General features: G+C 68.8%; 44 protein-coding genes and 2 pseudogenes (2 of these 46 cut by a window edge). 24 read left to right on the top strand and 22 right to left on the bottom strand.

Translation table 11 applies throughout. The features are described from left to right. A protein-coding gene (locus ABZ552_RS25385) for a glucose 1-dehydrogenase (RefSeq protein WP_281918295.1) crosses the window boundary here: on the bottom strand, positions 1-163 show its beginning. 644 nt of this gene lie to the left of the window's left edge; 163 of the gene's 807 nt are visible here — the first part of the coding sequence; its start codon is at positions 161-163; its stop codon lies off the left edge, out of view. A 166-nt stretch (positions 164-329) separates the two neighbouring features. Here ABZ552_RS25385 and ABZ552_RS25380 point away from each other — a divergent pair, with 166 nt between their 5' ends. From ABZ552_RS25380 to ABZ552_RS25360, 5 genes and pseudogenes are all read left to right on the top strand, one after another. Continuing rightward, on the top strand, positions 330-1,457 hold the full coding sequence (locus ABZ552_RS25380; RefSeq protein WP_159840495.1) for an LLM class flavin-dependent oxidoreductase: 1,128 nt from the start codon (positions 330-332) through the stop codon (positions 1,455-1,457). A gap of 35 nt (positions 1,458-1,492) precedes the next feature. Then, positions 1,493-2,245 (top strand): glucose 1-dehydrogenase, encoded by a 753-nt coding sequence (locus ABZ552_RS25375; protein WP_281918294.1) that lies wholly within the window; start codon positions 1,493-1,495, stop codon positions 2,243-2,245. A gap of 23 nt (positions 2,246-2,268) precedes the next feature. Continuing rightward, positions 2,269-2,367 (top strand): annotated as a pseudogene (locus tag ABZ552_RS25370) (hypothetical protein); the annotation flags it as partial. A 52-nt stretch (positions 2,368-2,419) separates the two neighbouring features. Then, complete coding sequence (locus ABZ552_RS25365) at positions 2,420-2,572, top strand: hypothetical protein (protein ID WP_281918293.1); 153 nt, start codon at positions 2,420-2,422, stop codon at positions 2,570-2,572. Positions 2,573-2,596: 24 nt separating this feature from the next. Beyond that, positions 2,597-2,953, top strand: a complete 357-nt coding sequence (locus ABZ552_RS25360; RefSeq protein ID WP_281880003.1) for a VOC family protein — start codon at positions 2,597-2,599, stop codon at positions 2,951-2,953. A gap of 34 nt (positions 2,954-2,987) precedes the next feature. Here ABZ552_RS25360 and ABZ552_RS25355 read toward each other — a convergent pair whose 3' ends face one another. The 3 genes from ABZ552_RS25355 to ABZ552_RS25345 form a co-directional block, all read right to left on the bottom strand. Continuing rightward, entirely contained in the window at positions 2,988-4,559 is a 1,572-nt protein-coding gene (locus ABZ552_RS25355) for an NAD(P)/FAD-dependent oxidoreductase (RefSeq protein WP_281918292.1), read from the bottom strand. Positions 4,560-5,041: 482 nt separating this feature from the next. Beyond that, positions 5,042-5,566 carry a hypothetical protein gene (locus tag ABZ552_RS25350; protein ID WP_281880001.1) on the bottom strand — a complete coding sequence of 175 codons (525 nt, stop codon included), beginning with the start codon at positions 5,564-5,566 and terminating at the stop codon, positions 5,042-5,044. Positions 5,567-5,715: 149 nt separating this feature from the next. Further along, a complete protein-coding gene (locus ABZ552_RS25345; RefSeq protein WP_281880000.1) occupies positions 5,716-6,348 on the bottom strand; it encodes a TetR/AcrR family transcriptional regulator in 633 nt (210 codons plus the stop codon). Positions 6,349-6,444: 96 nt separating this feature from the next. Between ABZ552_RS25345 and ABZ552_RS25340 the strand changes: the two genes are divergently transcribed. From ABZ552_RS25340 to fadD11, 6 genes are all read left to right on the top strand, one after another. After that, the gene (locus ABZ552_RS25340) at positions 6,445-7,338 is read left to right on the top strand and encodes a metal-dependent hydrolase (RefSeq protein ID WP_281879999.1); all 894 of its coding nucleotides are present in this window, start codon (positions 6,445-6,447) and stop codon (positions 7,336-7,338) included. Between the two features lie 62 nt (positions 7,339-7,400). Next, positions 7,401-8,387, top strand: coding sequence for a PDR/VanB family oxidoreductase (locus ABZ552_RS25335; RefSeq protein WP_357440286.1), 987 nt, complete (start codon positions 7,401-7,403; stop codon positions 8,385-8,387). A 59-nt stretch (positions 8,388-8,446) separates the two neighbouring features. Then, entirely contained in the window at positions 8,447-9,949 is a 1,503-nt protein-coding gene (locus ABZ552_RS25330; RefSeq protein WP_357440177.1) for an aldehyde dehydrogenase family protein, read from the top strand. An 11-nt stretch (positions 9,950-9,960) separates the two neighbouring features. Continuing rightward, positions 9,961-11,412 carry an NAD(P)/FAD-dependent oxidoreductase gene (locus ABZ552_RS25325; RefSeq protein WP_357440283.1) on the top strand — a complete coding sequence of 484 codons (1,452 nt, stop codon included), beginning with the start codon at positions 9,961-9,963 and terminating at the stop codon, positions 11,410-11,412. Further along, entirely contained in the window at positions 11,409-12,287 is an 879-nt protein-coding gene (locus tag ABZ552_RS25320) for a short-chain dehydrogenase/reductase (protein WP_357440174.1), read from the top strand. Before ABZ552_RS25325 ends, ABZ552_RS25320 begins: the two co-directional genes overlap by 4 nt. A 61-nt stretch (positions 12,288-12,348) precedes the next feature. Further along, a complete protein-coding gene (gene fadD11 / locus ABZ552_RS25315; RefSeq protein WP_357440171.1) occupies positions 12,349-14,181 on the top strand; it encodes a fatty acid--CoA ligase FadD11 in 1,833 nt (610 codons plus the stop codon). A gap of 8 nt (positions 14,182-14,189) precedes the next feature. On the opposite strand, the gene ABZ552_RS25310 is transcribed toward fadD11, so the two are convergent. Both ABZ552_RS25310 and ABZ552_RS25305 read right to left on the bottom strand, forming a co-directional pair. Continuing rightward, complete coding sequence (locus tag ABZ552_RS25310; RefSeq protein WP_357440168.1) at positions 14,190-14,762, bottom strand: GNAT family N-acetyltransferase; 573 nt, start codon at positions 14,760-14,762, stop codon at positions 14,190-14,192. 96 nt (positions 14,763-14,858) lie between these two features. Next, positions 14,859-15,275, bottom strand: coding sequence for a hypothetical protein (locus ABZ552_RS25305; protein ID WP_357440165.1), 417 nt, complete (start codon positions 15,273-15,275; stop codon positions 14,859-14,861). 196 nt (positions 15,276-15,471) lie between these two features. Here ABZ552_RS25305 and ABZ552_RS25300 point away from each other — a divergent pair, with 196 nt between their 5' ends. Next, positions 15,472-16,152: a hypothetical protein gene (locus ABZ552_RS25300; protein WP_357440162.1), complete on the top strand. Its 681-nt coding sequence runs from the start codon at positions 15,472-15,474 to the stop codon at positions 16,150-16,152. A gap of 145 nt (positions 16,153-16,297) precedes the next feature. Here ABZ552_RS25300 and ABZ552_RS25295 read toward each other — a convergent pair whose 3' ends face one another. From ABZ552_RS25295 to ABZ552_RS25285, 3 genes are all read right to left on the bottom strand, one after another. Further along, positions 16,298-17,725, bottom strand: a complete 1,428-nt coding sequence (locus tag ABZ552_RS25295) for an NAD(P)/FAD-dependent oxidoreductase (protein ID WP_357440159.1) — start codon at positions 17,723-17,725, stop codon at positions 16,298-16,300. Positions 17,726-17,752: 27 nt separating this feature from the next. Continuing rightward, positions 17,753-19,573: a DUF3556 domain-containing protein gene (locus ABZ552_RS25290; protein ID WP_357440156.1), complete on the bottom strand. Its 1,821-nt coding sequence runs from the start codon at positions 19,571-19,573 to the stop codon at positions 17,753-17,755. A 99-nt stretch (positions 19,574-19,672) separates the two neighbouring features. Then, entirely contained in the window at positions 19,673-21,148 is a 1,476-nt protein-coding gene (locus tag ABZ552_RS25285; protein WP_281918284.1) for an AMP-binding protein, read from the bottom strand. Between the two features lie 170 nt (positions 21,149-21,318). On the opposite strand from ABZ552_RS25285, the gene ABZ552_RS25280 reads away from it, so the two are divergent. The 4 genes from ABZ552_RS25280 to ABZ552_RS25265 all read left to right on the top strand — a co-directional run bounded on the left by ABZ552_RS25280 (position 21,319) and on the right by ABZ552_RS25265 (position 24,831). Next, positions 21,319-22,545: a helix-turn-helix domain-containing protein gene (locus ABZ552_RS25280; protein ID WP_281918283.1), complete on the top strand. Its 1,227-nt coding sequence runs from the start codon at positions 21,319-21,321 to the stop codon at positions 22,543-22,545. Positions 22,546-22,701: 156 nt separating this feature from the next. Then, positions 22,702-23,592 (top strand): TIGR04222 domain-containing membrane protein, encoded by an 891-nt coding sequence (locus ABZ552_RS25275; protein ID WP_357440152.1) that lies wholly within the window; start codon positions 22,702-22,704, stop codon positions 23,590-23,592. Between the two features lie 13 nt (positions 23,593-23,605). Further along, a complete protein-coding gene (locus ABZ552_RS25270) occupies positions 23,606-24,460 on the top strand; it encodes a DUF692 domain-containing protein (RefSeq protein ID WP_357440280.1) in 855 nt (284 codons plus the stop codon). Continuing rightward, positions 24,457-24,831 (top strand): hypothetical protein, encoded by a 375-nt coding sequence (locus tag ABZ552_RS25265; protein WP_281879981.1) that lies wholly within the window; start codon positions 24,457-24,459, stop codon positions 24,829-24,831. Before ABZ552_RS25270 ends, ABZ552_RS25265 begins: the two co-directional genes overlap by 4 nt. Positions 24,832-24,852: 21 nt before the next feature. Here ABZ552_RS25265 and ABZ552_RS25260 read toward each other — a convergent pair whose 3' ends face one another. Further along, positions 24,853-25,071, bottom strand: a complete 219-nt coding sequence (locus ABZ552_RS25260; RefSeq protein WP_281879980.1) for a hypothetical protein — start codon at positions 25,069-25,071, stop codon at positions 24,853-24,855. A gap of 157 nt (positions 25,072-25,228) precedes the next feature. Here ABZ552_RS25260 and ABZ552_RS25255 point away from each other — a divergent pair, with 157 nt between their 5' ends. Continuing rightward, the gene (locus ABZ552_RS25255) at positions 25,229-25,729 is read left to right on the top strand and encodes a metallophosphoesterase (RefSeq protein WP_281879979.1); all 501 of its coding nucleotides are present in this window, start codon (positions 25,229-25,231) and stop codon (positions 25,727-25,729) included. A gap of 312 nt (positions 25,730-26,041) precedes the next feature. On the opposite strand, the gene ABZ552_RS25250 is transcribed toward ABZ552_RS25255, so the two are convergent. The 4 genes and pseudogenes from ABZ552_RS25250 to ABZ552_RS25235 form a co-directional block, all read right to left on the bottom strand. Next, the gene (locus ABZ552_RS25250) at positions 26,042-27,121 is read right to left on the bottom strand and encodes a mechanosensitive ion channel domain-containing protein (RefSeq protein WP_281879977.1); all 1,080 of its coding nucleotides are present in this window, start codon (positions 27,119-27,121) and stop codon (positions 26,042-26,044) included. 199 nt (positions 27,122-27,320) lie between these two features. Further along, positions 27,321-27,467: a hypothetical protein gene (locus tag ABZ552_RS25245; protein WP_281879975.1), complete on the bottom strand. Its 147-nt coding sequence runs from the start codon at positions 27,465-27,467 to the stop codon at positions 27,321-27,323. Between the two features lie 139 nt (positions 27,468-27,606). Continuing rightward, positions 27,607-29,064 (bottom strand): lipase maturation factor family protein, encoded by a 1,458-nt coding sequence (locus ABZ552_RS25240; RefSeq protein ID WP_281879974.1) that lies wholly within the window; start codon positions 29,062-29,064, stop codon positions 27,607-27,609. A 75-nt stretch (positions 29,065-29,139) separates the two neighbouring features. Then, positions 29,140-29,477 (bottom strand): annotated as a pseudogene (locus tag ABZ552_RS25235) (carboxyl transferase domain-containing protein); the annotation flags it as partial. A gap of 139 nt (positions 29,478-29,616) precedes the next feature. Between ABZ552_RS25235 and ABZ552_RS25230 the strand changes: the two are divergent. Beyond that, complete coding sequence (locus tag ABZ552_RS25230; protein WP_281879967.1) at positions 29,617-29,955, top strand: MmcQ/YjbR family DNA-binding protein; 339 nt, start codon at positions 29,617-29,619, stop codon at positions 29,953-29,955. A 20-nt stretch (positions 29,956-29,975) separates the two neighbouring features. Here ABZ552_RS25230 and ABZ552_RS25225 read toward each other — a convergent pair whose 3' ends face one another. After that, complete coding sequence (locus tag ABZ552_RS25225) at positions 29,976-31,436, bottom strand: hypothetical protein (RefSeq protein WP_281879966.1); 1,461 nt, start codon at positions 31,434-31,436, stop codon at positions 29,976-29,978. A gap of 643 nt (positions 31,437-32,079) precedes the next feature. Here ABZ552_RS25225 and ABZ552_RS25220 point away from each other — a divergent pair. Next, a complete protein-coding gene (locus ABZ552_RS25220) occupies positions 32,080-32,832 on the top strand; it encodes a serine/threonine protein phosphatase (protein WP_281879965.1) in 753 nt (250 codons plus the stop codon). 108 nt (positions 32,833-32,940) lie between these two features. Further along, complete coding sequence (locus ABZ552_RS25215) at positions 32,941-33,423, top strand: adenosine-specific kinase (RefSeq protein WP_281879963.1); 483 nt, start codon at positions 32,941-32,943, stop codon at positions 33,421-33,423. A 132-nt stretch (positions 33,424-33,555) separates the two neighbouring features. Here the strand turns inward: ABZ552_RS25215 and ABZ552_RS25210 are convergent, their stop codons facing one another. Next, a complete protein-coding gene (locus ABZ552_RS25210; protein ID WP_281879962.1) occupies positions 33,556-34,431 on the bottom strand; it encodes an LLM class F420-dependent oxidoreductase in 876 nt (291 codons plus the stop codon). A gap of 78 nt (positions 34,432-34,509) precedes the next feature. Continuing rightward, entirely contained in the window at positions 34,510-34,893 is a 384-nt protein-coding gene (locus ABZ552_RS25205) for a metalloregulator ArsR/SmtB family transcription factor (RefSeq protein WP_281879961.1), read from the bottom strand. Between the two features lie 94 nt (positions 34,894-34,987). Between ABZ552_RS25205 and ABZ552_RS25200 the strand changes: the two genes are divergently transcribed. Next, on the top strand, positions 34,988-36,955 hold the full coding sequence (locus ABZ552_RS25200) for a heavy metal translocating P-type ATPase (RefSeq protein WP_281879960.1): 1,968 nt from the start codon (positions 34,988-34,990) through the stop codon (positions 36,953-36,955). A 53-nt stretch (positions 36,956-37,008) separates the two neighbouring features. Here ABZ552_RS25200 and gndA read toward each other — a convergent pair whose 3' ends face one another. Both gndA and ABZ552_RS25190 read right to left on the bottom strand, forming a co-directional pair. After that, complete coding sequence (gene gndA / locus ABZ552_RS25195) at positions 37,009-38,454, bottom strand: NADP-dependent phosphogluconate dehydrogenase (RefSeq protein ID WP_281879959.1); 1,446 nt, start codon at positions 38,452-38,454, stop codon at positions 37,009-37,011. A gap of 158 nt (positions 38,455-38,612) precedes the next feature. Beyond that, positions 38,613-39,533 carry an alpha/beta hydrolase gene (locus ABZ552_RS25190; protein WP_281918281.1) on the bottom strand — a complete coding sequence of 307 codons (921 nt, stop codon included), beginning with the start codon at positions 39,531-39,533 and terminating at the stop codon, positions 38,613-38,615. Positions 39,534-39,585: 52 nt separating this feature from the next. Between ABZ552_RS25190 and ABZ552_RS25185 the strand changes: the two genes are divergently transcribed. Next, on the top strand, positions 39,586-40,239 hold the full coding sequence (locus ABZ552_RS25185) for a TetR/AcrR family transcriptional regulator (RefSeq protein WP_281918280.1): 654 nt from the start codon (positions 39,586-39,588) through the stop codon (positions 40,237-40,239). Positions 40,240-40,282: 43 nt separating this feature from the next. Here the strand turns inward: ABZ552_RS25185 and ABZ552_RS25180 are convergent, their stop codons facing one another. Continuing rightward, a complete protein-coding gene (locus tag ABZ552_RS25180) occupies positions 40,283-40,729 on the bottom strand; it encodes a MarR family transcriptional regulator (RefSeq protein WP_281879953.1) in 447 nt (148 codons plus the stop codon). 218 nt (positions 40,730-40,947) lie between these two features. Here ABZ552_RS25180 and ABZ552_RS25175 point away from each other — a divergent pair, with 218 nt between their 5' ends. Then, the gene (locus tag ABZ552_RS25175; protein ID WP_281918279.1) at positions 40,948-42,177 is read left to right on the top strand and encodes a TetR/AcrR family transcriptional regulator; all 1,230 of its coding nucleotides are present in this window, start codon (positions 40,948-40,950) and stop codon (positions 42,175-42,177) included. Between the two features lie 216 nt (positions 42,178-42,393). Then, entirely contained in the window at positions 42,394-44,229 is a 1,836-nt protein-coding gene (locus ABZ552_RS25170) for an acyl-CoA dehydrogenase (RefSeq protein ID WP_357440142.1), read from the top strand. Between the two features lie 114 nt (positions 44,230-44,343). On the opposite strand, the gene ABZ552_RS25165 is transcribed toward ABZ552_RS25170, so the two are convergent. Then, positions 44,344-45,138 (bottom strand): FkbM family methyltransferase, encoded by a 795-nt coding sequence (locus ABZ552_RS25165; RefSeq protein WP_357440139.1) that lies wholly within the window; start codon positions 45,136-45,138, stop codon positions 44,344-44,346. Continuing rightward, a protein-coding gene (locus ABZ552_RS25160) for a non-ribosomal peptide synthase/polyketide synthase (protein ID WP_357440136.1) crosses the window boundary here: on the bottom strand, positions 45,132-57,671 show its 3' portion. It continues 11,925 nt past the right edge of the window; only the last 12,540 of its 24,465 coding nucleotides appear in the window; its start codon lies off the right edge, out of view — the gene reads right to left on this strand; the stop codon is at positions 45,132-45,134. The genes ABZ552_RS25165 and ABZ552_RS25160 overlap by 7 nt, the downstream gene beginning before the upstream one ends.

Below are 57,671 nucleotides of genomic sequence, written 5' to 3'. Positions count from 1 at the left end.
CGTCACCGAACACCACGCGCGCTCCTTCGGCCACGAACTGCCGCACGTGCTCGGCGCCCATCCCCCGCGCCCCGCCGGTGACCAGCGCCACCTTGCCGTCGAGTTGTCCCACCGATTCCCGTCCTCTCTGACCGTCGCTTCGCACCGACGCTAGGACGCCCATCGGGGCGCGGCACCGGACCGTCCCGGCCACCGGGACTTGCGCCTGACCTGAGAAGTTGCACCGGTCATATTTCGATTAGGCATACCGCTCCGGCCGTCCCGCCCCGGGCCGAGCCACACCGACGAAACCGCTGATCGCCCGATCGGGCGATCGAGAAGGAGACCGGATGAAGTTCTCGATGATCTTCGAGGCCCAGATGGCCGACCCGTCGCGCGAGCACGAGCATCAAGTGCTGCGCGACTGTGTCGAGCAGGCCGTGCTCGCCGACCAGATGGGATTCGACACCGTCTGGGCGGTCGAACACCACGGGCTGAAGTGGTACGCGCACATGAGCGCCCCGGAGGTCTTCCTGACCTGGGTGGCCGCCAAGACCGAGCGGATCCGGATCGGGCACGGCGTGGTGTGCATGCCGTTCAACTTCAACCACCCCGTGCGCGCCGCCGAACGCGCCGCGATGCTCGACGTGCTGTCCGGCGGCAGGCTCAACCTGGGCGCGGGCCGCGGCGCGACCCCGGTGGAGACCTCCATGTGCGGTGTCGACCCCGAGCGCACGTACCAGGAGGTGGAGGAATCGCTGCGGATGATCGGCAAGGCGTGGCAGGATCCCGAAGCCGAATTCGAGTACAACGGTGAGCTTTTGCAGGTCTCGCCGCATTCGCTGCTGCCGCGACCGGAGCAGTTGCCGCATCCGCCGCTGTTCATGGCCTGCACCAAGAAGGACACGCTGAAGATGGCCGCCGACTACGGAATCGGCGCACTGGTCCTGGGATTCGCGGGTGTGGAGGAGATCGCCGAACTGCGGCGCACCTACGACGAGGCGATCGCCGCGCGCACGGGCGAGCGTTTCGTGTCGACCGTCGTGAACGATCATTTCGCGGCGCTGTGCCCCACCATCGTCCTCGACGACCGGGAGAAGGCCCAGCAGATCGGCGCTCGCGGCCAGCGCTTCTTCGCGCAATCCATCAAGCACTACTACGGCGCGGGCCCGGCCCCCGACGAGGCCGTCGACCCGAACGCGGACGAGGTCGCCGCGATCAAGCAGGCCGCCGACGACCACGTGGCCTACCTGCACGAGGCCAAGATCCCGGTGAAGACCGGCGCCACCTCGGTCTTCAATGTCGAGCACGCCTACGGCAGCCCCGAGGACGCCATCGCGTACGTCGAGCGCCTGCAGGCCGCGGGCGCCGACGAGATCCTCTGCCTCATCCAGATGGGCACCGTGCCGCAGGAGGCCTGCCTGGAGACCATCCGGCATTGGGGCGAGAAGGTCATCCCCCACTTCCGCAACAGCTGACCCACGGCGATCGCCGAGAACAAGAGGAGTTCGACATGGTTGACCTGAAAGGGAAGGTCGCCCTGATCACCGGCGCCGCGCGGGGACAGGGCGCCGCCGAGGCGCGGCTGTTCGTGGAGCGCGGCGCCCGCGTGGTGATCACCGACGTTCTGGAAGCCGAAGGAACACAGCTGGCCGGGTCGCTCGGCGCGGCGGCCCGTTTCGTCCGGCACGACGTCGGCAGCGGAGCGGACTGGGAAACAGCTGTGGGCGAGGCGGTTTCGGCGTTCGGCAAGCTGGACGTCCTGGTGAACAACGCCGCCATCTACACCGCGAAGCCGCTGACCGAGACATCGCCGGAGGAATTCGAACGCATTCTGCACGTCAATCTGCTCGGCGCGTTTCGCGGCATCCAGGCTGCGGTCGGGCCGATGACGCGGGCGGGCGGCGGCTCCATCGTCAACATCTCCTCGCAGGCGGGCCTCGAGGGGCTGATGGGCCATTCCGCTTACGGCTCGTCGAAATGGGGGCTGCGTGGTTTGTCCAAGACCGCGGCACTCGAGCTGGGCCCCGCCGGAATCCGGGTCAACTCGGTGCACCCGGGCCCGATCGCGACGCCGATGGTCCCATATCTGACCACCGGTCCGGGCAGCTTCCCGTCCTTGCCGCTGCAACGCACCGGGGAGCCCGAGGAGGTCGCCGAACTGGTGGCGTTCCTGGCCTCCGACGCTTCGGCCTACGTCACGGGCGCCGAGGTCACGATCGATGGCGGCTTGGCGGCGGGCAAATTCTTGCCGCCGGACGCGTAGCAGTAGGCGAGGGAGCGAGCCGGATGCCGCTGACACCCGAAGCGCAGGCGCACGACGGCGCCGACCCCTACGCCAACCCGCTGCGCGCCGAGCTGTCCGGACTTCCGCCCGCACACATCGTCACCGCCGAATTCGATCCGTTGCGCGACGAGGGCGAAGATTACGGGCGGCGGGTTGCGGCAAGCCGGTGTCGCGGCCGAAATCCATCGATACGACGGCATGTTCCACGGATTCCTGAGCATGGCCGACCACCTGCCCGAGGCGCTGCGCGCGAACGCCGCCACCTACTCGGCCGTTCGTACCGCGCACGCCGTGCCGCGTTCCTGAACAAGCCCACTGTTACGGAGACTGATGACCATCCAGCGAATCGGGCCCGCCTACCCCACCGACGATCTGGCCACGACCGTGGCCCTGCTGACCGCGATCTTCGGCGCCGGACCCACGGCGGTCGACGGCGACCGATGGGCCCAGTTCGACAGCAACGGAGTCCGCGTCATGCTCGCGGGCACCGACCGCGACGACGACACCCCGTTCCTCGCGATCAAGGTCGCCGACTTGGACGCCGAACTAGACCGGCTGCGCGCCGAAGGATTCGAGGCAGCGCAGCCGGTCACCGGACCGCACGAACGCCGAGCCGTCATACGGCCGACGCCCGGCGCGGTCTGGCACGTCGCGCTCTACGAACCGGTCATCGCAGCTTCGACGTGACCGAACCAAGGGAGCCGCGCGGGATCGAGCCCGCTCATTCGGTGCCGATGCCCGCGGTCGGCCCCGGCGCGGATGGCATCGGCCCGGCACGATTCCTCCTCCGCTTCGCTCGCTTCGGGAGCTTCCCGTCCGGAGTCGCCGGATCGGGCAAGACAACGCGGAACGATTCGGACGGCGGTCGCCGCAACGCGCGGTCGAACGCGCGAGCCGACGACGGCCACGGATTGGTGACGCGTCCGCTCTCGTGCTTGTACCAGCTCGGCCCCACGGCAGGCCACACCGTCTTCGCGAGGGCCGCCTCGATCCACTGCCGGTGTGCCCGCATCGCGCCTGCCCGGACTTCGACGGCGGACGCGCCGATCCGGTCCCGCCAGCGCAGACAACGGATGATGTAGTCGATCTGGCATTCCTTCATTCCCGGGTTGCTACCCGCGGGATTGAAGCTGTTCGGTCCGGCGATCAGGAACGCGTTCGGATACCCCGGAACCGCCACACCAAGGAGAGCCGCCGCGCCTGCGCGCCATTCGTCGTGTAGCAGCGCTCCCCCGCGCCCGCGCACGGTGATCGGGACCAGGAATTCCGGAGCGCGGAAGCCGGTGGCGTAGACGATCACGTCGGCCCGATGGAATGCGCCGTCGGCGGTGCGCAGTCCGTCCCGGGTGATCCGGCTGATGGGAGCGGTGACCAGCTCGACGTTCTCGCGGGTCAACGTCGAGTAGTAGTGGCTGTCGAAGATGATGCGTTTCCCCCCGATCGGGTAGTCGGGAGTGAGTTTCGCGCGCAGTTCCGGGTCCGCGATCCGGCTACGCAGATACCCTCGGGCAGCCCATTCGGCGGGGCGCGCCGACCAGCCCCGGCGCATGATCGGCGCGAGCACCGCATCGGCGCCGTAGTACAGCGCTCGGCGATACAGACAGTGCGCGCCGGGCAGCCGCAGCGCCGCTCGGGCGAGCGGCCCGAAATCGGCCGGTGGTTTGGGCAGCACCCAGTGCGGCGTGCGCTGGAAGACGCGGACGCGGCGGGCGGTCGCGGCCAGCGCCGGCAGCATCTGGGCCGCGCTCGAACCGGTGCCGATCACAGCCACCTCCAGCCCGCGTAGGTCTTGTCCGTGGTCCCAGCGCGCGGAATGGAAGGACGGTCCTGCGAAGTCTGCCCGGCCGGGAAGATCGGGAATGTTCGGCCGGTGCAGCTGCCCCACGGCGAAAACCACCACTTCCGCGTGCACGCGCTGTCCCTCGGAGGTGACCAGTTCCCAACCGCCGCGGGTTTCCAGATAGGTGGCCTCGCTGATCGCGGTACCCAATCGCAGATGCGGCGCCAAACCGTGGTCGGCCACCACCCCGCGCAGGTAGTCCAGGATCTCCGCCTGGCGCGGAAACCGAATGCGCCGGCTGCGGTAGGGCGCGAAGGAGAACGAATACAGATGCGACGGTACGTCACAGGAGCACCCTGGATAGGTGTTGTCCCGCCAGACGCCGCCCACGTCACCGCCCCGGTCGAAGATCACGAAATCGGTGATGCCGGCTCGTCGCAGCTCGACCCCCATCCCGATGCCGCCGAAGCCCGCGCCGACGACAGCCACCTTGCAGGTCATCGCGTTCGCCACCCCTCCTCCTTCACGCTCAGCACACAGTCAACGTTCAGCTACCTGAACTCTTCGTTGGCTGGAGCGTTTCGGATGGCAAGATCATCGAGGCACTTGCTCGACGTCATCGACATCCAGAAGTTCGGTGCCACACGGCACTACACTCATGACGTGATCAGCGGGACATTGTCCGGCGACCCGTTCGGAGCACACCGGTCACCCCGCTCGCCCGACCGCGAACGATGCGAACAGCACACCTTTCGCTATTCAACGCGTGACGGGCCCGTGCCTTACCCGCGTGGACCGGATGTCCACACGGGCAGGATCCCAGGCGAGAACCACCGAGATACCGTGCGCCGCAAGCCCGCCGAAGCGTTTCCTCGACGAGGGCGTAAGCGTGGGAACGGTTCACCGGGGCGCTCGCCAACGGCACACCGATCCGGAATCCGCTGGAAGTGGATGCGGGCTGCCGGAATTCAGCCCATCAGGTCCCGGTCGTTCGCTCAGGCCGTGGCGCGGGCGGTCAGGTCGTCGAGCAGAATCATGACCTCCCCTTCCTGCTTCACCACCTGGGTGAGCCGGATCGTCACAGCGACGATTTCGCCGTCGTCCACGGGATCCGCCGGTTCCTGTTCGAGACGCCGCCATTCGCCGGTCGCGGGGACGCTTCCCAGCACCAGCTCGCGCTCGCCCCCTCCGGCGCCACGGAGTCGCGCGGACACCCGGATCGACGCGTGCGGCGAACGCACCCACAGGTTGAGGGCGGCCAACCGCCCGGGGATCGACAATGCGCGGCCGGGCTTGGCCACGAGGTCGACTTCGAGGTCGTCGGTCGCCGACCGGACGAGCAGGACGAGCGCGCGGTAGTCGGCGCCCGCGACGCCGTCGGCGTATACGCCCGGCCGTTTGCTCGGCGCGCCTTCGGCGAAGGTCGTGAGATGGGTCCGGTCGGCCCCGGTTCCGGCGAGTTCCCACCTGTCCTTGCTCTCGAAGTCGTCCAGGAGCACCTCGACCGAAGCGTCCGACATCCCTGCTGTCCCTTCCCTAGCGACCGCGCCGGACGTGCCTCCGGCTCCGAGCACACCCTACAAGCCACCGAATGTCGTTGCGGCGCGCGGAACTGAGCGTTCACCTGCCGCGCACGCGGCATCCCACCGACCGGCCCGACGCGTCGGGATCAGCCGGCCACGGCGGTCGGTCCGGCCACTACCGGAACCAGGTACGTGCGCGCGAATTCGTCTAGCTGCTCGTCGGTTTCGAGTTCGGTGAGCCCGTGGGGCGCGAGGATCAGGGAGTGGACGATCCGGCACACGATCTCCGCGCGGGTGGTCAGATCCGTTGCGGGAGGCAGGATTCCGCGCTCGACGGCGCGCTGGAGGGCGGCGGCGGTGGCGTGGACGGACATCGCGAACGGAGCCGCGCCGTCGACGGTGAGTTTGAGGACCACGCGCGCCGGTTCCAGCGTCAGCATGCGTGCCACGAGCGGATTCGTGCGCCAGCGGGTGATGACGGTGACGAAGATGTCCGCGACCAGCTCACCGAGGTCGTCGTGGCGGTCGGCGATCTCGGTGATCTCGGCGAGCACCGCGGCCACCTCGCGACTGATCACGGCTTGCACCAAGTCGTCGCGGCCGCCGACGTGGCGATAGACCGTCACCCGGTCGACGCCCGCTTTCCGGGCGACCTCCTCGATCGTCGTCTTCTTGACGCCGACCTGCTCGAACAGCACCAGAGCCGCGTCCAGGATCCGGGTGACCAGGGTCCCGGGGACGTTCTCGCTGCTCGTGGCGGCCTTCGAGGCGGTGGGCATAGGCCAACGCTAGCAAAATCCAGCCCTCCTGCAACATTCTTCCGGTGTTGTTGCTGCAACATTGCAATACGATTTGTAGCTATGTATGGTCGGATCATGGCTGAGCAGGAGGGCGCGACGCAGCGCCGGTATCGCGACGAAGCGCATGCCATCCATGCGCGCGACGTCCATTTCGACTTCGATTCCGTGCCCATGCACTACATACCGGGCGAGGCCTTGGCCACCCACATCGTCAACGTGATGCACCTGGTGCTGCCCGAAGGGGAACGGGCGATGGCGCAGGCGTTGACCGAAGCGCTGCCCTACATCGATGACGAACGGTTGCGCGAGGAGGTGACGGGGTTCATCGGGCAGGAGACCATGCACGCGAACAGTCACGAAGCCGCGCGCAGGCATCTCCAGTCGATCGGCTTGGACGTCGACTCGTATGTCTCGAAGGTCGCCTGGCTCGTCGACCGCATCCTCGGCGACCACGGCTTGACCGGTCGTGCGCGGGAGGAATGGCTCAAGGAACGGCTCGGCCTGTTCGCGGGCATGGAGCACTACACCGCGGTACTCGGGGAATGGCTGCTCAACGCCGACATCCTCGAGGAAAAGGGCATGCACCCGGCGATGCTGGACCTGGTCCGCTGGCACGGCGCCGAAGAGGTGGAGCACCGCAGCGTCGTCTACGACGCGTTCATGCATCTCGATGGCAGCTACGCGCGGAAAACCCGGACGGCGATCCTGGCCAGCGCGACGTTGCTGCCGCTGTTCATCGTCTCGACCGCCTATCTCTACCGGAAGGATCCGTCTTCGGAGAAGGGCCGGTTCTGGGCACTGCAGTTCTGGAGCGCGACCCGGCGCGGCGTCATCCCGAAATGGACGGTCTTCTTCACCGAGATGCCGCGGTATCTGCGTCCTGGCTTCCATCCGTCCCAGTTGGGACCGATGGACAAGGCCCTGCGCTATCTCGCGCACTCACCGGCGGCACGGGCGGCGCACCGATGACCGGATCGTCTGCCCTCGAAGACCGCTCGGCGCCCTCGGGACTGCGGCTGATCGGCGATGTCATGGACATCTACCGGAAGGTATTCGTCACCGGGCGAGCCGCTTCGCTCCTGTCCCGTCCGAACGTGGTGCGGCGCACCGGGTTCGACTTGGACACCACGATCACCGCGATCGATCGCGAAGCCGCCGACGTGGTAAGCCTGACGCTGCGCGCGGCCGGCGGCGGCCCGCTGCCCACGTGGCGGCCGGGCGCGCACGTGGACGTCTTCTTGCCGTCGGGCCGTCAGCGCCAGTACTCGCTGTGCGGCGACCCGAGCAACCGGTTCCGGTATCGCATCGCGGTGCGGCTCATTCCCGAAGGAGGCGGCGGATCGCGCGAGATCCATCAATCGCTGCGGATCGGCGACCGGTTGCGGATTCGCGGGCCGCGCAACGCGTTCACTTTCGTCGACGCGCCGTCGTACTTGTTCCTGGCCGGTGGGATCGGCATTACGCCGATCCTCCCGATGGTCAAGGCGGCGGGCACACGGGGACGTCTGGTGTATGTCGGCCGCTCACGCGAGACCATGCCGTTCCTCGCCGACCTGCCGGACGCCGACGTCAGGCCGGACGATGAATTCGGGCCGCCGGATGTCGCCGCGCTGCTGGCTCGCGCCGAACCCGGCGCGGCGGTGTACGTGTGCGGGCCACCGCCGATGCTGGAGGCGGCGCAGCGGTGCCTGTTCGAACTCAACCCGACCGCCTCGTTGCACACCGAACGGTTCTCCGCCCTTCCGGTCGTGGACGGCGCGGAATTCGATCTCACCCTGGCCCGCAGCGGTACCACGATCCGGGTCGCGGCCGACGAAACCGCGCTCACCGCGATCCACCGCGAATTGCCGGACGTCGCCTACTCATGCCGACAGGGTTTCTGCGGCACCTGCAAAGTCGCGGTCGTCTCCGGCGCCGTCGACCACCGCGACCGCGTGCTCACCGCCGCCGAACGCGAGAACCAGATGCTGGTCTGTGTCTCCCGTGCCGCGAGCGAGCACCTCGTGGTCGACCTCTGAGACCGACACACGAAAGGGACAGCGTTGTCTATCCGCCGCCGAACGAGCGAGCCCACCCTATGAGCGTTTCCACCAACCACCCCGCACAGTCCGTGGTGTCGACTTTCGACGTGCACGATCCGGCCACCGGCGCGGTGGTCGGCACCTACCCGGTGCACGATCGCCACGCCGTCGACACCGCCGTCGCCGCCGCGTACGAGGCCGCGACCTGGTGGCGCGATCTCGGCTTCGCCGGTCGCGCCCGGCATCTGGACGCGTGGCGTGCCGAGATCGCCGCCGGCCGTGACGAACTGGCTGACATTATCCATCGGGAGATGGGCAAACCAGTATCCGACGCCAAACTCGAGATCGCCATGGCGCTCGAACACTTGCGGTGGGCGGCACGCAATGCCGAGAAGGTGCTCGGCCGCCGCACCGTGCCGTCGAGCCTGCTGACGGTGAACCACGTGGCCACGGTCGAATACCTTCCTCTCGGGGTGGTCGGCGTCATCGGGCCGTGGAACTACCCGGTGTTCACTCCGCTGGGCTCCATCTCGTTCGCGCTGGCCGCCGGGAACGCGGTGGTGTTCAAACCCAGCGAGTACACCCCCGGCGTCGGGCTCTGGCTCGCCGAAGCGTTCACCCGCACCGCACCCGCCGAGCCGGTGCTGCAGGTGATCACCGGTCTCGGCGAAACGGGGAACGCGCTGTGCCGCAGCGGCGTCGGCAAGATCGGCTTCACCGGGTCGACCGCCACCGGCAAGCTCGTCCTGGCCGCGTGCGCGGAGAACCTCACACCGGTGCTGATGGAGTGCGGCGGCAAGGACGCGCTGATCGTCGACGCGGACGCCGACCTCGACGCCGCTGCCGACGCGGCGGTGTGGGGCGGATTGTCCAACGCCGGGCAGACCTGTTTGGCCGTGGAACGCGTCTACGTCCATGCCGACGTCTACGACGAGTTTCTCGCGAAGCTGGTGGCGGCGGCGAGCCGAATCCAGGCCGGTGCCGCGGACTCGAAGATCGGACCGATCACCATGCCCAAGCAGCTCTCCGTCATACGCCGTCACATCGAGGACGCCGTCGCGCGCGGCGCCCGCGCCGTGCTCGGCGGGCCGGAGGCGATCGATCGCCAGTTCGTCCAACCGACCATCCTCGTCGACGTCCCCGAGGACGCGGCCGCGGTGACCGAGGAGACCTTCGGCCCCACCCTGACGGTCGCCAAGGTCCGGGACATGGACGAGGCCGTCGAGCTGGTGAATCGCTGCGCGTACGGGCTGGGCGGCACCGTCTTCGCCCGCCGTAACGGTCGCGACATCGCCGACCGCATCCGCGCGGGCGGCACCTCGATCAACGCGTTCGTCGCGCACGCCACCATCCCCGCTCTGCCGCTCGGCGGTGTGGGCGCATCCGGCTTCGGCCGTGTCCACGGGCCGGACGGGCTGAAGGAATTCACCTACGCCAAAGCGACCACGCGGCAACTGTTTCCATCCCCGTTGCCCTTGACGTCGTTCCGGCGCGATCACCGTGTGGACGCGATCGTCGACCAGCTCATCTCGGTTCTGCACGGAAGGAAGCGGCAGTGACGGACGAACGGATGGAGCACACGCCCATAGCCATCGTCGGCGCGGGCTTCGGCGGCATCGGCCTGGCGATCAAACTGCGCGAGACCGGGTTCGACGACCTGATCGTTCTCGAACGAGCCGACGACCTCGGCGGCACCTGGCACGCCAACACCTATCCCGGGTGCGCCTGCGATGTGCCGTCCCACCTCTACAGCTACTCTTTCGCGCCCAATCCGGACTGGTCGCGCACCTACGGGCGGCAACGCGAGATCCTCGACTACCTCCGCGCGGTGGCCACCCGACACGACGTCGTCCGGCATATCCGGTTCGGCGCCGAACTGCTGGATGCCCGGTGGGACGAGCAGCGTTCGCTGTGGCGGATCGAGACTTCGCGGGGTGCGCTCACCGCGGATTTCCTGCTCTCGGCCACCGGGCTGTTCGCCGAGGCGAAATACCCGCAACTGCCCGGCATCGACTCGTTCGCGGGCACGTCCTTCCACTCCCTGCACTGGGACCACGACCACGATCTGACCGGCGAGCGGGTCGCGGTGATCGGCACCGGCGCCTCGGCGGTGCAGTTCGTCCCGGAGATCCAGCCGAAGGTGGCGAAACTGTCGCTGTTCCAGCGATCGGCGCCGTGGATCGTCCCGCGCATGGATCGTCGCACCCTCGAACTGGAGCGGCGGCTGCTGCGGCGTCTTCCGTTGGCGCAACGCGCGATCCGCGGCGGGTTCTACGCGGCGATCGAGACGTTCGGGCTCATCTCGCTGGTCGACCAGCGCTTCCGGCACCCCTACGAAGCGTTGGGCCGATGGCAGTTGCTGCGTCAGGTGCGCGATCGTGACCTGCGCAAGAAGCTCACGCCCGACTACGTCATCGGCTGCAAGCGCGCCATCTTCTCCGACACCTATCTTCCGGCGCTCGATCAGCCGAACGTCGAGGTCGTCACCCAGCCCATCGCCGAGATCCGCCCGCACTCCATCCTGCTGCGCGACGGCAGCGAGCACCCGGTGGACACCATCATCTTCGGCACCGGCTTCACCTCTATCCCGACCGCCTACGAACGTTACGCCGGACGGGGCGGGCGAACGCTGGCGCAGCTCTACCGTCGGCGACCGCAAAGCTACCTCGGTGTCGCGGTGGCCGGGTTCCCCAACTTCTTCTGCACGCTCGGCCCCTTCGGAGCCGCCGGGAACCAGTCCGCGATCTACATGATCGAATCCCAGATCGCCTACATCGTCGACGCTTTGCGCACCGCGCGCTCCTCCGGAGCTCGCCGCGTGGAGGTGCGTCCGGAAGCGCAGGAGGCTTTCGTCTCGGAGATGGCCCGGCGCAGTTCGTCGACGGTGTGGCTCACCGGCGGATGCCAGAGCTACTACCAGACCCCGGACGGGCTCAATGCCGGTCTCTACCCCAACTGGAGCTTCGAATACCGGCAGCGCACCAGCCGATTCGACACCGCAGCCTACGAGGTCAGCCGATGATCAACGACATTCTCTCCTTCGGCCGAGGGCGCCGCGGCTATTCGGTCGAGGGGCGGGTTGTGCTCATCACGGGCGCGGGCCGCGGGATCGGGCGCGAGCTGGCCGCTGCGTTGCACCGGAAGCATGCCTCGGTGGTTCTCGTCGACGTCGACCAGGACGCGGTCGACGCGGCGGCCGCGGCGCTGGGCGCGCGGACCCTGGCCATCGCCGCCGACGTCGCCGACCGCTCGGCGATGCGGGCGGCCGTCGACCGGGCCGCCGAGCATTTCGGCCGCTTGGACGTGGTGGTGGCGAACGCGGGCGTGGTGCCCCGCCCCGCGACGGTGCGCACGCTCGACGGGCGGGACTTCGATCGCGTCATGGACATCAACCTCACCGGTGTGTTCAACACGGTGCGCCCCGCGCTCGACCATGTCGTCGCCGCCCACGGTCACGTGGTCGTGGTGTCGTCGTGCGCGGCGTTCGCACCCGGCATGGCGGGCGCGCCGTACATGATCAGCAAAGCCGCGGTCGAACAACTCGGCCGGGCCCTGCGCGTGGAGCTGGCGCCCTTCGGCGCGTCGGCGGGGATCGCGTATTTCGGCATCGTAGACACCCGCATGACCCAAGACACCCTCGACCACGACGAGCTCGGCCGTGAGCTGGACGAGCTGCTGCCGTGGCCGCTGAACGTGCGGATCTCGGCCGAGCAGGCGGCACGGACCATCGCCGACGGCATCGAACGGCGCGCGGCGCGCACCATCGCACCAGCCGGCTGGGAGCCGTACGCGCTGCTGCGCGGCGCGGTCAACGTAGTGCTCGACAGCGCGCTCGCTCGTGACAGCCGCGTGCACGACTTGCTGCGCAGGGTCGAAGCCCGCACGACCTCGTCGTGACGTTCGCGCTCAGCCCGGCCCGGCCACTGCACCCGTCACCTGATCCGAAGGACTCCCTCCCGTGAGCACTCGACGCTTCGACACCCTCCCCGCCGCTTTCCAGCACAACGCGACCATCGATCCCGACGCGGTCGCACTCCGCACACCCGGGGACGCCGCCACCCTCACCTGGCGCGAATACGAGGCGCAGGTCCGGCGGATCGCCGCCGGCCTGGCGGGGCTGGGCGTGCGCCGCGGCGACACGGTGGCCTTGATGATGTCCAACCGCATCGAGTTCTATCCGCTCGAAGTCGGTGCCCAGCACCTCGGCGCCACCAGCTTCTCGGTGTACAACACCGCCGCGCCCGAGCAGATCGGCTACGTGCTCGGCAACGCCGGTGCGCGGGTGGTGATGTGCGAACCTCGATTCGTCGAGCAGATCCGCGCGAGCGGAGTCGGGCTCGAACACATCATCTGCGTCGATGACGCACCCGAGGGAACCTTGTCGGTCGCCGACGTGATCGCCGCGGGCGAAGAGAGCTTCGACTTCGACGCCGCGTGGCGCGCGGTCGGGCCCGACGACGTCGCCACGCTGATCTACACCTCGGGAACCACGGGCAACCCCAAAGGAGTGGAGACGACGCACGCGAACCTGATGTTCGAGTGCTACGCCGTGGACCAAGTGCTGGGAATCCGGTTCGGGGACACCATCACGTCCTATATGCCCACCGCGCACATCGCCGACCGGCTCACCGCGCTCTACTTCCAGGAGGTCTTCGGCACTCAGGTGACCTGTGTCGCCGACCCCACCATGATCAGCGCCGCCTTGGCCGACCTGCATCCCACCATCTGGGGAGCCGTCCCTCGCGTCTGGGAGAAGCTCAAGGCCGCTATAGAATTCGCGGTCGCGAACGAACCTGCCGAGGACCGGAGGGCGGCGCTGCGGTGGGCGCTGGCGGTGGCCGCCCAGCGCAGTGCGCATCAATTGAACGGGGAGCCGGTCCCCGAATCGGTCGCGGCCGAGTGGGCGCGCGCCGACCAACTGGTGCTGTCGGGGCTTCGAGCGAAACTCGGGCTCGACCGTGTCCGCTGGGCGATGTCCGGCGCCGCGCCGATCCCGGCCGAAACGCTCGGCTTCTTCGCCGGCCTCGGCATCCCGATCGCCGAGATCTGGGGCATGTCCGAACTCACCTGCATCTGCAGCGTCAGCCATCCCGCCGACGCGAGGCTCGGCACCGTGGGCAAGCTGCTGCCCGGCATGCGGGCCCGGCTCGCCGACGACGGCGAACTCCACGTCCACGGCCCGTTGGTGATGAAAGGCTATCGCGGTGAGCCGGGCAAGACCGCCGAAGCCGTCGACTCCGAGCGCTGGCTGAGCACAGGCGACGTGGTCACCATCGACGACGACGGCTATCTCCGGGTCGTCGACCGGAAGAAGGAGTTGATCATCAACTCCGCGGGCAAGAACATGTCGCCGACCAACATCGAGAACGCGATCAAGGCGGCGACACCGCTGATCGGGGCCATGGCCGTGCTCGGCGACGGCCGTCCCTACAACACCGCACTGGTCGTTCTCGACGCCGAATCCGCCGGACCGTACGCCGCGCGCCACGACCTGGGCGACGCCTCGGCGGCGGCCTTGTCGGCCGATCCGGGTGTCATCGCCCAGATCGCGGCGGGCATCGCCGCGGGTAACGCTCGACTCTCGCGGGTTGAGCAGGTCAAGCGGTTCCGTCTCCTGCCCACCTTCTGGGAGGCGGGTGGCGACGAAGTCACCCTCACCATGAAACTCAAGCGCCGGGTGATCGCCGAGAAGTACGCCACCGAAATCGCCGAACTCTACGAGCCCGAGCGCCCCGCGGGTGTCCACGAACCCGCCGCCACCCCGGCGGATGCAGTCGTGACAGCGCGCTGAACGCGCGCTCAGCGCTGCTTGACCCAGAACATTCCGCGACCGGACTCCGCGGGCGCGCGCTTCTCCCGCGGCTCGATCCGATCCAGCCGATAGCCGAGCCGCCGGGCGACCGCGGCACTGCGGACATTGGCCTCGTCACAGTGGATCTCGACCCGGTCCACGCCGGGCAAGTCCAACGCGATCCGGGTCAAGGCGGCTGCGCTCCGGGTGATCACACCCCGGCCGGTGTGCGCGGCGTGACACCAGTAGCCGATCTCCACCGCACCCGGACCGAGCCGGTCATGCAGGCCGATCGCGCCGAGCACATTGCCCGCGGCATCGAAGATGCCGTAGTTGAAGGCTCCGGCGGCGCTGGGCCAGCTCTCGTCCGTCTCCCGGCCGAAGGCGCGCTGACTGTCCAGGGTGGCGGGTTCGGGCAGCCAATCCATCCAGGGGTGGATGAGGTCGTACGACGCGTTGATCGCCGCGAGCCGCGGACGCACATCCTCCGGCAGCCACCGTCGCAACAGCAGGTGGTCCACCTCGATTCGTTGCGGTGGCCCGACGCCCGGCGCCAGCGCGGAGCACGATTCGATGTCCATACCGATATGGTGGTGTCCCTGCGCTTGGCCGGGCAACGGATATATCCGGTGCCTTCGCTGTGCCGCCTCCGCATCGGCGCTGTTCAGCGGTGGAAATCAAGCGCCTCGGAGGCGGACCTCGGCGTCCAGCTCGGCGGCCGCTTCGGCCAGCGCGGCGGCGTCGGGATCGGCTCCGAGCCGGTCGGCCAGGTCGGCTCGCGACAGGATGAGCATCCCGCGCGGCTCGGACCCGGCACCGGGTTCGACCTTGATGCGCCCCTCTTCCAGCACCAAGCGCGCGTCCGGCTCGTCGGTCGCCAGCAACCGGCGCAAGTCGTCCTGCGTGACTCGACCGGAACCCTGGGTGCCGCTCGGCGTGGCGTCTGCCGACCCGCTCGTCTTTTCAGCGTCCATGGGGATCGATTGCCCTGGCGAATCCACGGGAAACCACATGATGATCGCCGCGCACGCGTCCGTACCGTAGACGACGGCGTTCGGGAGGACCGAGACGACGGTGAGAACCTGAATGGCCATGACGATGATAGGCAGAATGCCCTCGGCTCGAACCGGCGGCCGCGCTCGCTGGGCGGGCCCGGAGCGAGCGTTCAGCCGAACCCGAGACGCGACACGGGGCGGACGAAACCGTCTAACAGCACCCTGAGGCACCACACTTCAGAAGGACCCAACAGTCGAACCGACCCACTGCGCTGTCGGATGATGGAGGCACGTCATGGCGACTGAAGAACCTCAACCTGAACCCGCACGCGACCCCGCGCCCCAACGGATGCCGGAACCGCTGAACCCCCCTTCGGACGCACTCCAGCGGGAGATCCGAGTCGCCTCACGCAACGGGCGCTATGCGTTGGCAGTCGCATCCTTGGCCGCCGTGGCGGCCCTGCTGTCGTCTGGAGTGTCCGCGTGGGCGTCGGTGCATGTGAGCAGCACGCAGATAGACCGGCAGGAGAGGCTGGCGCGCGAGCAAGCCATCAGGACCGATCGGTTGCGCGCCTATTCGGACTTCGCTACCACCTACATGGGCACCACTGCGCAATTAGCCGAGTTCAAAGGAGTGCTCACGAGAACCTCGAACGTCGGTGACCTGCAGAATGCCGTGGCGAAAGTACGTGATTCGATCATGACCTACCAACGAAGCCTGGCAACGCTGGAGATCGTTGTGAGCGCCTCTACGAATGCCGAGCTAGCCGGAATCGTCGCCGCACAACAGGCTCTATGGGAGGGGCCGGACTCCCTCACCGCGACCTTGGAGTATGCTCTCAACCATCACATCGCGACCGATGAGAACTGGCCACGAGTTGCCGCCGCCGGCGCGGCCGCGATCGACAAATTCGTGAGCGACACTGCTCTCGACAAATTTGTCGAGGTTGCGCGAAAAGACGTGGGATCCGGCTAGACGGCTCGAGCTGACCGACTCCGAGAACGCCAGGAATCGACGTGCACGAGCCTATCCGGCACCAGGAGCCGTTGCGCCAGAGAAATGCTCATACGCGCCACACGGGTACAGTGCCGCCACGAAAGGCCGCGCGGCAGGCGCAACGCTAAGACGCCTGCCCGATACCCGACCGCCGCAGGGCTCGCTGCGCGGCGTTCGCGCCGCACATGCCGTGCGCTCCCGGGCCCGGCGGTGTTGCGGCGGAACAGAGGTAGTGGCCTGGTACGCCGATGTCGTAGGGCTGCAGGGTCATTCGAGGGCCGAACAGCAGCTGGGGGATGTCTTTCGCACCGGTCATGATGTTGCCGCCGACGTAGTTGGGGTTGTATTCGGCGAACCCCGCCGCGCTGCGCGCGCTCGTCCCGACTATGCGGTCGCGGAACCCCGGGGCGAAGCGTTCGATCTGGGCGGTGATCGCCGCTGTGGCATCGCCGCGATATCCGTGCGGGACGTGGGCGTACGCCCAGATCGGATGGATGTCGCCGACCGACCGTTGCGGATCGGCGAGGTACTGCTGCCCGACCAGCACGAAGGGGCGTTCCGGCATACGGCCGCGGTGAATCTCACGTTCGGTCGCGGCGATCTCGGCGAACGTACCGCCCAGATGCACCGTCCCCGCCCGGCGGGCCGCCTCCGCCGTCCACGGCACTCCGCCGTGCACGGCGAAGTCGACTTTGCAGGCGCCAGGACCGTAACGGAAACGGCTGTAGGACTTCCTGATTCGCGGCGGCAGGCGCTCGCCCATGATCTCCGCGACCGCAGTGGGCGCCAAGTCCCACATCGTCACATCCGCCGTCGGCAGATCGGACACCGACCGCACGCGAACGCCCGTTTCGATCTTCCCGCCCAGGTCACCGAGGGCCGCCGCCATGGCTTCGGTGATTCGTCGCGATCCACCGGCGGCGACCGCCCAACCGTAGGTGTGGCCGGCGGTGAGGATGCCCAGGCCGATACCAGCGCTGAGCGGTCGATGCAACGGATGAAACGCATGAGCCGCGACGCCGCCGAACAGCCCCTTGGCCTGCTCGGTCCGAAACAGTCCGGCCAGCAGCGCGGCCGGGGCGAGGGCGGGTATCCCGAACCGGGCCAGCGAGATCGGATGGCGTGGCAGGCGCAGCAGCGGCCGCATGATGTCACCGCTCATCCGCTCGTAACCCGCGGCCGTACGCTCGAACAGCAGCCGCCACGCTCGGCCGTCGCTGCCGAGACCGGCGGCAGTCTCCCCGACCGAGCGCAGCAGCACGCCCGCGGTGCCGTCGTCGAGCGGATGGGCGCAGTCGATCTCCGGCCACGCCCAGGACAATCCGTAACGCGTCAGGTCGAGCTCGCGCAGGAACGGAGAGCCGACCGCCATCGGGTGGATGGCCGAGCAGTGGTCGTGCAGTAGGCCGGGCACGATCGCCTCGCCGGTGCGGGTGCCGCCGCCGATCTCGTCGGCGGCCTCCAGCACGGTGACGTCTGATCCGGCTCGGGCCAAGATGATGGCCGCGGCCAAGCCGTTGGGGCCGCTGCCGACCACCACTGCGGTACTCATGTCGCTCTCCTGTCCCTACGGTATGCCTCAGCCGACGGTCTGCGGGGCCAGAACCCGCGTCGATTCGTCCGGCAGCATCGGCACCGTGTAGCCCGCGCGCCGCCACGTCACCTCGTGCGGGATCGGGCCGTCGGGCAGCCACGGTTGCGTCTCGACGGCGTCGCGCACACGCCAGGTGCCACGTTCGACGACGCCGAGCGCCGCGTCGATCACCTGATACTGCTGGACGCCGCGGTGGATGGGCTGCGACTCCACCCACACCACGATCCACTCGCCCGGCGCGAACCCGACCCGGGACTGCACAGCGTTCACCAGGTCCAGGTTGTGCAGGTGACCATCGCCGAAGTTGAAGCCGATCAGCGAGTTGCAGCCGAATTCCGCTTCCCGCACGGTCCATCGATCGATGTCGGGAAGGAGCTTGTACAGCAACGAGAACAGTCCGCGTCCCTGGCTGTGCATCGAGCGCCACGCGATCGTCTGCTGCATGGTGATCTCCGCGATCGCGGGCGGATAGCCCATGGCCTTCAACTGGTCGATCTGGTTCGTCGTGGGCCGGTGCTCGATGGTGTTGAGCTTCTCCTCCGCACCAGGGGCGAAGGCCCACAGGGCCGACGCCCAGTTACCGGCGTACTGGCGCATCGACGGCAGGAAGGACACCAGATCCGGGCGCAGGTTCCCGAGGACCGGGAAGAACATCAGCGCCGCGACGATCACCACAGCCAGCCACGGCGAGGAGATGTCACCGAGGCCATAGCCGGCTTCGTTGGGAAAGCCCAGGAACAGGAAGACGGTCAGGTAGGCGAACAGGACATTCCACTCCAACGGCACCGCGAGCGGGAACGTCGAGGTGATGAACGCGTGGAAGATCACCATCAGCACCACGCCCGCCAGCGTCAGCCAGTGGTTGGTGGAGAACAGCAGCACCAGCGGCGTGACGATCTCGACGGTGGTGCCCCCGACATGGGCCAGGAACGACGCGACCTTCGACGGACGGAGGTCCCGGGGGAAGTCACGGTAGTGCAGCCGCTTGATCCACTTGGCGGGCACGCCCGGGCTGTTGGAGACCATCGGCGGAACCACATTGGTGAAGTGCCGCCCGAACTTCGACACACCCGCTCCGATCCACACCACGCAGATCAGCAGCTTGGCGGCGACGATCATGTCCACGAACGGCAACACCGCGAAGAACACCAGTGCGGGCAGGTACTGCTCGCCGCGCGCGGTGAGGAAGATCGTCTTGTCCCGCAGGCCGCACAGGACGTACAGCACGATCGGGGCGATCAACAACGCTGGATTCACCAAGCCGGAGGTGTTGTCCGGCAACACCGCGCTGAGCGAGGCGCTCGGCACACCGGGCAGCACGATCGCCACCAGCAACGTCGCCAGGAACGCCAGATACAGCAGCACGTCGAAGACCGTGCGCGTGTCGCCGCCCGTGAACGGGACCCGCCGCCAAGGGCGCAGGCGGATCGTGCCGGGGCGTGCGTAGAACAGGATTCCGCCGGTCATCGGCTTGAACTTGCCCGCGAGCGGCCCCCACGACCCGGCGATCCCGAGTGCCTCGATGAAGACCGTCCACAACACCAGCTTCTGATAGACGATCGGCTCGTCCCACCACGCCGTCACGTCCCAGAACGGGCCGACGCCGGAACTCCAGGTCGCCAACGCGACCCCGGCCAGCACCGAGACCAGCAGAACCTTGAGCAGATAAATCGTGTGGATCATCCTCGGCGAGCCGAAGCCGTATTCGGCCCAGTGCAGAGCGAGTGTTTTCATCCGCTCCCGCAACGGCTGGTCGAGGAATGTCGTCACGTCGACGGGCGGAAAATCCGCTGTTTTGAATCCCATTGTTCGGACCTTTCTCATCCGATGAATCGAGCGCATGCGAGGACCCGGCCGAATTCGGTTCGGATCGTTGAATTCCGCTCTCCGCCGAGCGGATTGTTCCTATGCCGTGTATGCCGTGGTGACCGCGTCGACGGCCAGCGCGCGGAGCTTTCGTTTGTCGATCTTGCCGACCGCATTCCGTGGCAGCGCGGCGGTGAGTCCGATCGACACCGGCACCTTCCCGCGGGACAGGGATTTCCGGCAGTGCTCCACGAGATCCACGGCATCGACTCGCGTCCCGGGCATGGTCACCACTTGGGCGACGGGGACCTCACCGAGAACCGGATCGGGAGCGCCGACCACCGCGGCCTCCAAGACGGCGGGATGGGCGTGCAGGACGTTCTCGATCTCCTTGGGGTAGATGTTCTCCCCGCCGCGCAGGATCATGTCTTTGATCCGATCGACCAGGACCAGGTATCCGTCCGAATCGAAGTAGCCGACATCGCCGGTGTGCAGCCAGCCGTCTCGCACCGTTCGCGCGGTCGCCTCGGGCCGGCCGAGATACCCGCGCATGACGTTGGCGCCCCGGATGACCACTTCCCCGCGCGTCCCGGTGGCCACGACTCGGCCGTCGGCATCCACGATCGCTACGGCTTGCCCTGGCAGCGGCCGCCCGACCGTGCCCGGCTTCCGTGGTCCGTCCGGCGGATTGAGCGTCGAGGCGCAGGTGCCTTCCGACAATCCGTAACCTTCGACGATCGGTACCCCGAAACGCGCTTCGAATCGCGCGATCAGTTCCGCGGGCATGGGCGCGGCCCCACAGATCGCGCGGCGTAGCGACGAGGTGTCCGGCACCGCATTCTCGGGCTGCGCGACGAGCATCGCGTAGATCGCGGGCACAGCCGAAAAGTAGGTCGGCCGAACGCGTTCCACGATGCCGAAGAACGCCGAAGCCGAGAATCGGCCCGCGATCGTGGCCCGGCCACCGGCGAGCAACGGCGACAGGACGCCGACCACGATCCCGTTGACGTGGAACAGCGGCAGGACCAGCAAGCTGTGGTCGGTGTCGTCCAAGCTCAGAGCTTCGACGAGCATCTCGCACATCGCGGCGATGTTGGCGTGGTCGAGAACCACCCCCTTCGGCTGCCCGGTGGTGCCACTGGTGTAGATGATCAGCGCCGCGGCGCCGGGATCCACCGGCACCGGTTCGGGCCCGCCGGTTTCGGGGCCGGGCCCGGCCACTTCGGTGACATCCAGCGTTCCCGCTCCGCGTCCGTCTTCGGTCACGACCACCTTCGCCCGGCAGTCGTCGATCTGATAACGCACCTCCTCGGAGGTCGAATCCGGCTTCACGGGAGTGACCGCGGCGCCGAGCCGCCACGCCGCGAAAAGAATGACGATGAATTCGAGTCGATTCCGCAATACGAGAGCGACGACATCGCCCTCGCGGACTCCATTGACGTAAAGGACGGCCGTGGCCCTGCGCACTCTTCTCGCGAAATCCTGATTATCGAGCTGCTCGCGGTCGTCCGCGATGCAGGGGTCGGACGGATTCCATGCGGCGCGGACCTCCGGAATTTCTACAACGTGCTGCATTCATAGCCTCGACTGCTTCGGGGTGACTGGAATTACATACCAAGGTAGATTCGGCGCCAGGCCACAGCTACGGGCCCGCATCCCAGAGTTTCCGTGCGGCTTTGTACCGTCGGCACAAAAGGATGGGGAATGCGTCCGAGCCGTCGCACCGATTCCGGTACGGTCCGGACATGAGCGTTGACGTGGACAGAACCATCCGCGATGTCGCCGGACGCGTCAAAGCCGATCTGGACCGACTGATCCCCGAGATGACCGCGATGTTCGTGGAGGTCATCCCGGAGTTCCGCCACGACGACGAAGTGCGGCGGCTGATGGTCGCCAGCACCGCGTCCAACCTCACCGCGATCCTCGACATGCTCACACTGAGCATCTCCCGCGACGACATCACCGTGCCGCCCGCCGCCGCCGAATACGCTCGGCGCTTCGCCCAGCACGGAATGTCGCTGGAGGCCCTCCTGCGCGCGTACCGCCTCGGCGAGCACATGTTCATGCAACGGACCATCGCCGTACTCCGGCACTCGGAGGCCTCCGCCGACCTGGCCCTGGAGACCACCAGCCGGGTCGGCCTGCTGGTCAACAGCTACATCGACCAGGTCATCGAGGGTGTCATCGACATCTACGAGAGCGAACGCCGGCGCTGGGACGCGCGCACGGACAACACCCGCGCGGCCCAGATCCGCGCGGTGCTGGACACCGAAAACCTCGACCTGGCCTCGGCGGAGCAGATGCTGGCCGCCTCGTTGCGGGGATGGCACGTGGCCGCGATCGTCTGGGTGCGCGAACCCGTCACGTCATCGATCGACTCGGTGCGAGCGGGAGTCTCGATGCTGCAGGCCGCGACCGGGAAGCATCCGCTGACGGTGCTGGTGGACGAGCAGAATTGCTGGGCCTGGATCTCCTCCATCGGCCGACCGTCGCTCGATGCCGATCGCTTGGAGCGAGACCTGGCCCGCCGACCGGAACTCCGCGTCGCGATCGGCGATCCCGGCGCCGGACTGGCCGGCTTCCGGCAGACCTTCCGCGATGCCCAGCGCGCTCGCAACCTGGCGTTGACCGCCGACCCGACCCGCGCGCTGACCTTGTACTCCCGCGTGGCATTGGCGAGCCTGCTCGTCGACCATCTGCCCGACACGAAAGCATGGGTACGCCGGGTGCTCGGCGACCTCATGCGCGACGACGAGACCACCGCGCGTCTTCGTGAGACGGTGCAGACCTATCTCGAAGCCCGCGGCAGCCTCACCGACGCCGCGGCGCGCATGCACGTGCACAAGAACACCGTCCACTACCGGATTCGCAGAGCCGAGGAGGTGCTCGGCCACCCGTTGACGGTGAACCGGCTGGAGACCGAAGTCGCCCTGATGGTCTCCGAACAGCTGGGCCTCGACCGGATGGAGTGAACCCCGCCCGGCGGCGATGACCGCATCCGGCCGGCGGTTTCCGGCGAGCGGAGAGGTGACACGCGGGGACATCTGCACAGCACGGCGATTCGTCATGGCGTGCGAAGCCCCGCGGCCCGATACTGAGGGCAGGTTGGACCGATTCCGAGGTGGAAGATGAATGTGATCGGGGTGGGCTCGGACGGGCTTGTCGCGGCCGGTGAGACCTGGGGCATCTCCGGGCCGGAATTCCTGGCGATATACCTGCCGCTCGTGCTGGTGGCGGCGGTCGCCGGGATCTGGCTGCGAGTACGTGTCACGGGTGCTGATCCGGAGGCAGACGCGGTTGCGGCGCCGGGCGCGGAACTGACGTCGCCCGAAGTAGGAATGCTTTTCGGCGACCAGAACGCCGAACTGGCGGCGATGGCGCGGCTGCGCGCTGTCGACGCGATCGATTCGGGGGCCGCGCCGGTTCGCACCCTCACGGCGCAGGAGCGCGGACAGCTGGATCCGTTCACCGTGTCGGTGTACGACCGGCTGTCGGCGGGTCAGCGCAAGACCGTTGTCGGCGGATCGTCCGCCGCGCTCGAGGCACTGCGTACCAGAATGATCGACCTCGGGTACTTCCCCGGACCCACGGTGCGCCACGGATTGCGCGACGCGGGCATGCCGCTGCTGGTCACCGGCGCGCTCGGCGTGGTGCGCATCATCGCGGGCGCCTCGCACGGAAACCCGGTCGGCCTGCTGGTGCTGGTGGTGATCGCGCAGGCGTTCGCCTACTGGCTGGTGGTGCGCAAGCCGCGGCTCACCGCGCTTGGCGTCCGCGCGCGCGACGCCGCGAACGAGCGCAATCGCCATCTGCGCCCGAGCAATTCCCCTTCTTTCGCCACCTACGGCGCCGAGAGCGCGGCGATCGCGGCCGCCGTGTTCGGCATCGGCGCGCTGAGCGCGCTGGATCCCGGCCTCGCCCAAGCGGTCGTACCGCCGAGCGCGTCGAGCGGCGGCGGCGACAGCGGGGGCGGCGGCTGCGGCGGCGGCTGTGGAGGCTGTGGTGGTTGCGGCGGCTGAACCGTTCGGGCCGCTGCCCGAGGGTGCGCTCGGAATAGGCTGGCGACCGGAGATCTGCGGGGTGATAGCGGCTTTGGATGGACTCGAGTTCTGCGAGGTCATCGCCGAGTCGTTGCCCAAGGATCCCCGCCGTGCCGGACAACTGATCGTCCCCGAAGAATTGACAGCTCTGCGTGCGCGAGGCGTCGCCGTGGTGCCGCACGGCATCGCGCTGTCGCTCGGCGGCGCGGAGCCGGTCGCAGATCAGCGCGTCGAGCACTTGGCGGCGTGCGCGGTGGCCGTCGCGGCTCCGCTGGTGAGTGAGCACGTCGCTTTCGTCCGCGCGGGCGGCCTGGAAGCAGGCCACCTGCTTCCGGTCCCGCGCACCCGCGAAGCGCTGGACGCGCTGACCCGCAATATCACCCGAACACGCGCGGCGCTGGACGTCCCCCTCGCTGTGGAGAACATCGCGACGCTGTTCGACTGGCCCGACGACGAATACACCGAAGCGGAATTCCTGTCCGAACTCGTCGAGCGCACCGGTGTCTTGCTCCTGCTCGATCTCGCCAATGTCTACGCGAACGCTCGCAACCGAGGTCGCGATCCCCTCGCCGAGCTGCTGCGCCTGCCCGCCGAACACGTCGCCTACTGTCATGTCGCGGGCGGTCACGAGTCCGGTGGCCGCTACCACGACACGCACACCGATCCGCTTCCCGCGGAGCTGCTGACTCTGGTCGCGGAGTTCGCCGCGCGGCACCGCGCGCCGATGATGCTCGAACGGGACGGCAACTATCCGCCCGCGGCCGAACTGCTCGACGAGCTGGATGCCATCGCGGCGGCCGCGGGCCGGCCGCCGATCACCACCGGCGCCAGGGCGGTAGTGGCGTGAGCGCCGGATCCGGACCGGCGCCCCACGCCACCCTGGCCGAGCGACAGGCAGCACTGGTGCGAGCGCTGGTCGCTGGAGCCGCCACACCCGTGGGTTTCGATGTGGACGCCGTCGCTGCCGCGGCCGAGGCATTGCTGCACAAGCGTGCCCATGAGGTGGCGCGTCGCTTCCCGCTGCTGGTGCACGCCTGCGACGGCGATTTCACCGCACGCTTCACGACGTGGGCCCGCGAGCATCCCAAGACGACGACCTCCGCTGACGCGGCAGCTTTCGCGGCCGCCGAAGGTATCGACTGGAACGCCACGCCGCGCCGATGGGCAGTCAGCCGCTTGTTCCGCCGACATCGTGCCGCAGGCCGCGGCGCTCGCTGAACGCCGAACCTGGACGTCGGCTCAGGGGCGGCGCGCTTCGACAGGCATCGCGGAGTCGCCGGCGTCGCGCCGATCCTCGAGCCACACACTGACCGCCACCGTCGCATACGCGGCGACGGTCGCCATCCCCGGCAGCATCAGCATGAGCATGAGAAAAGACAGCATGGAAAGCCCTCCCGGACAACGCGATGGAAACTGTCGCACCGGTGCGCCGCGCTGCGTCACCGTCACGCCCGGCATACCCACGACCGGAGGTCCAATCTCGCCCGCACCGGCGAGCCGATGTGATTGATCTCACTCTCGAATCGAGCCACGCCGCGCTAGGGTCGCGCGGGATAATCCGCCGCTGGCGCGGCAGCTCGACCGAGGTCGCCTCCGAGGTGGTACACCGGTCACCATGCGGTTGCTCATCATCTCCGATACGCACGTGCCCAAACGTGCGCGTGATCTCCCGGAGCCGCTGTGGCGCGAGGTCGACGAGGCCGACGTGGTCGTGCACGCGGGCGACTGGGTGGAGGCCGCGCTGCTGGACCGGCTCGAAGCGCGCAGCGCGCGCCTCATCGGCGTCTACGGCAACAACGACGGTCCAGAACTACGGGCCCGGCTGCCCGAGGTGGCCCATGCCGAACTCGACGGGCTCAGGCTGGCGGTGGTGCACGAGACCGGGCCCGCAAAGGGGCGGGAGCAGCGCTGCGCCCGAGATTTCCCGGACACCGATCTGCTCGTCTTCGGGCACAGTCACATCCCTTGGGACAGCGTCACCGACAGCGGATTGCGCCTGCTCAATCCCGGCTCGCCGACAGATCGACGCCGACAGCCGGAGCACACCTATCTCACGGCGCGGATCGAGTCGGGTCGTTTGAGCCGGGTGACTCTGCATGCCGTTCCGAAAGAATGACCGCCGTCGGCACGCTCCTCTTCCAGGGGCGACGCGGATCGCCGGGCCGCACCGGGCCCCTAGTGCCGGGTAGCGGTCAGCACTCCGAGGGTGACCGGTTCGACGAAGCATCCGCCGGGGCCGATGCCGAGCACGGTGCCTGCGAACAGGTCACCCGGCGCATCCGGCATGGTCGCCCCACTTCGAATCCCGGAATGCTTCCAGCAGCGGCGATCGTAGCCGTCCGGCGGCGAGGCGAGCTGCCCTCGCACCTCCCGAACCGGCCACAACCGCTGTCGAAGGCAGCGCCGCCCCGGCCGCCTGCGCCGCCGGTCAGTCGCCGCGATCGCCCGCCAGCGCCAAGCGGTGGTCGCCGATGGCGGAGTCGGTGATCGCGGTGGAGATCTTCGGCAGGGCGTGCGGATGGTTGCGGCCGAGCCAGTCGAGCATCTCCTCTCGGACCGCGCAGCGCAGGTTCCACACGTCGTCGGCATTGGCGGCCGACATCGTCGCGCGCACCACGATGTTTGTCGGCGTGCTGTCGGTGACTTGCAGACCCCAGTCGCGACCGTCCCAGTCCGCGCGCGTGCGCAGGTACTCCTGCAAATGCTCGCGCAGCAGCGGCACCGGCGTGCTGTGATCGAGGTAAAGGTAGACGGTGCCGGTGATCTGAGGGCCACCGCGCGACCAGTTCTCATACGGCTTGTTGTTGAAGTAGGAGACCGGCATGGTCAGCCTCCGGTCGTCCCAGATCCGCACGGTGAGGAAGGCGAGGGTGATCTCTTCGACGATGCCCCACTCCCCCTCCACCACGACGGTGTCCCCGATCTTCACCGAGTCGCCGAACGCGATCTGCAAACCGGCGATCAGGTTGCTCAAGGTCGACTGCGCCGCGACACCGGCGATGATGCCGATCACGCCCGCCGAGGCCAGCAGGGAGGTGCCCAGCGTGCGCAGACTCGGAACGAGCAGCAGGATGACCACGGCAGCGGTCGTCACCACCAGGACCGAGGTGATGATCCGGCGTACCAGGCCGAGCTGGGTACGCAATTGCCGCACTCGCGTGATGTCCTGGGTGCGCCGAGCATAGGAACGCAACGTATTCTCCGCGACCGCGTCGGCGGCGCGGATGACCACCCATGCCGCCGACATGATCGCCGCCGTGGCCAGCACGGTGCGGATCATCGCGTCCTGGCGCAGATCCAGGTGCGCCAGCGGATAGGTGGCATGCAACGCCAACGCGCCCAGCAGGACTTGCAGGGGCAATTGGACCCGGCGCAACAGTGTGGGGAGTTGGTTGCCCGGACGTCTGCGAGCAGAGAAACGTAATAATCGATCGATCAGCAGACCCGCCGTCACGGTGAGCGCCACCGTGCCGAACACGACGATGAGCGGCCGTAGTACTTCCTCCAACAGAGCGAACTCCTTCTCCTCATCCACCCGGTCTCTGGCGCTGCCGCGGACTCTCGCCGTCCGGGCAGCGCGATGAGATCTCCGAGCAATGCGGCTCGGCTTGTGTACGGGTGCGTGGTGCTTCGGTGCCGGCTTCGGCGCAGCGGCGTTCAGCCGCGGTCGTTTGCTGCCGAGCCGTCACCCGGCCAAGGCGGTGTTCCTACAGCAGTGCCAGTGCGATGCTCAGCACGGTCACGATCAAGACCCATGCCGCGACGGTCCATTCGATGGGCCCTTCGGAGCCGGAACAACCGCTGTGGTTGCGTCGGGCGGCGCGATACTGCGAGCGCGAGGCCGAAACGGACATGACATCCTCCTTCGGTCGGTTGCGTCATTCAGCGCATACCCGCTCGAGCCGTCGATCGTCGCCACATCACTGTGGCGAATCCCACCCAACCGGCCTGCCCGCGAGCGCGATACGTTGCCGATCAGGGCTTCTCGAGATGTCATCGCCTGCCGGAGCGGCTGCGGTAGCGAAAATCGTCCAACGAAAGAGGCGGAACGTAGCGGCTCACGAGCGTGCGGTGCCACCACGCCTTGGTGTCGGCCAACTCGCGCGGTGTCGTGAAGCGGTATAGATACAGCTGTGCCCGGATGAAACGCGGCGCGGCATCGGGAAACGGATTGTGTCGTAGCAGCCGCAGCGTGGCCCGGTCGTTTTGCAGCAGCCGTGCCAGGAACGGGCCCAGCCACGACTCCGCATACCCCGGCGAGGCCGCTGCGAACCACATGAGCCAATCCAGGCGCAGATGGTAGGGAGCCCATTGACGGGGAAGCCGGCGCGGATCGCCGGGCTTGCCTTTGAACTCGTATTCCTTCCACTGCGTCCGGTCGGTGACGGTCGGCTCGTCGGTGCCTTCGACGACTACTTCGTAGCGGGTGCGGCCGATGCTGCCGAACGCTCCGTAGGTGTTGACCAGGTGGTACGGGTCGAACGATCGGTTCATCGCCTGGTGACTGGAGACCAGGTTGCGGGCGGGCCGGTAGCTCAGGAAGACCACCTGCGCGGTGAACGCGACGACCAGGGCCGTGAACCACGGCGGCGGCCCCGGCAGCGCGGGCGGGGCGGGCACCGGTAGCACCGCCGCGGCCGCGGGCCCGCTGACGGCGCCGCACGCGAGGACGATCGTGATCCAGTTCAGCCAGGCGAAATTGCCCGACAGCACCAGCCACAGCTGGGTGATCACGATGACGGCAGCGGCGATGCTCGCCACCGGTTGCGGGGCGAACAGCCCGAAGGGCACGACGAGCTGCGCGAAATGGTTGCCCAGCACCTCGGCGCGGTGCAGCGGCTTGGGCAGGTGGTGGAAGAACCAGCTCAGCGGTCCGGGCATCGGCTGGGTCTCGTGGTGGTAGTACAGGCAGGTCAGATCGCGCCAGCACCGGTCACCGCGCATTTTGATCAGCCCGGCGCCGAACTCCACCCGGAACAGCAACCAGCGGGACAGCCACAGCACCAGCACCGGCGGCGCCGTGTGGTCGTTGCCCAGGAAGATCACCAGGAAGCCGCATTCCAGCAGCAGTGACTCCCAGCCGAAGGCGTACCACTCCTGTCCCACGTTCACGATCGACAGGTAGAGCGCCCACAACGTCGCCCACAGCAGCATCGCCGCCCACAGCGGCACCGCGTCGGCCGCGCCGGCGACCATCGCCGCGGACAGCGCCGCACCGAACCAGCAGACGGCGGCGAAGAAGCGATCGGAATAGTGGATATGGAAAATGCTCGGCGTCCGCCGGAACGACCGCCGTTCCAGCCACCGCGGCACCGGCAGCATGCCGTGCTCCCCGATCAGCGCCCGGAATTGCCGGGCGGCGACCACGAAGGCGATCAGATAGACGGCCGCGACACCGCGGGTCAGCACTTGCCTGCTGAGCCAGTATTCGGATGCGGTGAACCAGTCCATGCCCGCAACTCCTCCGACCGCGGACCTTCGTCCCACCCGGCCGCATACCCACCCCGGGAGCGGGAAAACCCGTCGCTACATCGGGTACACGCTGTGCTTGCGCGGTTGTGTTCGGCGGCCGCTTCCTTGTCCCGCAGGAGCTGGAGCGCATGCCGAATCTCCAGCCGCGTGCGCGAAGGCTCGATGACGGCGTCGATGTAGCCGCGTTCCGCCGCGTTCCGCCGCGATCCACGGCGTGGCGACCGTGGCGTTGTACTGGTCGATCATGAACTCCCGCGCCGCCGCGCGCTGGTCTTCGGGAACCTGCATCAGCTGGCGTCGCCCGGCGATGTCGACCGCGCTCTCCGCGCCGATCACGGCGATGTGGGCGGTGGACCAGGCCAGGCTGATATCGGCGCGCCGAGCTGCTTGCACTTCGCGTCCGGGGCTCCTGGCGTGCGAGTGCGCCGATCTCGACGAACGTTCCGGGATCGAGCAGTGGTGACGTCGGCACAGCGCCCTATGGATCGACCGCGCACGGAGGTTTCCTTGCGGCCTGGAAGGATTCGGTGCATGAGTTTCACCGGGGACGATGTCCGGGCCTTCGCGCTGTCGCTGCCGGAGACATCCGAACAGTTCGCTTGGGGGATGCCGATCTTCCGCGTCGCGGGCAAACTGTTTCTCACGCTTCCGGAGGCGGAGACCTCGATGGCGGTCCGCTGCCCCGTCGCCGACCGAGACGAACTCGTTGTCGCCGAACCGGGCAAATTCTGGATCGCCGCCCACGAAGCCAACAACGCCTGGGTTCGCGCGCGTCTGACCGCCCTCGACGACCAGGACGAACTGGAAGCCATCGTGCTCGACTCCTGGCGGCAGGCCGCGCCCAGGCGTCTTCTCGACGACGCCGGGTGACCTCCGCGACGCCGCCTGCGTCAGCGTGCGCGGCGGCGGCGCGGCCGGGGCGCGAGTTTCAGCCCGAAGAGCAGATCGGTATTGCGGGCCGGTGTCGGTTGTTCGGACCCCCGCAGGAGTCCGGCCTGGCGGATCCAGCTGTGGTGCCAGTGGTACAGGTCCGGCAGGGTCACCTCGCACGCCGCGGCGAGCCTGCGGAGGCGGAAACCCGCGCCGCCGATGGCTCCGGCGAAAAGTTTGCCATTGGACGCGGGGCGTGCTTCCTGCTGGACGCGGGCGTCGTAGAGCAGCGGACGCGCCGCGGGCGGAATCACCCACACGTACAGGTCGGGCGCGTGGGTGTAGCCGATCGGACCGTTGAAGATCAGTGCGTCGGCGGCGAGCGCGACCGTGGGGATCGCGTTGAGTTCCATCGCGGTGGCGCCGGTGAACAACGCGGTGGCCAGCGCCGCCGCGTCCACCGGATCGGATGTGCGGGCACGAATTCGGGCGATGAGGTCGTCATCGGTCGGGACCGTCGTCAGCCCCGGCCCGACCGAGTAGGCCAGGTCCGGCGGCAGGTCCAACCGCAGACCGTGCAGCAGGAACGCGGCCTGCGCGCCACGCAGGCGCGTGATGGTGTGCCCGCGGCCCGGGCTGTCGGCGACCAGACTGCCGAGGAACCGGTACAGGCTCAGGATGTCGTTCCACTCGTCCACCAAACCGGCGCTTCGACTCTGCGGGAAGCGATCCGGCGCGGAAAGGCGAGGTTGCAGCACCGAGAGCATGTATTCGGCCAAGCCCGCCCCGCGAGGACCCAGCCAGCTTCCGACGCCGTTCTGGTTCAGGTCGTGTCTGCACGGCCGTCCGGTATGTTCGGCGAGCCACCGGCAGGCCGTCTGGATCCCGTCGGTGTAGACGGCGTCGATGCGGGCGAACTCCTCCGGTGGCAGGCTCCGGTAGGCGTCGGCCCGGAAATTGGTGACGTCACCGTCGGAGATCTGCGGCAACAGTCCGTCGCCCGCCGCGTCGGCGAGCGTGATGATGCGGGACGGCCGCTGGTTGACCTGGCCGTACCCGACGTACTTGGTCGGCGGCTCCGGCACATTGATGCGCGTGGTCCGCGGCTCGGGGACACCGATCCGCGTAGTGGCCGGGTCAGGAACACCGATGCGGGTGGTGGCCGGCTCGGGAGCACCGATACGCGTGGTCGGCGGATCGGGGGCATCGATACGCGTGGTGGCCGGCTCGGGGGCATCGCCCGTGGCGACCGGATCAGGGTCGTCGACGCCCGTCGTGACCGGAGCGGGGTCAGCCACGCGGTCGGTGGCCGCGGACGCGCCGCGGCGGTCCGCCAGCCACCGCCACAGGTCTTCCTCCGGCACGCCCAGCCGCTCCGAACTCTTTCTCACCTGGTCGGCGGAGAGTTCGTTGTGTTCGTCGAGCTGAGCCAACCTCTTCAGCTCGGACGGACGCAGCGTGGGCACGCTTGCGTCGACCACCGCCACAACCTCCCGGATTCGGCGAACCCGTGACGCCTCACAACGGGTTCTGAATGTCAGTTGCAGAGCATTCGATCACGTACCCGCCGGTAAGGCGGTGAATTCCACCGAGTTTCGGATGTTGTCTACGTCACCGACAACTTCACGGTCTACCGAAATCGCTATGGCCGGAATGCGTTCTGCCTAGTCATGATGCCTGTCGGCAGTGGCGACGGAAACAAGTGCGCCATAGCGACATCGGAAAAACTGGGTGACTTTGTCTACCGCGCTGGACACCGCCATTTCGGCACCTCCCACAGCGCCGTCGTTCCGCGAGCCACGCGCCGATCCGGCGCACGCCAGGATCACCAAACCGATTCCGAGCCACTGCGTCGCCCGCATGTCCTCGCCGAGCAGGAGCAGTCCGGCACCCGCGGCCACCGCGCACAGCACTCCGCTCCACGACACCGGCCCTTCGCTGTCGACCAGACGCGAAGGAAGCCGAGGCTCCACGAGAGGACGGTCGACACCGGCCGTGACCTGATCGAGAGCGAATTCTCAGCGTTCCCACAACCGGCTCTCGCCAAGCCCAAATACTGATGCGGTGTCCTTGACGTGTGCTGGTCGGCAGCACTCCCCAGCCCACTCCGAGGAGACCAGCTTGATGCACACCGGTACCACCGCGAGCATGCCGCGGATCGAGACATCCTGGCTGGGCGGGTCCATGGGAGCTTCCGCCAGTCGGCGTGCGTCACGGTCCATCAACGCCGACGCGGTCGCGATCGAGACCGACGCGCTGACCGGAGCGACGGCATTCGTCGTCGCCGACGGTGTCGGAGACCATCTGCTCGGCGCCCGGGCGGCGCGCACGGCGGCCGCCGCGGCGGCACGTGCCGGAGCCCGCGACGGCGCGCGAGCGGGGATCCTGGCAGCACAGGACGAGCTGCTGCGGGAGGTCCCGGAACCCTCGGCCGACGCCGTGCTCGTAGTCGCGGTGCTGCCCTCGGCCGGTCATCCGGATGGCCCCTGCGAGGTGGCGTGGGTCGGCGACTGTCGCGCGTATCGCTGGAATGGCCGGGTGCTGCATCAGATCACTTCCGATCACACCGTCGCCGAGTTCTACCGCGCCCGGGGGCGCGTCCCCACGGCGCGGATGGGTCATCTGGTCACCACCTCGGCCCGCACCGTCCGGCCGGACCACATCGGGTATGCCGCCACCGGCTCGAGCACGGGCAGGCTGCTGCTGAGCACCGACGGAGTGCACAAGCCGCTGGGCATCGCGGCCGTCAAGGCGATCCTCGCCGAGGGCGAGGCGGCTTCCGTGATCGCCAACTCGCTGGTGGACGCCGCGCTCCTGGCCGGAGGAAGAGACAACGCCACAGCGCTGGTCGTGGACCTGCCTTCCCGCACCGGTTGAGCCGCTGCCCGCGCCCTCGGGAGCGGGGCGAGCCCCACCCTTCGCGACGCGAGCAAAATTAATTCGTAAATGCTATGAATCGGCAGCGTCGGCGCGCAGTATGTCGCTGTGGATCTGACAGCCGTGCGCATCGACAAGCCGGACGATCTCAACGTCGTCATCGGACAGTCCCATTTCATCAAGACCGTGGAAGACCTGCACGAAGCGCTGGTCGGGGTCGGTCCCCATCTGCGCTTCGGGCTGGCGTTCTGCGAGGCCTCCGGGCCTCGCCTCGTCCGCCACTCCGGCAACGACGACTCCCTCGTCGAACTCGCCACCAAGAACGCGGCCGCCCTCGGGGCGGGGCACTCGTTCATCGTCTTTCTGCGGGAAGGCTACCCCGTCAACGTGCTCAACGCGATCCAGCAGGTTCCGGAAGTCTGCGGAATATTCTGCGCCACAGCCAATCCCGTGGAGGTACTGATCGCCGAAACGGAACTCGGCAGAGGAATCGTCGGAGTGATCGACGGTTCGGCGCCGCTCGGCGTGGAGACCGCCGACGACCAGGCCGCCCGTAAACAGCTGCTGCGCCAGATCGGTTACAAACTCTGACAGAGCGCCGCTCCGGCTTCCGCAGAGGTCGTTTCCGCGAAATCGCCGACCGGGCCCGGCATCCGGTGAAGCGATCCGGGCCCATACCGCGATACCTCCGCCGCGCCGGCCTCGATGGCGGACTGCGTTGCGTCAGCCGAGTTCGGCCAACTGCTGGACGGCGGGCGACATGCCATCGATCCACGCCGCCGGGGAGCCGGTAGTCGGCGTGACGATGGCGGTTTCGATGCCGAGTTTCGCGTAGTCCGCCATCTGCCGGACGAATTCGTCCCGGTTATCCGGGTTCGGCCGCGGATTGTTGGCGATGATCGTTTTGCGAATATCGTCGTAATTCCGGCCGACGTCGTCGCAATGCCGGCGCAGCACCTCGAGCTTGTGCTCGACGTCCGCGGGCGAGGAGCCGAACAAGTTGCAGGCGTCGCCGTATTGCGCGACCAACCGCAGCGTCTTGCGCTCTCCCCCGCCGCCGATGAGCACTTTGGGCCGATTGATGGGCTGCGGCGAGCACAGCGTCTCGGCCAGTTGGTAGTGCTTCCCCTCGAACGGCCCGTTGTCCTGCGGGTCCCACATCTGACGGCAGATGCGCAACGCCTCCTCCAGCCGCTCGAACCGCTCGGCGGTCGACGGGTACGGCACGCCCAGCCCGTGGTGTTCGCGTTCGAACCACGCGGCGCCGATCCCGAGCACGGCCCGGCCACCCGACAGCACGTCGAGAGTGGTGACGATCTTGGCGAGCAGGCCGGGGTGGCGATAGGTCACGCCGGTGACGAGCAGGCCGAGGTCGACGCGCGAGGTGTGCGCGGCCAAGTACCCGAGGGTGGTGTAACCCTCCAGCATGTTCGCCTCCGCGGGCAGCCCGGTCGGCTCGATCTGGAAGTAGTGGTCCATGAACGACAACCAGGTCGCTCCGGACGCCTCGGCGGCCGCGCCCACTCGCGCCAGCTCACCGGCGATGGCGGTCGTACCGCCGTCGATGTCGAAGATGGGGACGTGAAAACCGAGTTCCATGAACCGATCCCTTCCGGTGGACAATCCTGTACGACCGCACACTAAGTGCTGGAGTGCGCTCCAGGTCAAGCGGTGGATTTACCGATCGATTTCCGACAGTCGGCCTGCGGTCTCGGGGCGGTCGGCCAGCCCTAGCCGCAGATGCTCGCTGTGGTAGATCGCCTCGTCCAGCAGTTGAGCGACGTGGTTGTCGTAGAGGCTGTAGACGATGCTGCGGCCGGTGCGAGTGCCCGTGACCAGCCCGAGATTGCGCAGCAGCCGCAGCTGATGGGAGACGGCGGACTGTTCCATCCCGATGGCGTCGGCGAGCGCGCTCACCGGCAGCGGGCCCTGACGCAGTTCGGTGAGGATCATCAACCGGCTCGGCGTGGCCAGTGCCTGCAACGTGGTCGCCACATGGCCGGCCGATTCGGGGTCCAGGCGCGCGGCAGGGCGATCCCTGCCCTCCACGCCGTGTCCCATGACTGAGAAGCATACTCCAAGAACAAATGAAGACATGTTCATGTTTTCTGATATGGTCGGCGCGATCGTTCGACTGCTCTCCTGGAGGTGACCCGTGGCCGCGCCGACACTCGCGCCGACCCGTCCGACTCCGCCGTCCGATCGCGTGCTCACGCGCCGGACTCGGCTGTTCGCCCTGCCGGAAGTACGGTGGGCCGCCCTGGCGGTGGCGTTCTTCCTCGCCGGTCTCGCGATGCAGCTGGCCGATGGTCCGCAATGGCTGTGGTGGGGCCTCTACCTCGCCTGCTACGCCGCGGGCGGATGGGAACCGGGATGGGCCGGCTTACAGGCGTTGCGGGACAAGACGCTCGATGTCGACCTGCTCATGGTCGCGGCGGCGATCGGCGCGGCCGCCATCGGCCAGATCACCGACGGCGCGTTGCTGATCGTCATCTTCGCGACTTCCGGCGCCCTCGAAGCGCTGGCCACCGCCAGAACCGAGGACTCGGTACGCGGATTGCTCGACCTCACGCCGGACACCGCGACCCGGGTCGCCGCCGACGGCGCCGAGGAGACGGTGCACGCCGCGGACCTGCGCGTCGGGGATGTCGTGGTGGTGCGCCCCGGTGAGCGGATCGCCGCGGACTCGACGGTGCTCTCCGGCGGCAGCGAGGTCGATCAAGCCACCATCACCGGTGAACCTCTGCCGGTCGACAAGACCGCGGGCGACGAGGTGTTCGCGGGCACACTCAACGGCACCGGCGCGCTGCGAGTCCGCGTCGAGCGCCGTGCAGAGGACTCCGTGGTCGCCCGGATCGCGGCCCTGGTCGAGCAGGCGGCCCAAACCAAGGCGCGCACCCAGCTTTTCATCGAGAAGATAGAACAGCGCTACTCGATAGGCATGGTCGCGGTCACCCTCGCGGTCTTCATCGTTCCCCTGCTGTTCGGCGACACCGTGCGGCAAGCGCTCTTGCGCGCGATGACATTCATGATCGTCGCCTCCCCCTGCGCGGTCGTGCTGGCCACCATGCCGCCGCTGCTGGCGGCGATCGCCAATGCCGGTCGCCACGGCGTCCTGGTCAAATCCGCGGTCGTCATGGAGAAGCTCGGCGCCACCACACACATCGCCTTCGACAAGACCGGCACCCTGACCCGCGGCATCCCCGAGCTCGCCGAAATACGCCGCCTCGACGAACGATTCACCGACGACGAGTTGCTCGCGCTCGCCGCGTCGGCCGAGCGCCCGAGTGAACACCCGCTGGCGGCGGCGATCGTGCGCGCGGCCCGGCGCCGGGATCTGCGACTGTCCGAGGCCACCGAGTTCACGGCATACCCCGGTCGCGGCGTGACCGCTCGCGTGGGCGATCGCCTCGTCGGTGTCGTCTCCCCCACGGCGTCGCGTCCCGCTGATCAAAGCCACTCCCCGCACACCGCCGTCGACGCATTCCACGCCGACGGCTACACCGCCGTGGTCGTCACCTGTGAGCATCGGCCGATCGGAGTGCTGGCCCTGACCGACCGGCTCCGCCCCGAAGCGGAGGCCGCCGTGCGCGCGAGCAGCGCGGTGACCGGCACCGCGCCGGTGCTGCTGACCGGCGACAACCGCGCCGCCGCCGACCGGCTCGCCGCCGAGTTGGGCATCACCGATGTGCGGGCCGAACTCCTGCCCGACGACAAGGTGACCGCCGTGCGGGAACTGCAGAAGGACGGACGGAAAGTGACCGTGGTCGGCGACGGCATCAACGACGCCCCGGCCCTCGCCACGGCTGAGGTCGGCATCGCCATGGGGGGCGCCGGCTCCGACCTGACCTTGCAGACCGCCGACGCCGTCGTCGTGCGCGACGATCTGACCGCTATCCCGGCGGTGATCGCGCTGTCGCGGCAGGCGCGGCGGGTAGTGCTGGCGAACCTCGCCATCGCCGCCACCTTCATCGGCGTGCTGGCCGTCTGGGATCTCGCCGGAACGCTACCGCTTCCGCTCGGCGTCGCCGGGCACGAGGGTTCCACCGTGATCGTCGGGCTCAACGGACTGCGCCTGCTGCGCCGGGCGGCGTGGGAGCGAGCTGCCGGAATACGCGACTGACCGGAACCGGATGCGCAGTGCGGGAACGAACCCCGCACTGCGCTTGCGCCCGGCTAGTCGGCGCGGACCTCGCTGCGGTCACCGCTCCAGAGCGTGTGGAACTTCCCATCGGCGTCCACGCGCTCGTAGGTGTGCGCGCCGAAGAAGTCCCGCTGCCCCTGGGTGAGCGCGGCCGGAAGACGCTCGGCGCGCAGGGCGTCGTAGTAGGACAGGGACGAGGCGAACGCGGGCACCGGGATGCCCAGCAGGGTCGCGGTGGCCACGACCCGGCGCCAGCTGTCGATGGCCGTCTCGATCGCCTCGCGGAAGTACGGCGCCAGGATCAAGCTCGGCAGCGCGGGGTTCTCGTCGTAGGCTTCCTTGATCCGGTTGAGGAATCGGGCGCGGATGATGCAGCCGCCACGCCAGATCGTCGCGAGATCGCCGGGGCGCAGGTCCCAGTCGTATTCGGCACTGCCCGCCGCGATCTGGTCGAAGCCCTGCGCGTAGGCGACCACCTTGGAGGCGTAGAGCGCCTGCCGGATGTCCTCGGTGAACTGCTCCACGTCGGTGGGCTTGTCGGCCAGCCGGCCCGAGGCCAAGCCGCGCGCGGCTTTGCGCTGCTCGCGGGAACCGGACAGCGCCCGCGCGAACACCGCTTCGGCGATGCCGGTGACCGGCACACCGAGATCGAGCGCGGACTTCACCGTCCAGCGCCCGGTGCCCTTCTGTTCCGCCGCGTCGACGATCACGTCGACGAGCGGCTTGCCCGTCTTGGCGTCGACCTGATTCAGCACCTCGGCGGTGATCTCGACGAGGTAGCTCTCCAGGTCGCCGGAGTTCCACTGGGTGAACACGTCGGCGATCTGCTTGGCATCGAAACCGAGCGCGTCGCGGAACAGGTGGTAGGCCTCCCCGATCAACTGCATGTCGGCGTACTCGATGCCGTTGTGCACCATCTTGACGAAATGTCCGGAGCCGTCGGGACCGATATGGGTGCAGCAAGGCGTTCCGTCGACCTTGGCGGCGATCGACTCCAGCAGCGGCCCCAGCGAGTCGTAGGACTCCTTGGGACCGCCCGGCATGATCGCGGGGCCGTTGAGAGCGCCCTCCTCTCCACCGGAGATGCCCGCTCCGACGAAGTTCAGCCCGCGCTCACGCATCGCGGCCTCGCGCCGGATGGTGTCGGTGTAGAGGGCGTTTCCGCCGTCGATGATGATGTCGCCCGGCTCCATCGCGTCCGCCAGTTCCTCGATCACCGCGTCGGTGGCCGCGCCCGCCTTCACCATGATCAGCACGCGGCGCGGCTTCTCGAGCGCGGCGACGAACTCCTCGACGGTCTCGGTGCGCACGAAGTCGCCGTCGTCGCCGTGGGCCTCGAGCAGTGCGTCGGTCTTGGCGACGGTACGGTTGTGCAGCGCAACGGTATAGCCGTTCCTGGCGAAGTTCCGTGCGATGTTGCTACCCATGACCGCCAGACCGGTGACCCCGATCTGTGCACGCGCTGTGGAGGTCGGCATCAATCAGCTCTCTTCGTTCGACAGGGCGGCGCGTCCGCGCGAAGGACTTCGGCGGCTGCATCGTGGAGTCCGTTCCACGACGCTTCAGACCTTACCTACCGCATCGGTGCGGATCCGGACGGCATCGCGAGCGCTCGAGGTGACCACAACCGAGCGATTCATCGATCGGCCGACGGGCCGGCGACCAACTGGTCGCGAATCTCGGTGAACGCGTCGGCCAGTTGGTAGATGCCCGGCGTCTCCACGGGATAGTGCGCCGCCGCGTCCAGCACGATCAGACGCTTGGGCGCGGCGATCCGATCGAAGAACGCCTGGCTCAGCGACAGCGGAGTCCAACGATCGGCCCCAGGGTGCACCAGCCACACGGGGCAGGCGGTGAATTCCTCCGGTTCGACATCGGGAGCGGACCGCAGATAGGTGCGCAGGAATCCCAGCGGTATCCGGGAGCCGCCGCCGTGGGGATCGGTCGCGACGACACGGGTCAACCCGGGGTCGCTGGACATCGCGGACATGTTGGCGAGCAACCGCACCGGAACCCGCAGACCGTCGAGAACGGGAATCAGCAGCCGAATTCCGTACCGGCCCAGCCACCGGTGCCGGGCGATGGCCGCCCGAACCGGCGGCAGCCGCGGGTCCAGCAGACAAGTGGCCGCCAGCGCGTCGGCCATGCCGGTGCGCGCCGCCGCGGCGTACGCCAGCATGCCGCCCATACTCGCGCCGACCAGCACCAGCGGCCTCGGGTCGGCCGACTTCGCCGCCCGGACCAGATCGGCGACGCAGTCCACCCAGTCCGAGTACCGGATCCCGCGAGGCGACGGGACCCCGGTGTGGCCGTAGCCGGGCAGGTCGGGCACCTGAACGTCGAAACCCCGCGCCGCCGCCAGCGCCGCGAACGGCCACATGGCCGCGGCATGCCCACCGGCGCCATGGATCAAGATCATCTGCACCTCCGCCTCCGGTCGGCGGACACGTTCGACGTGCACCCGGTGCCCGCGCCACGACCAGGCGGCCGACTGCGGCCGTAGCTCCGGGTCCGCGCGCAGGTCGGCGGGAAGAAATGCGAGGTAGGAGGTGTGCATGCCACAATAATTCGAGCAATCCTCGGTTTTGCCAACTCGATTTCAGGACCCCATGTCGACACCCCGGAAAACCCCGCGCCAGCAGCGCTCGGAGTTCACTTTCGAAGCGATCCTCGACGCCGCTGCTCGACTTTTCCAGCAGCAGGGATACGCGGCCACCACGACGAACAAGATCGCCGAGCTCGCCGGCGTCTCCATCGGAACCCTCTACCACTACGTCCCGAACAAGGACGCGCTGCTGTACTCGCTCGCCGAACGTCACCTCCGCGAGGCCTCGCTGACGCTCCTCGTTGCGGCCGAACGCCTCCGTGCCGAGCAGCCACCGCTGCGCGAAACCATCGAGCAGTTGGTCGACGCGGTGACGCGGTTGCATACCGCGCAGCCGGAGATGCACCGGCTGCTCTTCGATCAGGCGCCGCGCACGCCCGATGGCGTCGAGCGCCTGCGCCAACTCGAACAGGTTCTCGCGGGCGAAGTGGAGTTCCATCTGCGCCGCCTCGACGTCGGCGGCGCCGACCCGGCATTGACGGCCGTGTTGCTCGTGCAGGCGGTGGAGGCACAGATCCACGGCGCGGTCCTGGACCCACCGGCCGGTCGCACCGCGGACGAGTGCGGCCGGGCGATCATCGATCTGTGGACCGGGGCGCTCACCCCGTCTCCCGGCGGACCGGCTGCCATGTCATCGTGCGGTTGCCGGGCAAGGTGACTCGGCTTCGAGGCAGCCTGCGCTCGATGAAGCCGCGCCGCGATCACCCATAGGCGATGCGCTCCAGCAGATCCAGCGCCTCGCCGACCTTGTGCAACTCACCGGTCCGCAGGCTTTCCGACAACACCTGCGCGAGCGCGGCGTTCGCGGAGGCCTGGTGACCGCACACCCACGCGCGGCCTTCGTCGGTGAGGGTCAGATTCACCCGGCGTCCGTCGTTCGAGTCGCGCACACCGACGATCAGGCCCTGATCACGCAATCCGTCGACCACGTTGCGCATCGTTTGCGGCCGGAGCATCTCCAGCCGCGCCAAGTCGACCGCGGCCATGGCGCCGTGCCGATGCAGACGACCCAGAACCGCCCACTGCGTCGCGGACAGCCGCCGTTCCTCGGGATCCCGCCGGGCGCGCCGCAGGATGACGGTCGACGCGATGCGCAGGCGAGCCGCCATGCTGGACAGTGCTGTGGCGTCCGCGGTGTCAGCGCTCACGGGCGGGCTCCCTCTGCTTACCTGATCGATGAACGATCCCCGGGCTGGTGATAGCTGCGGGAAGCCTACTCGACAGTAGAACCGCGGCGTCGACTATGACGAAATCGTCATACGGATGGTCGTCGCGCCGGATCCCCGCCGCGCCTACCAGCGAACGGCTCGCACGCGGAGGCGGCCCGACCCCACCGAGGACGATCCGATACGCGACACTGACCGCGATGGGCACACAGGCGCACGGCGGACAGCCACGACGAAGACCACCGCATCGGCGCGAGATGATCCTCGACGCCGCGGTCGACGCCTTCACGCACGGCGGCTATTACGGCACGACGATGGCCGACATCGCGGCAGCGGTCGACATCTCGGCGACGGCGTTGTATCGGCACTTCCGCAACAAGCAGCAACTTTTGGGGCAGTGCCTGATGGTCGGGCTCGACAACACGCTCCACCGGCTCGACGCCGCGTATCGCGCCGACGATTCCGGTGGCGCGGTACTGGCCGAATTGGTCCGGGTCGCGCTCGAGCTGCGCGGCCTGCCGCGCCTGTGGCAACTGGAGTTCCGCAACTTGACCGCCGCCGACAAGACCGCGGTGCTCGTCCGCGTCGCGCGGCTGACCCGCTACCTGCGGCGCGCGATCCGCCTGCGCCGCCCGGAGCTGAGCGCCGCTGACGTCGAACTGCTCAGCTGGTGTGTGCTCTCGATCGCGGTCAGCCCCTCCTATCATCGCGCCGAGTTGCCCGCACCGGCCGCCGCGCAGGTGCTCGACGCCGCCGTCGCGGCCGTGATCACGACCCGGATGCCCGCGCGTCCGGCAGGCTACGCGCCGCACCGGCCACCGCGCATGGAGACCGGCAACGCCGCGCTCGATCGAGCGCTGCGGTCGGAGCGGATGCTCGCCGAGGCGGCGCGCCTGTTCAGCGCCCGCGGTTATGCCGCCGTGGGCATCGAGGACATCGGTGCGGCGGTCGGCGTCACCGGACCCGCGCTCTACCACCACTTCTCGAGCAAGGCGGATCTGCTGGACCAGATCGTCCGGCGCCAGGACGAGTGGCTCCGGCTGCTGCTCGCCCGGGCCATCGCCGAGGGCCGCAGCGCCGAGGAGTCCATGCGCTCGCTCATGCGCAGCTTCGCCCAACTGGGCGTCGACGAGCCCGATCTCTTGGCGATCACCGTCAGCGAGATCCGGCATCTGCCGGGCGACGGGGTGCGGCGCTACCGACGGGTGCGCCTCGACGGCATCGCCCAGTGGGCTCGCATGCTGCAGGCCGTGCGACCGGACCTGTCCGCGCCCAGCGCACGGGTGCTCAGCCGCGCCGTCACCACTGTCGTCATCGATGCCGTACGCAATCCCCGCTTCCGGCGGCGCGCCGATCTCGTCGAGATTCTCGTCGCCATCGGGGAGGGCATCGGAGCGGCCGGTAGCCATGGCCGAGTTGGTCGGCAGTGATTTGCGCCACTTAGTGGCTATTAACTTATGCGCGCCGATTATGCGCTAGCAGCGGATTGAATATTGCCGCTCCTCTGAGACTTTACTTAGCAGTCATTAACATGAGATTGCTTTCGAGTTGCCGGTGCCGCACAGTGTGCCGTGGGTGATCACCTCTCCGTGCGCCCGCCGAATCCTCGCCGGTACACCGGCCCGTTTCTCGAAAGGCACTGGCCCGTGAGCCATTACAAGAGCAACGTGCGCGACCTCGAGTTCAACCTTTTCGAGGTGTACGGACTCGACGACATCCTGCGGACCGGAGCGTTCGGGGATCTGGACGGAGACACCGTGCGATCGATGCTGGCGGAGGCGGCGCGCCTGGCCGAGGGACCGGTCGCCGAACCGTACGCCGAAACCGACCGCACCCCGCCCGTTTTCGATCCGGCCACGCACTCCGTCAGCCTGCCCGAGCCGTTCAAGAAGGCGGTGCGCGCCTGGTACGACGCCGACTGGTGGCGCGTCGGCAAGGCGGAGGCGGTCGGCGGGGTGCCCGCTCCCTCGATGGTCAGCTGGGCCATCAGCGAATTCGTTCTGGGGGCGCAGCCCGCGGCCTACATGTACCTGACGGGGCCGATGATGGCCCACATCATGCACGGCGTCGGCACCGAGCAGCAGCAGCGCTGGGCACAGTTCATCACCGAGCGCAACTGGGGCGCCACGATGGTGCTGACCGAGCCCGACGCCGGTTCCGATGTGGGTGCCGGCCGCACCAAGGCGATCGAGCAGGAAGACGGCTCCTGGCACATCGAGGGCGTCAAGCGGTTCATCACCTCCGCCGACTCCGACGACCTGTTCCCGAACATCATGCACCTGGTGCTGGCCCGCCCCGAGGGCGCCGGGCCGGGCACCAAGGGCCTGTCGCTGTTCTTCGTGCCGAAGTTCCACTTCGACCACGAGACCGGTGAGCTGGGCGAGCGCAACGGCGTCTTCGTCACCAACGTCGAGCACAAGATGGGCCTGAAAGCCTCCGCCACCTGCGAGCTGACCTTCGGCGGCCACGGCATCCCGGCCAAGGGCTGGCTGGTCGGCGAGGTGCACGACGGCATCGCGCAGATGTTCCAGGTCATCGAGGAAGCCCGCATGATGGTGGGCACCAAGGCCATCGCCACCTTGTCCACCGGTTACCTCAACGCCCTCGAATACGCGAAGAACCGCGTGCAGGGCAGCGATCTGACCCGCATGGCCGACAAGACCGCGCCGAAGGTACCGATCACCCGGCACGCCGACGTGCGCCGGTCGCTGATGATGCAGAAGGCCTACGCCGAAGGTCTTCGCGCTATCTACCTCTACACCGCCGGGCACCAGAACGACGTGGTGGCACAGCACATCTCGGGCGCGGACGCGGAACTCGCCGCGCGGGTCAACGACCTGCTCCTGCCGATCGTCAAGGGCGTCGGCTCCGAGCGGGCCTACCAGTACCTGACCGAGTCGCTGCAGACGCTGGGCGGTTCCGGCTTCCTGCAGGACTATCCGATCGAGCAGTACATCCGCGACGCGAAGATCGACTCGCTCTACGAGGGCACCACCGCCCTCCAGGCGCAGGACTTCTTCTTCCGCAAGATCGCCCGTGACCGCGGCGTCGCGCTGGCCCACCTCGCGAGCCGGATCCGGGACACGGCGCACTCCGCCACGGGCAACGGCCGGCTCAAGGCCGAGAAGGTTCTGCTCGCGACCGCGCTCGAGGATGTCCAGGACATGGCGGGCCGGTTCACCCAGCATCTGCTCGCGGCCCAGCAGCAACCTGCCGAGTTGTACAAGATCGGACTGAACTCCGTCCGGTTCCTGCTCGCCGTCGGCGACCTCCTCGTCGCCTGGCGGCTGATCGTCGCCGCCGAAATCGCCATCACGGCATTGGATGCCGATCCCGGCGACCGAGACCGCGCCTTCTACCAAGGCAAGGTCGCCGTCGCGTCGTTCTTCGCCAAGACGGTCCTGCCGCACCTCAGCGCGGAATGGTCGGTGATCTCCGATGTCGACATCAGCGTCATGGATCTCGATGAAGCCGCGTTCTGACCGGACCTGCCTACGCACAGGGTGATGCGTCGACCGGAAGCAATCCGGTACGGGAACAGCCTCGACTACTCGGGGCTGTTCCCGTACCGGTGGGACGTTGTACGACGGAGTCTGTCAGACGGTCTCCGGCCGCACGGCGTAGATCTCGTGCAGTTCGGTCCCCGTCAGGCTCGGGTCCTGGCGGGTTCGCGCGAGCAGGCCGTGGCTGCGCAGTAATTCGCAGCACTGCGCCAAACGATCGTCCCGGTCGTGCACCTCGGCCACCACGGCGCGGATGCGCGGCCAGTCCGTGTCGGCCACCCCGAGCAGTACGTCGAGTTCCGCTCGCTCGACATCGACCTTGAGCAAGCCGACCTCCGCGTTCGGACCGTGCTCGCGCAGGATCGCCGAAACGGTGGTGACCTCGACGTCCATGCGCTCACCCTCGTGCAGCCCGGCGGTGATGAGCGCGATCGCCTCGTCGTCGAGGCCGCTGTTGCGCAGATAAATCTCGGTGGCTTCGTCGTCCGCCGCGCGGTCGGCGTAGAGCCCGGAATTCGCGGAGGCTCGCGGGTACCAGGTGAACGGCGCACTGCCGGGCGCGGCGCCGACCGCGACTTGCAGTGCCACCCCGTCCGGCACGTGCATGCCCATGTTGCGCTGTAGACAGTCGAAGGTCGCCGGGGCCGGCTCGGCGGCGATCACTCGCACCCCGGGGCAGGTGTCGGCGAACATCATCGCGCTCAGCCCGATGTTCGCGCCGATATCGAGTGCGATGTCCCCCGGTCGCAGGAGCGCGGCGGCTAGCCGGTAGAAACCGTCGGTCGACATCTCGCCCCACAACATCCGCGCCTCGGCCGGACTGGTGCAGGCGACCGTCCTGCCGTCCTCGAGCCGGAGTTGCTGGAGTTGATCGAGAGTCTTCAGCATTCGTTCAAGAACCTTTCGAGGATCGGGCCGATGACGGCCAATGCGTGCGGGTGGGTCAATTCGAGATGCCGTGCGTCGACGACCGTGTTGTGCAGGTCGCCGGTGATGAAGGGCCGCCACGTCCGCAGGACGGCGTCGCCGTCCGCGCGGTCTTTCCCCGCGGTGAAGAAGACCAGGTCGCCGTCGAAGACGCCCGGCTGGTACTCCTCGGCGATGGCGGTGGCGGTCTGGAAGCTCTCCATCACCCGGTCGACCTGTTCGGCGGTGAACATGCCGCTGGCGGTCACCTGCGCGCGGATCACCGCCCATGCCTGTTCGTGGGTATCCGCGGTCACCTCCGCGCCCAGATCGAACAGTTCACGCCAGCCGCCGAGCAGATCGGCCATCAGTTCGCCGGGCGCGGGGTCGCCGGCGGTGGATCCCATCGACGCGGCCAGCGCCTGGGAGTCGCCGACGGCGCTGTCCATCATCGCCAGCATGCCGACGTGCTGCCCTTCCCGCTGAAGCCGGACGGCGACGGCATGGGCGATCGCACCGCCGAGCGACCACCCGAGCAGGTGGTACGGGCCGCTGGGCTGCAGTCGGCGAATCTCGGCCGCATAGCGTTCGGCCAGTTCGTCGACGGAACGCGCACCCGGTTCGCCCGCCACGACGTGGGGATCCTGCAAGCCGTAGACCGGCCGGTCCTTGTGCAGATGCTCGACCACGCCGCCGTAGAACCACGCCAGACCGCCCGCGGGGTGCACCGCGAACACCGCGGGCTTCGCGCCCTGCGCCCGCAGCGGCAGCAACACTTGCAGGCCCGAGCCGCCCGCCGCGCCGTCGGCCCTGGCCGCCAGCGCTCGCGGCGTCGCGTCGTCGAACATCCACGGCAACTGGATGGTCACACCGCGACCGCGCAATTCGGTCACCACCATCGTGGCCAGCAGCGAGTTGCCGCCGAGATCGAAGAACCCGTCCGTCGCCCCGACGCGCCGGACACCCAGAACCTGCGCGTAGACGTCGCTGATCACTTTCTCCGTGTGCGTCCGCGGCTCCGCGAACGCGGCCGTCGATTCCTCGAACTCGGGCGCAGGCAGCGCTTTTCGATCGAGCTTGCCGTTGACCGTCAACGGCAGTGCGGGCAGCACCATGATCGTGGCGGGCACCATGTAACTCGTCAGGACCTCGGCGGCGGTCTCGCGGACCTCCACCGGATCGATCCGCTCCCCGCCGACGCCGACGACGTAGCCGATCAACTGGTCCACCCCGCGATCGTGCCGGTGCACCGCCGCCGCGGCCTGGGTGACCAGCGGGTGCCGCAGCAGCGCCGACTCCACCTCGCCGAGTTCGATGCGGAAACCACGCAACTGCACCTGCGCGTCTGCCCGGCCCGCGTAGGCCAACTCCAGCCCGCTCGCCGACCTCCGCCAGCGGCCCACGTCCCCGGATCGGTACAGCCGGGAGCCGTCGCGGTCGAACGGGTTGGCCACGAATCGGCCCGCGGTCAGTGCCGGGGCTCCCAGATACCCTCGCGAGAGCTGGCCACCGGCCACGTAGATCTCACCGGCGACGCCGATCGGCACCGGCCGCAAGCGGTCGTCGAGGACGTACACCCGCAATCCGGGGAGCGGCGCACCGATCCCGGCCGCACCTGCCTGAGCCGGCGTGACCTCGGAGAACGTCACGTGCACGGTCGTCTCGGTGATGCCGTACATGTTGACCAGCCGCGGCGACCCCGGCGCGTGCGCGGCGAACCAGCCGTCCAACCGGGACGCGTCCAGCGCCTCACCACCGAAGACGACATAACGAAGCGCCAGATCGCCTGCGGGGCAGCCCGCTTCCCGGTAGCGGCGCTCGGCGTCGGCGAAGCCGTAGAACGCCGAGGGTGTCTGGCTCAACACCGTCACGCCTTCGCGGGCCACGACCTCGACGAAGGTCTCCGGCGACCTGGAGGTGTCGTAGTCGACCACGACGACCTTGCCGCCGGACAGCAACGCACCCCAGATTTCCCACACCGCGAAATCGAAGGCGTAGGAATGGAACATCGTCCACACGTCGTCGGGTCCGAGGTCGAAGCGCTCGGCCGCGTTGGTGAACAGGGTGACCGCTTCGCGGTGGCCGACCGTCACGCCCTTGGGACGGCCCGTCGATCCCGACGTGTAGATCACATAGGCGACGTTGCCCGGTCGCGCAGCGGAAACCACCGGATCGGACGCGTCATCGCAATCCTCGAGGAGCAGGACCGGCGCGGCGCACTCCGGCACCGCCGCGGACATGCCCGCCGTGGTCAGCACCGCGGACGGACCCGCGTCGTCGAGCATGAAGCGCAACCGCTCCACGGGATACGCCACGTCCAGCGGCAGATATCCCGCACCCGCGCGCACGACGCCGAGCAGGCCAACCACCAGGTCGGTCGAGCGCGGCAACGCCACGGCGACCAGCGATTCCGGTCCCACGCCGAGTTCGGTCAGCCGTGCCGCCACCGCGGCGGCGCGCCGGTCCAGCTCCGCGTAGGTCAGCCGCGCCTGACCGTCGGTCACCGCGACCGCGTCCGGCCGTGCGGCGGCCTGAGCGGCGAACAGCTCGGCGAGGGTGGTCTCGGGCACCGCGACCCCCGCGTCACCGGCCGCGTCGAGCACCGCACGACGTTCCCCCGCGCCCACGAGGTCGATGTCGCCGACCGCGACCGCCGGGTCGGCGGTCACCTCCTCCAAAATCCGCACATATGCCTGCGCGAACCGGGTCATCGTCTCCTCGACGAAGAGATCGGTGGCGTAGGTCAGGCGTCCCCGGATGCCATCCGGCTGCCCCTGGGCGCCCGACCGTTCGACCAGGTTCAGGTTCAGGTCGGCCTGCGCCGGTTCGAATCCGTTCTCGACCGGCTCGACGATCAGGCCGGGCAGTTCCAGCGCGGCCTTGCTCAGGTTCTGGACATCGAGCGTGACCTGGTACAGCGGCAGATGCGCGGTGGACCGCGGCGGGTTCAGCGCCTCCACCACTTGCTCGAACGGCACGTCGGCATGCGCGAACGCGGCCAGGTCCGTTTCCCGGGTCGCCGCGAGCAGCTCGGCGAACGACTGGCGCGACGACACCCGTGACCGCAGCACGAGGGTGTTGACGAACATGCCGATCAGATCGTCCAGCTCGCGCTCGCCGCGGCCGGCCACCGGGGTGCCCACCGCGACGTCGCCGATCCCGGCCAGCCGCGAGAGCAGGACTGCCAGCGCGGCGTGCATGACCATGAACACCGTCGCGTTCGCCGCACGTGCGACCGCGCCGATCCGTTCCTGCAACGCGGCGGAGATCGCGAAGTCCACCGTGCGGCCGCGCATGGACGCCACCGGCGGGCGCGGCAGATCGGTCGGCAATTCGAGCAGCTCGGGCAGCCCGCCGAGGGTGTCCTTCCAGAAACGCAACTGCTGGGACATGACCGAGCCCGGGTCGTGCTCGTCGCCGAGCACGTCGCGCTGCCACAGGGTGTAGTCCGCGTACTGGACCGCGAGCGCGGGCCACGGCGGCGGCGTCCCTTGCTTGCTCGCCTGGTAGGCCATCGCCACGTCCCGGGCGAGCGGCAGCATGGACTGCCCGTCGGCGCAGATGTGGTGAACTGCGATGACCAGGACGTGCTCGTCCGCACCGAGCCGGAACAACTCCGCGCGCACCGGGGGCGCCTGCGTCACGTCGAAGCTCGCCGAAACCGTGGCGAGCACGAGCTCCATCAGCCGTTCCGCGTCGACCTCGACCGCGTCGAGTCCGGTCGGGACCTCCTCGACGGGCACGACGACCTGATGCGGTGTTCCGTCGGTTATCGGGAATTTGGTGCGCAGCGACTCGTGCCGATCGATGACCAGCGCGCACGCGCGTCGCAGTGCGTCGAGGTCGAGTTCGCCCTTCAGCCGGAGCACCAGCGGGATGTTGTAGGCACCCATCGAGGTGTCGAGCTGATTGAGGAACCACATTCGTTGCTGGGCCAGCGACAGCGGGACGAGTGCGGGGCGGGTGCGCGCTACCAGGGGCACCCGGACTGCCAGCTCGGAGGTGTCCAGCCGGGCGGCGAGCTCGGCGACCGTCGGCGTTTCGAACAGGTCGCGAACACCGACGCGCACGCCGAGCGCGGTGCTCAACTGGGCGGTCACCCGCGTCGCCGACAGTGAATTGCCGCCGAGGTCGAAGAAGCTGTCGGTGGCCCCGACCCGGTCGACGCCCAGGACGTGTGCGAAGACGTCCGCGACGTGGCGTTCGGTCTCCGTACGTGGAGCCGTCCAGGCCCGTGCCGCCGTGAATTCCGGTGCGGGAAGCGCCAAGCGGTCGAGCTTGCCGGTTCTGGTGAGCGGGAATTCGGGGAGCACCGTGCACACATCGGGCACCATGTGCGCGGGCAGCCGCAGCCGCGCGGCGGCCCTGACCTCCTCCGGATCCAAGCCATCGGAGCCGACCAGATAGCCGGCGAGCCTGCCGATGCCGCGCTCGTCCTTGCGCAGCACGACCACCGCGTGCTCCACGCCGGGCTGTGCGGCGAGCACGGCCTCGATCTCACCGAGCTCGATACGCTGGCCGCGGATCTTGACCTGGAAATCGCTGCGGCCGAGGTATTCCACGGTGTGTTCGGGCGTCCAGCGAGCCAGGTCACCGGTGCGGTACATGCGCGACCCCGGCGCGCCGAACGGATTCGCCACGAACGCACCCGACGTCGCCACCGGCCGGTTGACGTATCCGCGGGCCAGTTGCACACCGGCGAGATACAACTCGCCGACCACGCCGACCGGCACCGGTCGCAGCCACGCGTCCAGCACGACGGCCTCGACACCGCCGATCGGACCACCGATCGTGACGGTCTCGCCGGGATGCAGCGGATCGCTGATGCCGGCCAGAATCGTCGTCTCGGTCGGACCGTATCCGTTCAACAGCCGCCGGCCCGGCGCCCACTGCGTCACAATCTCCGGTGTCACCGCCTCGCCACCGGCCATCAGCACCCGCAGCGAATCCAGGCCTTCTGGCGACATCGTCGACAGCACGCTCGGCGTCATGAACGAGTGCGACACCCGCTGCGCGCGAATGAACTCCGCCATGTCGGGCCCGCCGAACACCTCCGGCGGCGGAACCACGAGCACCGCGCCGTTGGTGTGGGCCAGCAGCAGCTCGAGGACCACCACGTCGAAACCGGGAGCGGACGCGTTCAGCACCCGCGACCGGTCGTCCACGCCGAAGCGAACCCGTTGCACGGCGGCGAAATTCGCCAGTCCCTCGTGCGTGACGGCAACGCCCTTCGGCGTTCCGGTCGAGCCCGAGGTGTACAGCACATAGGCCGCGTCGCGAACGTGTGGCGTCCGCCGCCGATCCCGGTCGGTCACCGCGGCCGAGGACCGCGCCTCGATCGCCTTGCCGATTTCCGGATCGTCGAGCACCAGCCGCCGGACAGCGTCGGGAACCAGCCCTCGCGACGCCGCGACCGTGACCGCGACGCGAACCTCGGAGTCGGCGACCATATGCGCGACGCGCTCTGCCGGATTCCGCGGATCCACCGGCAGGAACGCGGCGCCGGTCTTGGCCACCGCCCACATGCCGACCACGAGTTCCACCGACCGCGCCATCGCCAACGCCACCTGGTCGCCCGGGCCGACGCCCCAATCGATCAGTTCGCGCGCCACACGGTTCGACCAGGCGTCCAACTCGGCGTACGACAGCGCGCGCTCAGCCGAAACCACCGCTGCCGCATCCGGATTCATCGCGGCACCGGCCGCAAGCAACTCCGCCAGCACACGGGGCGCTTCGGCCGGTCCGCCGGTGGCGGGTACCAGCGCACGGCGCTCCGCCGCCGTCAACAGGTCGACCGCGCCCAGCCGCGCTTCCGGATCGGTCGTGATACCCCGCAGCACGGTCTCCATCCGAGCGGCCAGACCGGCGGCCGTCCGGTCGTCCACGCGGGCCTGCTGGTAGCGGATCCGCACGTGCAGTCGGTCGGTCTGGTGGGCCTGCACCGTGATCGGGTAGTGCGCGGCGTCGCTTCCGTCCGCCGCGACCACCCGCATGCCGTCGATGTCCGCGTCGCCCAGGCCACTGCTGTCGACCGGGTAGGACTCGAAGACGACCAGCGTGTCGAACAGCGGGCCGGCGTCCGCCTCGGACAGGATCCGGGACAGTTCGACGTCGTGGTGATCGAGCAAGCGGGTGTTGTCGGCCTGCAACCGCCGCAGCGCGTCCGCCACGGTCGCGTCCCGCGGGACGTGCACGGCCACCGGGATCGTGTTGATGAACAAGCCGATCATCGATTCCACGCCCGGCAGGTCGGCGGGACGTCCCGAGACCGTGCCGCCGAACACGACGCGCTCGACGCCGAGCAGGTTGCCCAGGACCACCGCCCAGGCGAACTGCACGATCGTCGCCATGGTGACCGCCCGTGCCCGAGCGAATTCCACGAGCTCGGCGGTGACGGCGCGATCCAGCTCGACCGCGAGGTCGACCGGGATGCCGACCGTGGTGTGCGTCCGCGCGTCGGCGACCACCGTGGGTTCGGTGAAGTCGCGCAGGGTGTCGCGCCACACCTCGAGGCCGGTGGACGGCTCGCGCCGATCCAGCCATTCCAGGTAGCCGCGGTAGGACGCCGCGGCGGGCAACAGCTCGGCGCGTGCGCTCACCGCGTACAGGCCGATCAGCTCGCGCCACAGCAAAGGCAGCGACCAGCCGTCCAGCAGCAGGTGGTGAGCCGTCAGCACCAGCCGGTAGTCCTGCGGCCCCACCTCGATGAGCAGGAAACGCAGCAGTGGAGGATCGGCCGGATCGAACGGGATCGCCCGCTCGGCCGCGATCAGCTCCTCCGGCGTCGTCGTGCTGCCGCGCAGATCGACTCGCCGCAAGCGCACGACCGCGGACGCCGGAATCACCTGCGCCGGAACGCCTTCGACGGTCCGGACGAACGCCGCGCGCAAGTTGGGATGACGCTGCAGCAAGGCCGCCGCGGACCGCTCGAGCCGATCCTCGTCGAGCACACCGGCGAGGGCGAGGGTCGATTGCGCCGTGTAGACGTCGAGATCACCCGCCGCGAGTTCGGCGTGGAACAGCAGGCCGGCCTGCAGCGGCGCCAGCGACCAGACATCCCCGAGGGCACCGTAGCGGTCCGCGAACGCGTCCAGGTCGGACTGCGTGACCGCGACGAGCGGAACGTCGGTGGGTGAGAAGCCCCAGTCCGCGTCGGCCCTGGCCGCTACCGCGATCGCGGTCAGCGCCTCGACCCACGCGTCGACGAGTTCGGTCACGTCGTCGTGCTCGAGCAACCGCGACGCGTATCCGACATGCGCCGACAAACGCGGTCCCGCCTCGGTGTCCACGATGTTGACGTCGATGGTGAGTGCCGCGGCCGCGGGCATGTCCGGGTCGAAGGCGCCACGCCGGTCGAACGTCTCGTCGGTCGGAATCCACGCGAGGTCCGACAGTGCGGTGAGGTCGACGCCGACGCGGCCGAGATTGTTGAAACTGATCTGCGGCTCCGGCAGCGCGGCGAGCCGGTCGGCCGTGCCCGCGTGCAGGTAGCGCAGCAGGCCGTAGCCGATTCCCTTGTCCGGAATGCCGCGCAACTGCTCCTTGACGGCCTTCACCGCGGCACGCGGATCGTCCGTCTCCACACCGTTCAGGTCGAGCGCCACCGGATAGGTGTTGGTGAACCACCCCACCGTGCGGGAGACATCCGCGCCCTCGGCGATCTGCTCCGCCCGGCCATGCCCCTCCAGCAGGACCTTGACACCCGCGTGCGCGACGCCGCGCCGGTGGCGCCAGCGTGTTGTCGCCACGGCCAGAGCGGCCAGCAACGCGTCGTCCACGCTGCCGTGCGCGGCCTTCGGGACCGCGTCGAGCAACGTCGACGTGACATCGGCAGGGAGGGACACCGTCAGATGCCGGACGGTCGACTGGATGTCGACGGCGGGATCCAGTACCGCGCTGCCGAGCAGTGGGTCGGGGGCAGCGCCCATCCGGTGCCACAGCTCGAACTCTCCGGCGCGGGCCGCGGCGGCGTCGGCCACCGCGTGCGCCCACCGGCGCATGGACGTGCCCTGTGCGGGCAGTTCCACCGCGCGCCCCTGGGTGATCTGCTGCCATGCCGTCGCGAAGTCGGGGATCAGGATCCGCCACGACACACCGTCGACCGCCAGGTGATGAACGACCACGAGAGCGCGGGCTTCGGCCTCGACACCCGATTCCGGCAGCAGGCACACGACCTGCACCATCCGGCCCGCCGCCGGGTCGAGACGGTCGGAGGCCTCGGCCAACGCCGCTTCCAGCACCGCGGTGAACCCTTCGCTCCCCGGCGTCTCGTGTGCGCGGAAAGTGCGGGTGAACACCACGTCCGCGACGTCGGCGGCGCTGTCCGGCGGCACCTCCAGCCACTGTTCGCGCAGCCGCGCACGCAGCATGTCGTGCTGCTGGAGCACCGCCCGCACGGTCGCGGTGACGTCCTCGACCCGCGCGTCGCGCGGCAAGCGCACCAGCATCGATTGAGCGAACCGGGGGGCGGCGCCGAGGCGCTCGGTGAACCAGGAGACCACCGGGGTGAACGGGACCCGGCCCACGCCACCACCGGGCAACTCCGCGAGCGAGACCCGTTCGGCGGCCGCGGCGACCCGCGCCAGGCCCCGGACGGTCTTCTGCTCGAAGATGTCGCGCGCCGTCACGACGACACCGGCCGACTTCAACCGGGAAGCCAGCTGGATCGACAGGATGGAATCGCCACCGAGAGAGAAGAAGGAGGTGGCGACACCCACCGACTCGATGCCGAGCACGTCCGCGAACGCCGCCGCGACGGTCCGCTCCAGCTCAGTCGCCGCTGTCTGCCCGTCGTCGTCGGTGACTCGGAACACGGGTTCCGGCAACGCTTTCCGGTCCACCTTGCCGGTCGAGGTGATCGGCATGCGGTCGAGCACGGTGACGACCGACGGCACCATGTGCGCGGGCAACGCCGATGCGACGTGCTCGAGCACGGTGTCCGGGTCCACGTCCGCACCGGCGTCGGTCACGATGTACGCGGCCAGCAGCGGCTGTCCTCCCGGCCCGGTGCGGCTGACGGTCACCGCGGCGGCCACCTTCGGGTGCGTGAGCAGCGCCGCATCGATCTCCCCGAGCTCGATGCGCTGGCCGCGGATCTTGATCTGGAAATCGCTGCGGCCGACGTATTCCAACGTGCGCTGCGCGGTCCAGCGGACGATGTCGCCGGTGCGGTACATCCGCGCACCCGCTCCGCCGTAGGGATTCGCGACGAACGCACCGGCCGTCACCGCGCGCCGGTTGAGGTAACCGCGCGCCAGCTGGGCTCCCGCGAGGTACAGCTCCCCCGCGACACCGACCGGGACCGGACGCAAACGCGCGTCCAGCACCACTGCCTCCGCGCCACGAATCGGGCCGCCGATGGCGATCGGATCGCCCGGGCGCACCGGGGCGCTCATCGTGATCACGATCGTCGTCTCGGTCGGGCCGTAGATGTTGTGCAACCGGCGGCCGGGCGCCCAGGTGGCGATCAGTTCCGCGGGCACCATCTCACCGCCGACCGCGAGCATCCGTACCGACTCGAGGCCGGCGGGCGACATGGTGGCCAGCACGCTCGGCGTCAGGAAGGCGTGCGACACCTGATGCGTCCGGATCAGCGCGGCCAGATCCGGGCCGCCGAACACCTCCGGCGGCGACACGACCAGCGCCGCGCAGGCCGCGTGCGCCATCAACGCTTCCAGCAGCACCGCGTCGAACGCGGGCGCCGCCACTTGCAGCACGCGGGACGTGCCGTCGACCAGGTACCGATCGCGCTGCTCCGCGGCGAAATTGGCCAATCCGGCATGGGTGACCACGACGCCCTTGGGCGTTCCCGTCGAACCGGACGTGTAGATCAGGTAGGCGGCGTCCTCCACCCGCAGGACACGTCCCCGTTCGGTGTCCGTCACCGGCCGGTCCGACTGCGCGGCGATCTCGGCCGCCGTCCGTGCCTCGTCGAGCATCAGCCAATCCACACTGTCCGGCAGCGCCGCGTGGGTGGTCGCGAGCGTGATGCCGATCGCGGCGCCGGAATCGCTCAGCATGTGGGCGATCCGCTCGACGGGGTAGCGCAGATCCACCGGGACGAACGTGGCGCCGGTCTTCGCGATCGCCCACATGGCGACGTGATAGTCGACCGACCGTGGTACGGCCAGCGCGACGAACATGCCCGGCCCGGCGCCGCGGGCGAGCAGCACACGGGCGAGGCGGTTGGCCCTGCTGTCGAGTTCGGCGTAGGTGAGGGTTTCGGTGTTCCCGATCAGCGCCGTCGCCGCCGGGGCCACGGCCACGGCGGTGGCCAGCACATCCGGAAGCAGGCACGGCTGGGTGCCCTCGATGCCCCGCACGGGCACCAACCGTTCGAACTCGGCCGCGCTCAGCAGGCCGATGCGGCCGATCGGCCGCGCGGGATCGCTGACGACCGCCTCGAGGACACGAACGAATCTCTCGCCCAGCGCTTGGGCGGTCGACTCGACGAAAAGATCGGTGGCGTAGATGATCTCGCCGTCGATCCCGGCGGGCTGATCGCCCTCGCGGCGTTCGGTGACCAGCACCGTGAGGTCGGCCTTGGCCTGCGCGAGGCCGGGGTCGAGGACTTCGACGCCGATGCCGGGCAGCTCGAATCGGGCCGCTCGGGTGTTCTGCAACCCGAACATCACCTGGAACAGGGGCGAATACGCCGTCGAGCGCGGACGTCCGATGACATCGACGAGCCGTTCGTAGGGCAGGTCGGCGTTGGCGAGCGCTTCGAGGTCGACGTCGCGCACCTCGGTGAGCAGGTCGCGGAAAGAGCGGGCCTCGTCGATCCGCGTGCGCAGCACCACCGTGTTCACGAACATGCCGACCAGATCGTCGAGTTCCGGCCTGCCGCGACCGGCGACCGGCGTGCCCACGGTGATGTCGTCGCTGTGTGCGGTGCGCGCCAGCAGGATCGCCAGCGCCGCGTGCAGGACGACGAACACGGTGACGCCCTCCCGGTGGGCCAGCCGCACCACGGCGTCGTGCAGCGTTGCCGGCATCCGGAACCGGACGTTGCCTCCGTCGGTGGACAAAGTGGCGGGCCGCGGCCGGTCTGTCGGCAAGGCCAGCAACTCCGGGGAACCGTCGAGAACGTCGGTCCAGTACTCGATCTGCCGGGCGATCGGTGAGCTCGGATCGTCCTCGGCGCCGAGCGACTCCTGCTGCCACATCGCGTAGTCGGCGTATTGGACGGCCAGCGGTTCCCACTGCGGCGTGTGGCCGTTCACCCGCGCCCGGTACGCGGCGAACACGTCGCGCGCGAGCGGAGCCATCGACGCTCCGTCGGCCGCGATGTGATGGACCACGACCACCAGCACATGCGTATCCGGCGCGGTGCGATACAGCCGCGCCCGCACGGGCGCCGATTCCGCGACGTCGAATCCCGCCTCGACCGCGTCCCGGATCCGCTCGGCCAGTTCCGTTTCGCCGCTGACCGGCTCCGCTGCGAGTGTCACTTCCGCGTCGATCGCCGCGACGTCGCGCACCACTTGGCGGGGCTCACCGTCGATCAGCGGATACACCGTCCGCAACGGCTCATGCCTGGTCACCACGTCCAAGAACGCCGCCCGCAGCGCATCTACGTCCAGCGCGCCGGTCAGGCGGGCCGCGAAGCAGATGTTGTAGGCAGAGGAGGCGGTGTCGAACTGGTTGAGGAACCAGATGCGCCGTTGCGCCGCCGCCAACGGGACCGCACCCGCGCGTTGCCGTGCGGTCAGCGGAATCGCGGTGGACCGGGTCCGCGCCGAAATCCGTTCGGCCAGAGCGGCGATCGTCGGCGCGTCGAACACGTCCCGGATACCGACGTCGACACCCACGGCCGCCTGCGCCCGCGCGGCGAGCTGGGCAGCCGACAGCGAGTTGATCCCGATCTCGAAGACGTTCGCCGTCACGCTCACCCGGTCCGCGCCGGTCAGGTCGGCGACCAGCCGCGCCAGCATCGCCTCGGCGTCGGTGCGCGGCGAGACGAAGGCGTCGCCGGCGTCGAACACCGGCCGGGGCAGCGCCGATCGGTCGAGTTTGCCGTTCGCGGTGAGCGGCATCGCGTCGAGCACCTGCACGGCGTCCGGCACCAGGTAGGACGGCAGGGTGCGGGTCAGCTGCTCGCGGATCGCACGGCCGTCGGTCACCGCGCCCGGTGCCAGGGTGACGTATCCGATGATGCGTTCGGTCGTCACGACGGCCACCGCACGCGCCACCTGCGCGACAGCGCGCAGGGCGGACTCGATGTCACCCGGCTCCACCCGCTGGCCGCGCACCTTCACCTGGAAGTCGCTGCGGCCCAGGTACTCGAGCTCCCCGGTCTTGCGCCAGCGGACCAGGTCACCGGTCCGGTACAGCCGCTCCCCCGCCGCACCGAACGGATTCGCGACGAACGCGCCGCAGGTGAGGTCGGTGCGCGCGTGGTAGCCGCGCGCCAACTGGACACCGGAGACGTACAGCTCACCGACGACGCCGACCGGCACCGGCCGCAACCGCGCATCCAGCACGTAGACCTTCATGCCCGCGGCGGGCGCCCCGAT

Source organism: Nocardia sp. NPDC019219 (assembly GCF_040632645.1).
GTDB classification, from domain to species: domain Bacteria; phylum Actinomycetota; class Actinomycetes; order Mycobacteriales; family Mycobacteriaceae; genus Nocardia; species Nocardia sputorum.
Note: the sequence above shows the minus strand (reverse complement) of the source record. Positions and strands in the feature narration are given on the sequence as shown.

Excerpts from the sequence above, each read along its gene's own strand:
- ABZ552_RS25380 (WP_159840495.1), top strand. The coding sequence starts at position 330 with ATGAAGTTCTCGATGATCTTCGAGGCCCAGATGGCCGACCCGTCGCGC.
- ABZ552_RS25375 (WP_281918294.1), top strand. The coding sequence starts at position 1,493 with ATGGTTGACCTGAAAGGGAAGGTCGCCCTGATCACCGGCGCCGCGCGG.
- ABZ552_RS25360 (WP_281880003.1), top strand. The coding sequence starts at position 2,597 with ATGACCATCCAGCGAATCGGGCCCGCCTACCCCACCGACGATCTGGCC.
- ABZ552_RS25350 (WP_281880001.1), bottom strand. The coding sequence starts at position 5,566 with ATGTCGGACGCTTCGGTCGAGGTGCTCCTGGACGACTTCGAGAGCAAG.
- ABZ552_RS25345 (WP_281880000.1), bottom strand. The coding sequence starts at position 6,348 with ATGCCCACCGCCTCGAAGGCCGCCACGAGCAGCGAGAACGTCCCCGGG.
- ABZ552_RS25340 (WP_281879999.1), top strand. The coding sequence starts at position 6,445 with ATGGCTGAGCAGGAGGGCGCGACGCAGCGCCGGTATCGCGACGAAGCG.
- ABZ552_RS25335 (WP_357440286.1), top strand. The coding sequence starts at position 7,401 with ATGGACATCTACCGGAAGGTATTCGTCACCGGGCGAGCCGCTTCGCTC.
- ABZ552_RS25330 (WP_357440177.1), top strand. The coding sequence starts at position 8,447 with ATGAGCGTTTCCACCAACCACCCCGCACAGTCCGTGGTGTCGACTTTC.
- ABZ552_RS25325 (WP_357440283.1), top strand. The coding sequence starts at position 9,961 with ATGGAGCACACGCCCATAGCCATCGTCGGCGCGGGCTTCGGCGGCATC.
- ABZ552_RS25320 (WP_357440174.1), top strand. The coding sequence starts at position 11,409 with ATGATCAACGACATTCTCTCCTTCGGCCGAGGGCGCCGCGGCTATTCG.
- ABZ552_RS25310 (WP_357440168.1), bottom strand. The coding sequence starts at position 14,762 with ATGGACATCGAATCGTGCTCCGCGCTGGCGCCGGGCGTCGGGCCACCG.
- ABZ552_RS25305 (WP_357440165.1), bottom strand. The coding sequence starts at position 15,275 with ATGGCCATTCAGGTTCTCACCGTCGTCTCGGTCCTCCCGAACGCCGTC.
- ABZ552_RS25300 (WP_357440162.1), top strand. The coding sequence starts at position 15,472 with ATGGCGACTGAAGAACCTCAACCTGAACCCGCACGCGACCCCGCGCCC.
- ABZ552_RS25295 (WP_357440159.1), bottom strand. The coding sequence starts at position 17,725 with ATGAGTACCGCAGTGGTGGTCGGCAGCGGCCCCAACGGCTTGGCCGCG.
- ABZ552_RS25290 (WP_357440156.1), bottom strand. The coding sequence starts at position 19,573 with ATGGGATTCAAAACAGCGGATTTTCCGCCCGTCGACGTGACGACATTC.
- ABZ552_RS25285 (WP_281918284.1), bottom strand. The coding sequence starts at position 21,148 with ATGCAGCACGTTGTAGAAATTCCGGAGGTCCGCGCCGCATGGAATCCG.
- ABZ552_RS25280 (WP_281918283.1), top strand. The coding sequence starts at position 21,319 with ATGAGCGTTGACGTGGACAGAACCATCCGCGATGTCGCCGGACGCGTC.
- ABZ552_RS25275 (WP_357440152.1), top strand. The coding sequence starts at position 22,702 with ATGAATGTGATCGGGGTGGGCTCGGACGGGCTTGTCGCGGCCGGTGAG.
- ABZ552_RS25260 (WP_281879980.1), bottom strand. The coding sequence starts at position 25,071 with ATGCCGGGCGTGACGGTGACGCAGCGCGGCGCACCGGTGCGACAGTTT.
- ABZ552_RS25255 (WP_281879979.1), top strand. The coding sequence starts at position 25,229 with ATGCGGTTGCTCATCATCTCCGATACGCACGTGCCCAAACGTGCGCGT.
- ABZ552_RS25245 (WP_281879975.1), bottom strand. The coding sequence starts at position 27,467 with ATGTCCGTTTCGGCCTCGCGCTCGCAGTATCGCGCCGCCCGACGCAAC.
- ABZ552_RS25240 (WP_281879974.1), bottom strand. The coding sequence starts at position 29,064 with ATGGACTGGTTCACCGCATCCGAATACTGGCTCAGCAGGCAAGTGCTG.
- ABZ552_RS25230 (WP_281879967.1), top strand. The coding sequence starts at position 29,617 with ATGAGTTTCACCGGGGACGATGTCCGGGCCTTCGCGCTGTCGCTGCCG.
- ABZ552_RS25220 (WP_281879965.1), top strand. The coding sequence starts at position 32,080 with ATGCACACCGGTACCACCGCGAGCATGCCGCGGATCGAGACATCCTGG.
- ABZ552_RS25210 (WP_281879962.1), bottom strand. The coding sequence starts at position 34,431 with ATGGAACTCGGTTTTCACGTCCCCATCTTCGACATCGACGGCGGTACG.
- ABZ552_RS25205 (WP_281879961.1), bottom strand. The coding sequence starts at position 34,893 with ATGGGACACGGCGTGGAGGGCAGGGATCGCCCTGCCGCGCGCCTGGAC.
- gndA (WP_281879959.1), bottom strand. The coding sequence starts at position 38,454 with ATGCCGACCTCCACAGCGCGTGCACAGATCGGGGTCACCGGTCTGGCG.
- ABZ552_RS25190 (WP_281918281.1), bottom strand. The coding sequence starts at position 39,533 with ATGCACACCTCCTACCTCGCATTTCTTCCCGCCGACCTGCGCGCGGAC.
- ABZ552_RS25185 (WP_281918280.1), top strand. The coding sequence starts at position 39,586 with ATGTCGACACCCCGGAAAACCCCGCGCCAGCAGCGCTCGGAGTTCACT.
- ABZ552_RS25175 (WP_281918279.1), top strand. The coding sequence starts at position 40,948 with ATGGGCACACAGGCGCACGGCGGACAGCCACGACGAAGACCACCGCAT.
- ABZ552_RS25165 (WP_357440139.1), bottom strand. The coding sequence starts at position 45,138 with ATGCTGAAGACTCTCGATCAACTCCAGCAACTCCGGCTCGAGGACGGC.